The 57,671-nt window shown below is 70.0% G+C and carries 52 protein-coding genes (1 of these 52 running past the window's edge); 37 read left to right on the top strand and 15 right to left on the bottom strand.

What is annotated here, in order from left to right:
* The 15 genes from tsaB to ACX28W_RS30920 form a co-directional block, all read left to right on the top strand.
* Positions 1-51, top strand: partial view of a tRNA (adenosine(37)-N6)-threonylcarbamoyltransferase complex dimerization subunit type 1 TsaB gene (gene tsaB, locus ACX28W_RS30990; RefSeq protein ID WP_459003102.1) — the 3' portion only. Its footprint begins 597 nt before the window's first position; only the last 51 of its 648 coding nucleotides appear in the window; its start codon lies beyond the left edge, outside the window; the stop codon is at positions 49-51.
* A 17-nt stretch (positions 52-68) separates the two neighbouring features.
* Positions 69-587, top strand: coding sequence for a ribosomal protein S18-alanine N-acetyltransferase (gene rimI, locus ACX28W_RS30985; protein WP_459003140.1), 519 nt, complete (start codon positions 69-71; stop codon positions 585-587).
* Positions 580-1,677 (top strand): tRNA (adenosine(37)-N6)-threonylcarbamoyltransferase complex transferase subunit TsaD, encoded by a 1,098-nt coding sequence (gene tsaD, locus ACX28W_RS30980; protein ID WP_459003100.1) that lies wholly within the window; start codon positions 580-582, stop codon positions 1,675-1,677. Before rimI ends, tsaD begins: the two co-directional genes overlap by 8 nt.
* Entirely contained in the window at positions 1,674-1,925 is a 252-nt protein-coding gene (locus ACX28W_RS30975; protein WP_459003099.1) for a hypothetical protein, read from the top strand. The genes tsaD and ACX28W_RS30975 overlap by 4 nt, the downstream gene beginning before the upstream one ends.
* A gap of 100 nt (positions 1,926-2,025) precedes the next feature.
* A complete protein-coding gene (locus tag ACX28W_RS30970) occupies positions 2,026-3,066 on the top strand; it encodes a LacI family DNA-binding transcriptional regulator (protein WP_459003098.1) in 1,041 nt (346 codons plus the stop codon).
* A 381-nt stretch (positions 3,067-3,447) separates the two neighbouring features.
* Positions 3,448-4,740, top strand: a complete 1,293-nt coding sequence (locus ACX28W_RS30965; RefSeq protein WP_459003138.1) for an extracellular solute-binding protein — start codon at positions 3,448-3,450, stop codon at positions 4,738-4,740.
* A 9-nt stretch (positions 4,741-4,749) separates the two neighbouring features.
* Positions 4,750-5,754 (top strand): carbohydrate ABC transporter permease, encoded by a 1,005-nt coding sequence (locus ACX28W_RS30960; protein ID WP_459003097.1) that lies wholly within the window; start codon positions 4,750-4,752, stop codon positions 5,752-5,754.
* The gene (locus ACX28W_RS30955) at positions 5,751-6,599 is read left to right on the top strand and encodes a carbohydrate ABC transporter permease (RefSeq protein ID WP_459003096.1); all 849 of its coding nucleotides are present in this window, start codon (positions 5,751-5,753) and stop codon (positions 6,597-6,599) included. The genes ACX28W_RS30960 and ACX28W_RS30955 overlap by 4 nt, the downstream gene beginning before the upstream one ends.
* A gap of 45 nt (positions 6,600-6,644) precedes the next feature.
* Positions 6,645-8,873, top strand: a complete 2,229-nt coding sequence (locus ACX28W_RS30950) for a beta-xylosidase/alpha-l-arabinosidase (protein WP_459003094.1) — start codon at positions 6,645-6,647, stop codon at positions 8,871-8,873.
* A 112-nt stretch (positions 8,874-8,985) separates the two neighbouring features.
* Positions 8,986-10,035 (top strand): LacI family DNA-binding transcriptional regulator, encoded by a 1,050-nt coding sequence (locus ACX28W_RS30945; protein ID WP_459003092.1) that lies wholly within the window; start codon positions 8,986-8,988, stop codon positions 10,033-10,035.
* 104 nt (positions 10,036-10,139) lie between these two features.
* The gene (locus tag ACX28W_RS30940) at positions 10,140-11,501 is read left to right on the top strand and encodes an endo-1,4-beta-xylanase (protein WP_459003091.1); all 1,362 of its coding nucleotides are present in this window, start codon (positions 10,140-10,142) and stop codon (positions 11,499-11,501) included.
* An 85-nt stretch (positions 11,502-11,586) separates the two neighbouring features.
* Complete coding sequence (locus ACX28W_RS30935) at positions 11,587-12,666, top strand: LCP family protein (protein WP_459003089.1); 1,080 nt, start codon at positions 11,587-11,589, stop codon at positions 12,664-12,666.
* A gap of 49 nt (positions 12,667-12,715) precedes the next feature.
* Entirely contained in the window at positions 12,716-12,850 is a 135-nt protein-coding gene (locus ACX28W_RS30930) for a hypothetical protein (protein WP_459003087.1), read from the top strand.
* Positions 12,851-12,974: 124 nt separating this feature from the next.
* Entirely contained in the window at positions 12,975-13,331 is a 357-nt protein-coding gene (locus ACX28W_RS30925) for a YciI family protein (RefSeq protein ID WP_459003085.1), read from the top strand.
* 56 nt (positions 13,332-13,387) lie between these two features.
* Positions 13,388-14,728, top strand: coding sequence for an RNA polymerase sigma factor (locus ACX28W_RS30920; protein ID WP_459003083.1), 1,341 nt, complete (start codon positions 13,388-13,390; stop codon positions 14,726-14,728).
* Here the strand turns inward: ACX28W_RS30920 and ACX28W_RS30915 are convergent.
* The gene (locus ACX28W_RS30915; RefSeq protein WP_459003081.1) at positions 14,722-15,081 is read right to left on the bottom strand and encodes a DUF6204 family protein; all 360 of its coding nucleotides are present in this window, start codon (positions 15,079-15,081) and stop codon (positions 14,722-14,724) included. The two genes, ACX28W_RS30920 and ACX28W_RS30915, sit on opposite strands and share 7 nt — an antisense overlap.
* A gap of 93 nt (positions 15,082-15,174) precedes the next feature.
* Positions 15,175-16,341, bottom strand: a complete 1,167-nt coding sequence (locus tag ACX28W_RS30910) for a class I SAM-dependent methyltransferase (protein WP_459003079.1) — start codon at positions 16,339-16,341, stop codon at positions 15,175-15,177.
* Positions 16,342-16,471: 130 nt separating this feature from the next.
* Here ACX28W_RS30910 and ACX28W_RS30905 point away from each other — a divergent pair, with 130 nt between their 5' ends.
* From ACX28W_RS30905 to groL, 4 genes are all read left to right on the top strand, one after another.
* Positions 16,472-17,374 (top strand): polysaccharide deacetylase family protein, encoded by a 903-nt coding sequence (locus tag ACX28W_RS30905; RefSeq protein ID WP_459003077.1) that lies wholly within the window; start codon positions 16,472-16,474, stop codon positions 17,372-17,374.
* On the top strand, positions 17,371-18,150 hold the full coding sequence (locus ACX28W_RS30900) for a polysaccharide deacetylase family protein (protein WP_459003075.1): 780 nt from the start codon (positions 17,371-17,373) through the stop codon (positions 18,148-18,150). Before ACX28W_RS30905 ends, ACX28W_RS30900 begins: the two co-directional genes overlap by 4 nt.
* Before the next feature lie 249 nt (positions 18,151-18,399).
* Entirely contained in the window at positions 18,400-18,708 is a 309-nt protein-coding gene (gene groES, locus ACX28W_RS30895; protein WP_077796719.1) for a co-chaperone GroES, read from the top strand.
* A gap of 113 nt (positions 18,709-18,821) precedes the next feature.
* Positions 18,822-20,450 (top strand): chaperonin GroEL, encoded by a 1,629-nt coding sequence (gene groL, locus ACX28W_RS30890; RefSeq protein ID WP_362065590.1) that lies wholly within the window; start codon positions 18,822-18,824, stop codon positions 20,448-20,450.
* Between the two features lie 70 nt (positions 20,451-20,520).
* Here groL and ACX28W_RS30885 read toward each other — a convergent pair whose 3' ends face one another.
* The 3 genes from ACX28W_RS30885 to ACX28W_RS30875 form a co-directional block, all read right to left on the bottom strand.
* On the bottom strand, positions 20,521-21,228 hold the full coding sequence (locus tag ACX28W_RS30885; protein ID WP_459003074.1) for an ester cyclase: 708 nt from the start codon (positions 21,226-21,228) through the stop codon (positions 20,521-20,523).
* 188 nt (positions 21,229-21,416) lie between these two features.
* Entirely contained in the window at positions 21,417-22,190 is a 774-nt protein-coding gene (locus ACX28W_RS30880; protein ID WP_459003073.1) for an SDR family NAD(P)-dependent oxidoreductase, read from the bottom strand.
* 200 nt (positions 22,191-22,390) lie between these two features.
* A complete protein-coding gene (locus tag ACX28W_RS30875; protein ID WP_459003072.1) occupies positions 22,391-23,062 on the bottom strand; it encodes an MOSC domain-containing protein in 672 nt (223 codons plus the stop codon).
* An 89-nt stretch (positions 23,063-23,151) separates the two neighbouring features.
* Between ACX28W_RS30875 and ACX28W_RS30870 the strand changes: the two genes are divergently transcribed.
* Positions 23,152-24,048 (top strand): LysR family transcriptional regulator, encoded by an 897-nt coding sequence (locus ACX28W_RS30870; RefSeq protein ID WP_459003071.1) that lies wholly within the window; start codon positions 23,152-23,154, stop codon positions 24,046-24,048.
* A 63-nt stretch (positions 24,049-24,111) separates the two neighbouring features.
* Here the strand turns inward: ACX28W_RS30870 and ACX28W_RS30865 are convergent, their stop codons facing one another.
* Positions 24,112-24,441, bottom strand: a complete 330-nt coding sequence (locus ACX28W_RS30865) for a WhiB family transcriptional regulator (RefSeq protein WP_362065605.1) — start codon at positions 24,439-24,441, stop codon at positions 24,112-24,114.
* A gap of 391 nt (positions 24,442-24,832) precedes the next feature.
* Between ACX28W_RS30865 and ACX28W_RS30860 the strand changes: the two genes are divergently transcribed.
* From ACX28W_RS30860 to ACX28W_RS30845, 4 genes are all read left to right on the top strand, one after another.
* Complete coding sequence (locus ACX28W_RS30860; RefSeq protein WP_003948568.1) at positions 24,833-25,444, top strand: response regulator transcription factor; 612 nt, start codon at positions 24,833-24,835, stop codon at positions 25,442-25,444.
* A 256-nt stretch (positions 25,445-25,700) separates the two neighbouring features.
* Positions 25,701-26,276: a sigma-70 family RNA polymerase sigma factor gene (locus tag ACX28W_RS30855; RefSeq protein WP_362065608.1), complete on the top strand. Its 576-nt coding sequence runs from the start codon at positions 25,701-25,703 to the stop codon at positions 26,274-26,276.
* Between the two features lie 209 nt (positions 26,277-26,485).
* Positions 26,486-27,994 carry an IMP dehydrogenase gene (gene guaB, locus ACX28W_RS30850; RefSeq protein WP_459003069.1) on the top strand — a complete coding sequence of 503 codons (1,509 nt, stop codon included), beginning with the start codon at positions 26,486-26,488 and terminating at the stop codon, positions 27,992-27,994.
* Between the two features lie 113 nt (positions 27,995-28,107).
* Positions 28,108-29,232 carry a GuaB3 family IMP dehydrogenase-related protein gene (locus tag ACX28W_RS30845; protein ID WP_459003068.1) on the top strand — a complete coding sequence of 375 codons (1,125 nt, stop codon included), beginning with the start codon at positions 28,108-28,110 and terminating at the stop codon, positions 29,230-29,232.
* Between the two features lie 68 nt (positions 29,233-29,300).
* Here ACX28W_RS30845 and ACX28W_RS30840 read toward each other — a convergent pair whose 3' ends face one another.
* Positions 29,301-29,882 (bottom strand): hypothetical protein, encoded by a 582-nt coding sequence (locus tag ACX28W_RS30840; protein WP_459003067.1) that lies wholly within the window; start codon positions 29,880-29,882, stop codon positions 29,301-29,303.
* Between the two features lie 168 nt (positions 29,883-30,050).
* Positions 30,051-31,259: a nucleotide sugar dehydrogenase gene (locus ACX28W_RS30835; protein WP_459003066.1), complete on the bottom strand. Its 1,209-nt coding sequence runs from the start codon at positions 31,257-31,259 to the stop codon at positions 30,051-30,053.
* Positions 31,260-31,521: 262 nt separating this feature from the next.
* Here ACX28W_RS30835 and ACX28W_RS30830 point away from each other — a divergent pair, with 262 nt between their 5' ends.
* The gene (locus tag ACX28W_RS30830; RefSeq protein ID WP_459003065.1) at positions 31,522-33,228 is read left to right on the top strand and encodes a glycerol-3-phosphate dehydrogenase/oxidase; all 1,707 of its coding nucleotides are present in this window, start codon (positions 31,522-31,524) and stop codon (positions 33,226-33,228) included.
* A 72-nt stretch (positions 33,229-33,300) separates the two neighbouring features.
* Here ACX28W_RS30830 and ACX28W_RS30825 read toward each other — a convergent pair whose 3' ends face one another.
* Positions 33,301-34,488 (bottom strand): serine hydrolase domain-containing protein, encoded by a 1,188-nt coding sequence (locus tag ACX28W_RS30825; protein ID WP_459003137.1) that lies wholly within the window; start codon positions 34,486-34,488, stop codon positions 33,301-33,303.
* 150 nt (positions 34,489-34,638) lie between these two features.
* Here ACX28W_RS30825 and ACX28W_RS30820 point away from each other — a divergent pair, with 150 nt between their 5' ends.
* The 5 genes from ACX28W_RS30820 to ACX28W_RS30800 all read left to right on the top strand — a co-directional run bounded on the left by ACX28W_RS30820 (position 34,639) and on the right by ACX28W_RS30800 (position 45,458).
* Complete coding sequence (locus ACX28W_RS30820) at positions 34,639-36,846, top strand: serine/threonine-protein kinase (protein WP_459003064.1); 2,208 nt, start codon at positions 34,639-34,641, stop codon at positions 36,844-36,846.
* Between the two features lie 224 nt (positions 36,847-37,070).
* Positions 37,071-39,938, top strand: coding sequence for a protein kinase (locus ACX28W_RS30815; RefSeq protein ID WP_459003063.1), 2,868 nt, complete (start codon positions 37,071-37,073; stop codon positions 39,936-39,938).
* 177 nt (positions 39,939-40,115) lie between these two features.
* A complete protein-coding gene (locus ACX28W_RS30810) occupies positions 40,116-41,840 on the top strand; it encodes a serine/threonine-protein kinase (RefSeq protein WP_459003135.1) in 1,725 nt (574 codons plus the stop codon).
* 143 nt (positions 41,841-41,983) lie between these two features.
* Complete coding sequence (locus ACX28W_RS30805; protein ID WP_459003062.1) at positions 41,984-43,666, top strand: serine/threonine-protein kinase; 1,683 nt, start codon at positions 41,984-41,986, stop codon at positions 43,664-43,666.
* 103 nt (positions 43,667-43,769) lie between these two features.
* Positions 43,770-45,458 carry a serine/threonine-protein kinase gene (locus tag ACX28W_RS30800; protein ID WP_459003061.1) on the top strand — a complete coding sequence of 563 codons (1,689 nt, stop codon included), beginning with the start codon at positions 43,770-43,772 and terminating at the stop codon, positions 45,456-45,458.
* 21 nt (positions 45,459-45,479) lie between these two features.
* On the opposite strand, the gene ACX28W_RS30795 is transcribed toward ACX28W_RS30800, so the two are convergent.
* Entirely contained in the window at positions 45,480-45,887 is a 408-nt protein-coding gene (locus tag ACX28W_RS30795) for a hypothetical protein (RefSeq protein WP_459003060.1), read from the bottom strand.
* A gap of 51 nt (positions 45,888-45,938) precedes the next feature.
* Complete coding sequence (locus ACX28W_RS30790; RefSeq protein WP_459003059.1) at positions 45,939-47,933, bottom strand: glycosyltransferase family 2 protein; 1,995 nt, start codon at positions 47,931-47,933, stop codon at positions 45,939-45,941.
* Between the two features lie 451 nt (positions 47,934-48,384).
* Here ACX28W_RS30790 and ACX28W_RS30785 point away from each other — a divergent pair, with 451 nt between their 5' ends.
* A complete protein-coding gene (locus ACX28W_RS30785) occupies positions 48,385-48,717 on the top strand; it encodes a hypothetical protein (protein WP_459003058.1) in 333 nt (110 codons plus the stop codon).
* Here the strand turns inward: ACX28W_RS30785 and ACX28W_RS30780 are convergent.
* On the bottom strand, positions 48,703-48,909 hold the full coding sequence (locus ACX28W_RS30780) for a DUF397 domain-containing protein (RefSeq protein ID WP_459003057.1): 207 nt from the start codon (positions 48,907-48,909) through the stop codon (positions 48,703-48,705). The genes ACX28W_RS30785 and ACX28W_RS30780 overlap by 15 nt on opposite strands.
* 12 nt (positions 48,910-48,921) lie before the next feature.
* Entirely contained in the window at positions 48,922-49,773 is an 852-nt protein-coding gene (locus ACX28W_RS30775) for a helix-turn-helix domain-containing protein (protein WP_459003056.1), read from the bottom strand.
* Between the two features lie 159 nt (positions 49,774-49,932).
* Here ACX28W_RS30775 and ACX28W_RS30770 point away from each other — a divergent pair, with 159 nt between their 5' ends.
* From ACX28W_RS30770 to ACX28W_RS30750, 5 genes are all read left to right on the top strand, one after another.
* Positions 49,933-50,328, top strand: coding sequence for an ATP-binding protein (locus tag ACX28W_RS30770; RefSeq protein ID WP_459003134.1), 396 nt, complete (start codon positions 49,933-49,935; stop codon positions 50,326-50,328).
* A gap of 47 nt (positions 50,329-50,375) precedes the next feature.
* The gene (locus ACX28W_RS30765) at positions 50,376-50,738 is read left to right on the top strand and encodes a hypothetical protein (RefSeq protein ID WP_459003055.1); all 363 of its coding nucleotides are present in this window, start codon (positions 50,376-50,378) and stop codon (positions 50,736-50,738) included.
* 169 nt (positions 50,739-50,907) lie between these two features.
* Complete coding sequence (locus ACX28W_RS30760; protein WP_459003054.1) at positions 50,908-51,540, top strand: Uma2 family endonuclease; 633 nt, start codon at positions 50,908-50,910, stop codon at positions 51,538-51,540.
* Positions 51,541-51,666: 126 nt separating this feature from the next.
* A complete protein-coding gene (locus ACX28W_RS30755; protein WP_459003053.1) occupies positions 51,667-53,319 on the top strand; it encodes a succinic semialdehyde dehydrogenase in 1,653 nt (550 codons plus the stop codon).
* Between the two features lie 33 nt (positions 53,320-53,352).
* The gene (locus tag ACX28W_RS30750; protein ID WP_459003052.1) at positions 53,353-55,158 is read left to right on the top strand and encodes a GMC family oxidoreductase N-terminal domain-containing protein; all 1,806 of its coding nucleotides are present in this window, start codon (positions 53,353-53,355) and stop codon (positions 55,156-55,158) included.
* Positions 55,159-55,262: 104 nt separating this feature from the next.
* On the opposite strand, the gene ACX28W_RS30745 is transcribed toward ACX28W_RS30750, so the two are convergent.
* Positions 55,263-55,940, bottom strand: a complete 678-nt coding sequence (locus tag ACX28W_RS30745) for an LAETG motif-containing sortase-dependent surface protein (protein ID WP_459003051.1) — start codon at positions 55,938-55,940, stop codon at positions 55,263-55,265.
* Between ACX28W_RS30745 and ACX28W_RS30740 the strand changes: the two genes are divergently transcribed.
* Positions 55,909-56,406, top strand: a complete 498-nt coding sequence (locus ACX28W_RS30740; protein ID WP_459003050.1) for a hypothetical protein — start codon at positions 55,909-55,911, stop codon at positions 56,404-56,406. The two genes, ACX28W_RS30745 and ACX28W_RS30740, sit on opposite strands and share 32 nt — an antisense overlap.
* Positions 56,407-57,007: 601 nt before the next feature.
* Here the strand turns inward: ACX28W_RS30740 and ACX28W_RS30735 are convergent.
* Entirely contained in the window at positions 57,008-57,334 is a 327-nt protein-coding gene (locus ACX28W_RS30735) for a chorismate mutase (protein WP_459003132.1), read from the bottom strand.
* Between the last annotated feature and the right edge of the window lie 337 nt (positions 57,335-57,671).

The raw sequence follows: 57,671 nt of genomic DNA, 5'->3' as shown, positions 1-57,671 counted from the left end.
CGGCCGGACGCCCAGGTGCCCAAGAACTACAAGGTGGTCACCCCGAAGTGACCACCGAGCTGCGCGAGATGCGCTGGTGGGACATCGATCCCGTACTGGAGCTGGAGAAGGACCTCTTCCCCGAGGACGCCTGGTCGCGGGGGATGTTCTGGTCGGAGCTGGCCCATGCGCGCGGTCCGGAGGCGACCCGGCGGTATGTCGTGGCCATGGAGGGGGAGCGGCTCGTCGGGTACGCAGGGCTGGCCGCCGCCGGTGACCTGGGCGACGTACAGACCATCGCGGTACGCCGCGAGCAGTGGGGCACCGGCCTCGGCGCCCGGCTGCTGGCCGAACTGCTGCGGGCCGCGACCGCGTTCGAGTGCGCCGAGGTGATGCTCGAGTGCCGGGTGGACAACGTCCGCGCGCAGAAGCTGTACGAGCGCTTCGGCTTCGAGCCCATCGGCTTCCGGCGCGGCTACTACCAGCCGGGGAACATCGACGCCCTGGTCATGCGCCTGCATGCTCCTTCGGCCGCCGTACCAGGAACTCAAGAAGCGCAAGAAACACAAGAAGCACAAGGAACACGAGGAACCGAGATCAATGGCTGACGAACCGCTCGTCCTCGGCATCGAGACCTCCTGCGACGAGACCGGCGTCGGCATCGTCCGGGGGACCACCCTGCTCGCGGACTCCATCGCGTCCAGCGTCGACGAGCACGCCCGGTTCGGCGGGGTCGTGCCGGAGGTCGCCTCCCGCGCGCACCTGGAAGCGATGGTGCCGACCATCGAGCGCGCGCTGAAGGATGCGGGGGTCAGTGCGCGCGACCTGGACGGGATCGCGGTCACCGCCGGGCCCGGACTCGCCGGCGCGCTGCTCGTCGGGGTGTCGGCGGCGAAGGCGTACGCGTACGCGCTGGGCAAGCCGCTGTACGGCGTGAACCACCTGGCCTCCCACATCTGCGTGGACCAACTGGAGCACGGCGCGCTGCCGGAGCCGACGATGGCGCTGCTGGTCTCCGGCGGGCACTCGTCCCTGCTGCTCTCGACCGACATCACCTCCGACGTACGGCCGATGGGCGCGACCATCGACGACGCGGCGGGCGAGGCCTTCGACAAGATCGCCCGGGTGCTCAACCTCGGCTTCCCCGGCGGTCCGGTCATCGACCGGTACGCGAAGGAGGGCGACCCGCGGGCCATCGCCTTCCCGCGCGGGCTCACCGGGTCGCGCGACCCGGCGTACGACTTCTCCTTCTCCGGTCTGAAGACCGCCGTGGCCCGGTGGATCGAGGCCAAGCGGGCGGCAGGGGAGGAGGTGCCGGTGCGGGACGTCGCCGCTTCCTTCCAGGAGGCTGTGGTGGACGTGCTGACCAGGAAGGCTGTACGGGCCTGTCGCGACCAGGGCGTCGATCACCTCATGATCGGCGGCGGGGTGGCCGCCAACTCCCGGCTGCGCGTGCTCGCCCAGGAGCGCTGCGAGGCCGCCGGGATCCGGCTGCGGGTGCCGCGGCCCAAGCTGTGCACGGACAACGGCGCGATGGTGGCCGCCCTGGGTGCGGAGATGGTGGCGCGCAACCGGGCCGCGTCCGACTGGGATCTGTCGGCGGACTCGTCGCTGCCGGTGACCGACCCGCATGTACCGGGACGCGGGCACTCGCATGATCATGTACACGAGGTCTCGAAGGAGAACCTCTACTCGTGACCGTCGCGTTGATGTGGGAGGCCCGGGCCGTCGCCGGGCGGGGCGAGGAGCTGCTCGCCTGGGTGCGGGCGCAGGAGTTGCCGGGGGCGCCGCTGCGGCAGGAGGTCCTGCGGGCGCCGCAGGACCGGGTGCTGGTGATCACCTGGTGGGATGCGACGTACGACGCCAAGGTGCCCGAACTGCCTGAGCCGGATGGGGAGTTGGTGACTCGGGCCGTGCATCGGTGGCGGTTCGAATCGGTCTCCTGACGCTCCTGTCCTGTCCCGGGCTTCACGCCGACGGCAATTTTCCGGAAGACTCCTGCAAAGTTTCGCCCGTGGGTGTGGAACGGTAGAGGGGCGCTTGGACATGTCGACGGAGGTGGGCGCAGTGGCCCGGGAGAGCATCAAGAACAAGGTGACGATCACCGAGATCGCCCGGCAGGCCGGGGTCTCCGTGCCCACCGTGTCGCGTGTCGTCAACGGCCGTTCCGACGTGTCGCCGGAGACCCGGGCCCGTGTCGAGGACCTGCTGCGGCATCACGGCTACCGGCGCAGGTCGGCCGCGCCCGGCGACCGGGCGGCCCTTGTCGACCTGGTCTTCAACGACCTCGACAGCCCCTGGGCCGTGGAGATCATCCGGGGGGTGGAGGAGGTTGCGCATGCGTCCGGGGTGGGGACCGTGGTCTCGGCCATCCACGGCGCGTCGGGGTCCGCGCGGCAGTGGATGACCAATCTGCGCGCCCGCGCCTCGGACGGCGTGATCCTGGTGACGTCTGTTCTCGAACCTCTGCTGCACGAGGAACTGCGGCGGCTGGGCGTGCCGTTGGTCGTCATCGATCCGGCGGGGTCGCCGACGCTGGACGTGCCGACGGTCGGCGCCGCCAACTGGGCGGGCGGGATGGCGGCGACCGAGCATCTGCTCGGCCTCGGTCATCGCCGGATCGGGTTTGTCGCCGGGCCGGTGCGGTTGCTGTGCTCGCGGGCTCGGCTGGATGGGTACCGGGCGGCGCTGGAGGGGGCGGGGGTTGCCGTTGATGACGCGCTGATCGTGCCGGGCGACTTCTATCACCAGGCGGGGTTCGACGGGTGCAATGCGCTGCTTGATCTGGATGAGCCGCCGACCGCGTTGTTCGCCGCGAGTGATCAGATGGCTTTGGGGGCGATCGAGGCGTTGCGGCGGCGTGGGCTGCGGGTTCCGGAGGACATGAGTGTCGTCGGGTTCGATGATCTGCCGGAGGTTCGGTGGTCGGCTCCGCCGTTGACCACGGTGCGGCAGCCGTTGGCGGAGATGGGGAAGTTGGCTACTCGGACGGTGCTTCGGCTGGCGCTGGGGGAGGAGCCGGCGTCTCCTCGGGTTGAGCTGGCTACGGAGCTGGTGGTGCGGTCGAGTACGGTGCGGAGGGTTTGAGCCGGGGCGGGTCGGCTGAGGCCGGGGGTTTGGCTGCGGGCCCGGTGGGGGCTGGTCGCGCAGTTCCCCGCGCCCCTAAGGTGCGCAGTTCCCCGCGCGCCTAAGCCGTTCGCCGCGCCCCCAAGGTGCACCTTTCCCCGCGCCCCTAACATGCGCCGTTCCCTGTGCCGCTGAAAGATGCGCAGTTCCTCGCGCCCCTCTCGGGGGCTGGTCGCTTGGGGGCCGTGCTGCTGGGAGATGCGTTGTTCCCCGCGGGCCTGTGCGGGGGCGGTAACTCTCGGGTTTGTCAGAAGCGTTGACACGTCTGGCGGGTCCCCGTAACTTCCGGCGCACTCCGCCGATAATTATCGGCTCTCTTCCGGAAGGTGTGCGATGCGAGCGTTGGGCAACACCTCTCTCTCCCGCCGCGGGTTCCTGGCGGCCTCCGCGGCGACCGGACTGGGGGCGGCCGCCCTGAGCGCGTGCGGCTCCTCCGACAGCGGGAACAGCTCGGGCAAGACCACGATCGAGTGGTGGAACATCACCACCACCGAACCGGCGAAGAAGCTGTGGGCCCAGCGCGCCAAGGAGTTCGAGGCCGCGCACCCGGACGTGAAGATCAAGATCGTCACGCTGGAGAACGAGGCGTACAAGTCCAAGATGACGGCGCTGACCACCTCGGGGAAGCTGCCGGACATCTACCACACGTGGGGCGGCGGGGTCCTCAAGCAGCAGATCGACGCCGGCCTGGTCGAGGACCTGACGGAGAAGGTCTCCCCGTGGACGGCGAACTTCGTGCCCGCCTCCCTGTCGGCCTACCAGTTCGACAAGCAGACGTACGCCGTTCCGTTCGACATCGGCATGGTCGGCTTCTGGTACAACAAGGCGCTCTTCAAGAAGGCGAAGATCGACTCCCCGCCCACCACCTGGTCCGGCTACCTCGACGCCGTCCGAGCCCTCAAGAGCGCCGGGGTCACCCCCATCGCCCTGGCCGGCAAGGAGAAGTGGCCCGGCATGTACTACTGGGCGTACCTGTCCATGCGCGTCGCCGGGCTCGAAGCGATGCAACAGGCCGCCACCGACGCCGACTTCACCGGTGAAGGATTCGTCACGGCCGGTCAGCACCTCAAGGACCTCGTCGCGCTCGAACCCTTCCAGAAGGGGTTCCTCGGCGCGGCCTACTCCACGCCCACCGGCGAGGCGGCCGCGATGGCCAACGGCAAGGCGGGCATGGAGCTGATGGGCCAGTGGGCGCCGGTCGTCCAGAGCGACTCGGGCAAGGGCCTCGGCGACGACCTCGGCTTCTTCTCCTTCCCCGCGGTGGAGGGCGGAAAGGGCGCGCTCACCGAGGTGTTCGGCGGGGGCGGCGGTCACGCGGTGCGCAAGGGCGCGCCCGACGCGGCGGTGGAGTTCCTGAAGTTCTTCGCCGAGAAGGAGTTCGCCGAGACGCTCGTCAAGGACACCGGCCTGATACCGGTCTCCAAGGACGCCCTGCCCGCGCTCACCGACCCCAACCTCACCGCCGTATCGGACGCCCTGACCGACGCCACCGGCTTCCAGCTCTACCTCGACCAGGCGTACGCCCCCGCCGTCGGCCAGGAGATCAACGACAGCGTCGCCGCGCTCATCGCGGGCTCCAAGTCCCCCGAGCAGGTCACGCGTTCGGTCACCCAGGTCGCCAAGAGCGAGGGCTAGCGGCCGCCGATGACGCACTCGACGACACCGACGTACGCGGTCGACATCGGCAAGTCTTCTGAGGCGCCGCCCCTGTCACCCGGGCCGGCGGCTCGGCGGCCCGTCGCGCGCCGGCTGCGTGACTGGCTGGGGGCCTTTGTCTTCACGGTTCCGGCGCTGGTCCTGTTCGGGCTGCTTGTGCTGGTGCCGATGGGCTACGCGATGTACATCAGCTTCTTCAACTGGGGCGGGTTCGGGTCGCCCACGGACTCCGTGGGGCTCGACAACTACACCCGGCTCCTCGACGACCCGGTGTTCCTCGGGGATCTGTGGCGCGGCTTCCTGCTCGTCGCCTTCTCCGTCGTCCTCCAGCTGCCGTTCGCGCTCGCCATGGCCGTGATGCTCAACCAGAAGCTGCGCGGCCGGGCCGTCTACCGGATGCTGTTCTTCGCGCCGTACATCCTGTCCGAGGTCATCACCGGCGTGCTGTTCAGCATGATCTTCGCGCCGGACGACGGTCTCGCCGACAGGGTCTTCGACGCGGTCGGGCTCGGCGGCGTGGGCGGGCTCTGGTTCGCGGGGCCGGACACCGTCCTGCCCACCCTCTTCCTCGTGATGACCTGGAAGTACTTCGGCTTCCACATGATGCTCTACCTGGCCGGCCTGCAAGGCATCCCGGCGGAGTTGCACGAGGCGGCGCGCATCGACGGCGCCGGCAGCTGGCAGCGCTTCCGCCACGTCACGCTGCCGCTGCTCGCGCCGACCCTGCGGATCAGCGTGTTCCTGTCCGTCATCGGCGCCATCCAGCTCTTCGACCTGGTGTGGGTGATCTCCGCGGGCGGCCCCGACCACCACTCCGAAACCATGGCCATCAGCATGTTCCAGTACGGCTTCAAGCGCTACCAGATGGGCTACGCGAGCGCCATCAGCGTCGCGATGTTCCTGATCAGCCTGGTCTTCGCGCTCGCCTACCAGCGCTTCGTGCTGCGCCGCGACACCGAAGGAGCCATCACCACCATGCGAGCCAACCGATGAGCGGATCCCAGAGCGTGGTGCGCCGCCGATGGCTGCGCACCCTCCCGGTGTACGTGATCCTGTGGCTGGTCGGCGCGGTCATGGTGACCCCGGTCCTCTATGCCCTCGTCTCCGGCTTCAAGTCGACCGACCAGCTCTCCAGCAACACCTTCGGCCTGCCCGACCCCTGGGTGACGTCGAACTACACGTCACTGCTCGGCTCGGGCACGTTCTGGCGGTCCATCGGCAGCAGCACACTGATCGCGGTGGCCACCGCGATCCTGACGGTGGGGGCCTCGGCGCTCGCCGCCTACGCGCTCGCCCGATTCGCCTTCCGCGGGCGGGAGGTGGTGTTCACCCTCTTCACGATGGGGCTGATGTTCCCGTTCGCGGTGGCGATCCTGCCGCTGTTCATCCTGCTCCGTACCTTCCACCTCCTCGACAACCCGTGGGGTGTGATCCTGCCCCAGGCCGCCTTCGGGCTGCCCATGACGATCGTCATCCTGCGCGGCTTCTTCCGGGAGATCCCCGGCGAGTTGGAGGAGGCGGCCACGCTCGACGGCTGCTCCCCCTTCGGTTTCTTCTGGCGCATCCTGCTGCCGCTGGCCCGCCCGGCGCTCGGCACGGTCTCCGTCCTCGCCATCGTCGGCAGCTGGAACAACTTCCTGCTCCCGCTCCTGGTCTTCAGCGAACCCACCTGGTGGACGGTCCCCGTCGGCATCCAGCAGTTCCAGGGCCAGTACGCCGCCGATGTGGCCCGCATCTTCGCGTACCTGGTCCTCGCCATGGCGCCCGCCCTGGCCTTCTACGCGGTCGCCGAACGACAGCTGATCGGCGGCATCACGCTCGGCGCGACCAAGGGCTGAAGACCGAACCGCCTTATGTACCGCCTTATATACGTGAGGAGCTACATGACCGACCCCTGGCAGGACCCCGCTCTGCCCGCAGGCGTCCGCGCCGCCGATCTGCTCGCCCGTATGACCCCCCAGGAGAAGATCGCCCAGCTCTACAGCGTCTGGCCCGGCGCCAACGAGACCCCGGGCGGGGATGTGGCGCCGCTGCAGCACGCCCTGTCCGAGGACGTGGACCTGACCGAGCTGTTGCCGCACGGGTTGGGCCAGTTGACCCGCCCCTTCGGCACGGCGCCGGTCGACCCGGCCGAGGGTGCAGCCCGTCTCGCCTCCCTCCAGGAACGTATCCGCTCGGCGAACCGATTCCGGCTGCCCGCCCTCGCCCACGAGGAGTGCCTCACCGGCTTCACGGCCTGGCAGGCCACCGTCTTTCCGACGCCGCTCGCCTGGGGTGCGAGTTTCGACCCGGCCCTGGTCAAGGAGATGGCGTCGGCGATCGGGGCCTCGATGCGCGCGGTCGGCGTGCACCAGGGCCTCGCCCCCGTCCTCGACGTCGTACGCGACCCCCGTTGGGGCCGCACGGAGGAGTCGATCGGTGAGGACCCCTACCTCGTGGCGACCGTCGGCACCGCCTATGTCCAGGGCCTGGAGTCGGCGGGCATCGTCGCCACGCTCAAGCACCTTGCGGGCTACTCGGCCTCCCGGGGCGCCCGTAACCACGCGCCCGCCTCGCTCGGCCCGCGCGAACTGGCGGACGTCATCCTGCCGCCGTTCGAGATGGCCGTACGAGAGGGGGGCGCGCGGTCGGTGATGGCCGCGTACAACGACGTCGACGGGCTGCCCGCGCACGCCCACCGCCGACTGCTCACCGAACTCCTGCGGGAAGAATGGGAGTTCACCGGCACCGTCGTGTCCGACTACTTCGGCGTGTCCTTCCTGGAGTCGGCGCACGGGCTCGCGGACTCCCCGGCGGGGGCGGCGTCGCTCGCGCTCGCGGCGGGCGTGGATGTCGAGCTTCCGGCGGTGCGGTGCTACGGGGCCGGACCGCTCGACGAGGAGTTCGTGGACCGGGCCGCGCTGCGGGTGCTGACGCAGAAGTGTGAGCTGGGGCTGCTGGACCCCGACTGGGCGCCGCCGTCCGTCACCGCGACTTCCGTCGATCTCGATCCGCCCCATATGCGGGCGCTGGCAGGGCAGTTGGCGGAGGAGTCGGTGGTCCTGCTGGCCAATGGCGGTACGTTGCCGCTGGCGCCCGGGGTGCGGCGGATCGCCGTGCTCGGGCCGCTCGCCGACGACCCGGCGGCCATGCTCGGCTGCTACACGTTCCCCCGCCATGTCCTGCTGGACCACCCCGAGGTCCCGACAGGCGTCGCCGTGCCGACGCTGCTCGAAGCGCTGCGCGCGGAGTTCCCGGACGCGGAGTTCACGGATGAACCGGTGGCGGCCGAGGTGTGCGTGGTCGCGGTCGGGGACCGTTCGGGGCTGTTCGGGCGCGGCACGTCGGGCGAGGGGTGCGACGCGGCCGACCTCGAACTGCCGGAGGGGCAAGGGGAGCTGCTGGACAAGGCGCTGGCGTCGGGGACGCCGGTGGTGCTGGTCGTGCTGTCCGGCCGCCCGTATGCCCTCGGGCGCTGGGCGGACCGGTGCGCGGCGGTGGTGCAGGCGTTCTTCGCGGGCCAGGAGGGCGGCCCGGCGGTGGCCGGGGTCCTGTCCGGGCGGGTGAACCCGTCGGGGCGGCTGCCGGTGAGCGTGCCGCGCGACCCGGCCGGGCAACCGTGGACATATCTCGCCCCGCCGCTCGGCCTGCGCGGCGAGGCGAGCAACCTCGATCCGACGCCGCTGTTCCCGTTCGGGCACGGGCTGTCCTACACGTCGTACGCCTGGCAGGCGCCGTCGGTCGAAGACGCCGTGTTCCCGACGGACGGCGAGACGACGCTCCGGCTGACCGTCCGCAACACGGGGGAGCGGGCCGGTACGGAGGTCGTGCAGCTCTATCTCCACGATCCCGTGGGCAAGGTGGCCCGACCGGTGGCCCGGCTGGTGGGGTACGCGCGGGTGCCGCTGGAGGCGGGGGCGTCGGCGGAGGTCCACTTCACGGTTCCGGCGGACCTGGCCGCGTACACCGGGCCCGACGGTGACCGCATCGTCGAACCGGGGGAGCTGGAGCTGCGGTTGGCGGTGGCCGGCGGCGAAGGAGACGTGCGGTATGCGGTGCCGGTGACGCTGACCGGGCCCGAGCGGATGGTGGGACCGGGGCGGCGGATGCGGTGCGAGGTGCGGGTGAAGTGAGCCGCCGGTCGTCTCCTGGGGCGAATGTTTCTTGCCAATCTGCGAATGTTGCTGACCTGCGTGAGGTCGGAGAGGGGCTGCCCGCAGGGCCCACAGGGTTACCATCGCGCCCATGAAACCCGCGAAGCCCATGGAAAGTCGGACGACGGACCGGTCCTCGCGGACGGCGACCCTCGCCGAAATCGCCCGCGAGGCCGGCGTGTCCGCTCCGACTGTTTCGAAGGTGCTCAACGGCCGGGCCGACGTCGCCCCGGCCACCCGCACCCGCGTCGAGGAGCTGCTGCGCGACTACGGCTACCGGCGCCGCCGGGCCGAGGCGACCCGCTCGCCCCTCATCGACCTGGTCTTCCACGAGTTGGAGAGCGCCTGGGCGATGGAGGTCATCCGGGGTGTCGAGAACGTCGCGCGGGACGAGGGCCTGAGCGTCGTCCTCTCCGAGAGCGCGGGTCGGCTCACCCCCGGACGCACCTGGGCCGACCAGGTCGCCGCGCGCCGCCCGCACGGCGTGATCCTCGTGCTGTCCCGGCTCGACGAGTCCCAGCGCGCGCTGCTGACCAGCAGATCCATCCCGTTCGTGGTGCTGGATCCGGCGGGCGACCCGGGTGACGACGTACCGTCCATCGGCGCCACCAACTGGCACGGTGGGCTGGCCGCGACGCGGCATCTCGTCGAGCTCGGCCACACCCGGATCGGCGCGATCACCGGGCCCTCGCGGATGATGTGCAGCCGCGCGCGGGTCGACGGATTCAGGGCCGCGCTGGAGACGGCCGGGCTGCCGGTGGACCCCGAGCTGATCAAGACCGGGAACTTCCATCACGAGGACGGCTACCGGCTGGGCCGCGAACTGCTGGGCCACCCGGACCGGCCGACGGCCCTCTTCGCGGGCAACGATCTCCAGGCGCTCGGCCTGTACGAGGCCGCGCGCGAGCTGGGGCTGCGGATCCCGGACGACCTGAGCGTCGTCGGGTTCGACGATCTGCCGGTGGCGCATTGGGTCGGGCCGCCGCTCACGACCGTACGGCAGCCGCTGACGGAGATGGCGGAGGCGGCGGCGAAGCTGGTGCTGGAGCTGGGGCGGCAGGAACAGCCGTCGGCCGGAACGCGCGTGGAGCTGGCGACGAGGCTGGTGGTGCGAAGCAGTACGGGGGTGCCGCCGGCGTAGGGCCTCTCGTTACCGGTGTTCCAGTTATTGACGAGTGGTGCGCCCCGCTCCACACTCTCCGAAGCCAATCGGTTGCACGGCCGAAACTTTCGGAGGCACCCGCAATGAGATCTCTGAGATCAGGCTTATCGCTCGCGTCCCTGGCATCGCTGTTCACCGGCATCGCCACCCTCGGCGCCCTGCTGGTCGCGGCCCCCGCCGCCCACGCGGCGGACACTCCCCTCCGCGACCTCGCCGCCGCCAAGGGAAAGGTGATCGGCACCGCCGTCACCGGCTCCAGGCTCACGGGCACGTACGGCGACATCTCCGGAGCCCAGTTCAACTCCCTCACCCCCGGCAACGCCATGAAGTGGGGGTCCGTCGAGCCCTCGCGCGGCACGTACAACTGGGCCGAGGCCGACCAGATCGTGGCCTTCGCGCAGGCCCACAACCAGCAGGTACGCGGCCACACCCTCGTCTGGCACAGCCAGAACCCGAGCTGGCTGACGAACGGCACCTGGACGCCCGCCGAGCTCAGCACGCTGCTCCAGGACCACATCAGCACCGAAGTCACTCGCTACAAGGGCAAGCTGGCCGCCTGGGACGTGGTGAACGAGCCCTTCAACGAGGACGGCACCTATCGCTCGACCCTCTGGTACAACGGCCTCGGCGCCGACTACATCGCCCAGGCCCTGACCTCGGCCCGCGCGGCCGACCCGAGCGCCAAGCTCTACATCAACGACTACAACGTCGAGGGCGTCAACGCGAAGAGCACCGCCCTCTACAACCTGGTCAAGTCCCTGAAGGAGCGCGGCGTCCCGATCGACGGCGTCGGCCTCCAGGCCCACCTGATCCTGGGCCAAGTCCCGTCCACGCTCCAGCAGAACATCCAGCGCTTCGCCGACCTCGGCGTCGACGTCGCGATCACCGAGCTGGACATCCGTATGCAACTCCCGGCCACCGACGCGAAGTTGACGCAGCAGGCCGCCGACTACAAGGTCGTGCTCGACGCGTGCGTGGCGGTCACCCGGTGCACCGGCGTCACCGTCTGGGGTTTCACCGACTCCGACTCCTGGATCCCGGACGTCTTCCCGGGGTACGGCGCCGCGACCCCGTACGACGAGAACTACCTGCCGAAACCGGCGTACTACGCGATCGCGACCTCGCTCGGCGGGACCACGACGCCACCGACGGGCGCGTGCACGGCGACGTACAGCGTCACGAGTCAGTGGAACACGGGCTTCACCGGGCAGGTCCGGATCGCCTGTTCGGGGGCGGCGCTGTCGTCCTGGAAGGTGAGCTGGATGTACGGCGCGGGGCAGCAGATCACCCAGGCCTGGAACGCCACCTGCGCGCAGTCCGGCGCGGCGGTGACGTGCACCAACGCCTCCTACAACGGGACGGTCCCGAACGGCGGATCGGTGACGTTCGGGTTCAACGCGTCGTGGAGCGGGAGCAATCCGGCGCCGACGTTGACCCTGGGCTGAGGGTGGCCTGAGAAGTCTTAGATTTTCCGAAGGAAAGCGACGAAGGTGTTCCTGCTCGTAATAATTCGGACTTACGTTCCTCTGCGTGGCCGGAGAAGACGAGCACGGGGACGAGCGTGGGGATGAGAACGGGGACGCGGCGAGACGCGGGGGCCGACGGCGAGGGCTGCTGAAAGCCGCCGGTGTCGCGCTCGCCGGCGTCCTCGTGCTCTCCGCCGCCGGGGCGGGCTGGGCCTACTGGCACCTGAACCGCAACATCAAGAGCGTGGACATCAACAGCGCGCTGGGCGACAACCGCCCGGCGAAGGTGGTCTCGACCCCGTCGGCATCGGCGTCGGCCTCCGCCGCCCCTCTCCCCAGTGGGGCCCTGAACATCCTGGTCCTCGGCTCCGACTCGCGCAGCGGCGAGGAGAACGCGGCACTCGGCGGCGGCAACAGCTCGGGTGCCCGCTCGGACACGGCGATGGTCGTCCACATCGACGAGGGCCGCACCGAGGCGACGGTGGTGAGCATCCCCCGGGACACCCTGGTGACCCGCCCGTCGTGCCCGACGTCGTCCGGGGGGACGACCTCGGTGTCGTACAACGCGATGTTCAACAGCGCGTACTCGGTCGGCGGCCCGGTCTGCGCGGTGAAGACCGTCGAGTCCATGACGGACGTGCGCATGGACCACGTCATCGAAATCGACTTCTCGGGCTTCGCCGACCTGGTGGACGCGCTCGGCGGCGTCACGGTCACGACGGACGAGGACATCGACGACGACGACAGCCACCTGACCCTGAAGGCGGGCACGCACCACCTGGACGGCACCCAGGCCCTGGCCCTGGCCCGCACCCGCCACGGCATAGGCGACGGCAGCGACCTCGGCCGCATAGGCCTCCAGCAGAAGCTGGTGAAGGCGCTGCTGGAACAGATCTCCTCGACGTCCCTCCTGACCAGCCCCACCAAGCTCTACAAGGTCGCCGACGCGGTCACCGGCAGCCTGACGACGGACACGGGTCTCGACTCGCTGGGCGAGCTGATGAAACTCGGCCAGAGTCTCAAGTCCCTGTCCTCGGACGAGGTGAAGACGGTCACGATGCCCGTCGTGACGGCTCCCTCGAATCCCAACCGGGTGGTGGCGGACGAGCCGGAGGCGAGCGAGCTGTGGGCTTCGCTCAAGTGACCCGGTACGTCAACAGGTAACGCCAGTCGTCGACCGGGACACGGACAGCGTGACCGTGTGCGCCGATCCCGAGGGCGGCGCCTACCGCTCTCTCACCACGCGTGCGTTCGGCTCGATGATGGAACTGCCCGATCCCGTCGGCTTCACCCTGGACACCGAGAAGCTGAAGGACTTCGCCGACTGAGCCGCCCGAAAAACTTGCCAAGAAATCCGGAGACGATGTCGAAACCGGTGTCTCCCGTTCGACGCAGGGGTGAGAGGCCAGGAGAAGCCCGGCCTCCGGGACCCAAGAGACCCGAGGAGTCACCATGCCGCGCTACCTGTCGCTCATCCAGATCGACGAGAACACCGCGCCCGCCGAGGGCCCCAGCCCCGAGCTGATTCAGCGGATGGGGGAGCTGCTGGAGGAGATCACCAAGGCGGGGGTCATGCTCGACAACGCCGGGTTGACGCCGTCCGCTCAGGGCAAGCGGGTGCACTGGGCGGGCGGGCAGCTGTCCGTCACCGACGGGCCCTTCACCGAGTCCAAGGAGGTCGTCGGCGGCTACGTGCTCATGCAGTGCAAGGACATGGCCGAGGCCATCGAGTGGACCAAGCGGTTCCTGAAAGTGCACGAGGAGCACTGGACGGTGACCTGCGAGGTGCGGGAGATCATGGAGGGCTGAGCGGAGGGCCCGGCGGTTCTTGGCCTGTGCCCGCCGCGGGTGTCTGATGGTGGGCTGTGGAACAGCAGCCCACCGCCGACCCGCGCGGATCCATCGCAACCGCCTTCCGGATCGAGTCGCCCCGCATCATCGCCGGCGTCACCCGCATCGTCCGCGACGTGGGCATCGCCGAGGAACTCGCCCAGGACGCCCTGGTCGCGGCCCTGGAGCAGTGGCCGCGGGACGGCGTCCCGGACAACCCGGGCGCCTGGCTCATGGCCACGGCCAAACACCGCGCGATCGACCTCGTACGCCGCCGGGAGCGCTACGCCCGTAAGCTGGAGGAGGTCGGACGGGACCTTTCCCTGTCCGCGCCGCACCACCTCGACGAACCCGCCGACCCGGACGACATCGACGACGACCTCCTCCGCCTCGTCTTCACCGCCTGCCACCCCGTCCTCTCCGCCGAAGCCCGCATCGCGCTCACGCTGCGCCTCCTCGGCGGCCTGACCACCCCCGAGATCGCCCGGGCCTACCTCGCTCCGGAGCCGACCATCGCCCAGCGCATCGTGCGCGCCAAGCGGACGCTGGCGACGAAGGGGGTCGCCTTCGAGGTTCCGTACGGCCCGGAGCGCGAGGCCCGTCTCGGGTCTGTGCTCGAGGTCATTTATTTGATCTTCAACGAGGGGTACGCGGCCACGGCGGGCGACGACCTGCTGCGCCCCGCCCTGTGCGAGGACGCCCTGCGCCTGGCCCGCGTCCTCGCCGAGCTGATGCCCAAGGACCCCGAAGTGCATGGGCTGGTCGCCCTGTTGGAGCTCCAAAGCTCCCGCGCTGCCGCCCGCACCGGCCCGTCCGGCGAACCGGTCCTTCTCAAGGACCAGAACCGCAGCCGCTGGAACCGCCTGCTGATCCGCCGCGGCTTCGCCGCTCTCACCCGCGCGAACGCCGTCAGCGCCGGCGCCCCCGGCCCGTACGCCCTCCAGGCCGCCATCGCCGCCTGCCACGCCCAGGCGTACGCGTACGAGGACACGGACTGGCACCAGATCGCCACCCTGTACGGCCTGCTGGCGACCCGCTCCCCTTCCCCCGTCATCGAACTGAACCGCGCAGTCGCCGTCTCCATGGCCGACGGCCCGGAACCCGCCCTCGCCATCGTCGACACCCTCGCCACCGAACCGGCTCTGCGCGGCTATCACTTGCTGCCCAGCGTGCGCGGCGACCTGCTCGCCCGCCTCGGGCGTACGGCGGAGGCGCGGGCCGAGTTCGAGCGGGCCGCGCTGCTCGCCCGTAACGCCCGCGAACGCGCGCTTCTTGAGGAACGGGCGGTGGGTCTCGACCGACCGGCCGCCGAAGGCCCGGCCGGGACTGCCGCCGTCAGGTGCGGACGCGCAGGCCCTCGCTCGGGAGGTCAGTGATCCTTGCCGGCGGCGGCGCGACGCTGCCGTTTACCGAGGGGGGCCTGGGACAGGTCCTCGGCCTGGGACCGGAGGTTCTTGTAGCCGTAGCCGTGCTCGGTCAGCCACGCTTCCGCGGCGGCTTCGGCGCGTTCGGTCGCCTCCAGGATGTCCTCCTCGGCCTCTCCGGAGTCCAGGAACCGGAAGGTGAAGGCGGTCCGGGCGGCGAGGTCGTAACTGAGGTGCCCCTCGGCGGTGAAGGCCGCGCGCAGTATGTCGTGCGCCGGCGCGCGGTTCAGGAGTTCAGCGCGTTGCTCGGTGCTGAGTCCGTCGAAGACGCCGCGGACCATGATGCGGAAGGTGCGAGTGCTCATCCGTGGACCCTAATCAGGGGGACCGGGGCGGTTCCACCGTATTTCGGGCGGCGGCCCTGTCCGGTTCCGTCGCCGAGGGTGGTGAATCCCCACCTATGCCGGGTGTCCGATCAGCATCGTCGGCGCCCCCGCCACCCGGGTCAGGAAGACGGTGGCCGAGTGGGGGCCGTGGGGCTTGACCTTCTTGCGCAACTCCTCCGGCTCGACGGCCGAACCCCGCTTCTTCACGGTCAGGATGCCGACCTCCCGCTCCCGCAGCAGTGCCTTCAACTTCTTGACGCTGAAGTGGAGGTGATCGGTGATCTCGTATGCGGCGGCGTACGGTGTCGCCCGCAGTTCGTCCGCCGTGATGTACGCGATGGTCTCGTCGATGAGTCCTCCGTCCAACTCCTCGGCGACCTCCGCCACCAGATGGGCCCGGATGACGGCGCCGTCGGGCTCGTACAGGTAACGCCCGACCGGTCGGACGGAAGGATCCGGCAGCCGACGTCCCCGCAGTACTCGCGGCCCCGGCAGCAGGGTCGCCCGGACCAGGCCCGGCTCCGTGCCGAACCACAGCACCGCCTCCTTCACGTCTCCGCCGTCCGAGATCCATTCGGCCTCCGCCTCGGCGGGGACGGCCTCGTGGGGGATGCCGGGGGCGATCTTGAGGGCGGCGAGCGGGGCCTTCAGGGCCGTTCCGATCGCCCATGACAGCGGTGGCGAGTACGCCTCGGGGTCGAAGATCCGGCCCCGGCCGCCGCGCCGCGCAGGGTCCACGAAGACCGCGTCGTACGGCTCCGTGTCGACCTCCGTGACATCCGCCTCGCGCACCTCGATCAGGTCCGCGAGGCCCAGCGCGTCGGCGTTCGCGCGGGCCGCCGCCACCGTCAGGGGGTCGTGGTCCACGGCGAGGACCCGGATCCCGGCGCGGGCGAGCGCGATCGCGTCGCCGCCGATGCCGGAGCAGAGGTCGGCGACGGTGCGGACGCCCAGTTCCGCGAATCGTCGCGCACGGTGCGTGGCGACCGTCGTACGGGTCGACTGCTCGACCCCGTTGGGGGTGAAGAACATCCGTTCCGCGTCCTCGGGCCCGAACTTCGCCGCCGCCCGCTGCCGCAGCCGCGCCTGCGAGAGCGCCGCCGAGACCAGCTCGGCCGGGTGCTCACGGCGCAGCCGGGTGGCGACGGCGAGCTCCTGGGCCGGTTCGGTGCCGCGCACCTCGTCGAGCAGGGCGCGGCCCTCGGGGGTGAGGAGAGAGGCGAAGGAGAGGTCGTTCACCGGCCCATTGTGGGCCCATGCGGGCCACTGGGGGCCAACCGGGCCGGTGTGGGCCAGTCGGTGGACGGTGCGCTTTCGATCGCGGTGTCGGGGCCGCCGTACGGGCCAAGGCCTGGAAGGATCCGGCACCATGCGACCAGTCCGACAAAATGATAAAAACCGCACGAAGCGGGCTGCTGTGTGGAGCGGGATCGCCGTACTCGCCGTCGCCTCCCTCACGTCCGGCTGCGCCGACGGCGACGGTCAGCAGGCACTGCACGCGCCCGAGGCCCGCGCCCTCGACGCGTACGCCGCCAGACTGCGCCAGGCGCACGCGGAACGCGTCGCCGCGGCCGAGCGCTGGGGGCTGGCCGAGACCCCCCTGATCGCGCCGCCCGCCCCTGCCAGGAAACCGGTCATCAAGGCCCGCGAAGGATTCGAGGTCACGGGCCAGGAAGAGTTCGACCTGCCGCCGGTCTTCACCACCATCCCCACCAAGGACAAGGTCGTCTTCCTCACCATCGACGACGGTGAGGAGAAGGACCCGAAGTTCCTGCGGATGATGAGCGACCTGAAGATCCCGTACACCGCCTTCCTCAGCAACTACCTGGTCAAGGACAACTACGGGTACTTCCGGAAGATGCGCGACCGGGGCGTCGGCCTCAACAACCACACGCTGCACCACCCCTACCTGCCCGGACTGTCGTACAAGGAGCAGAAGTACGAGATCTGCGGCATGCAGACGGTGATGAAGAAACAGTTCGGCAAGCGCCCCAAGCTCTTCCGGCCGCCCTACGGCAACTACAACAGAGACACCCTGCGCGCCGCCAAGTCCTGCGGCATCAAGTACGCCCCGATCTGGGCCGAGGAGGTCTACGTCGACCACTGGGAGTACCGCGAGTGGGACCAGAACCTGCACCCCGGCGACATCGTCCTCACCCACTTCCGTGGCAAGGGGGAGTGGGACGGCACGATGGCCGACATGGTCCGCCGGTTCCTGAAGAAGGTCACCGACAAGGGGTACGCGGTGGCGCGACTGGAGGACTACCTGTGAGGGCGTGGGCGTTGGCCGCCGGGGCGCTCGCCGCCGCACTCCTGGCCGGGAGCGCCGGCTGCGCCCAGTCCGTCGACCCGATCGAGCGGCTGGGCAAGAAGGCCGCCCAGGAGGTGCGCGAGGCGCGGCCGCACGGGCCGACCCTGGCGACGTACCGCCGCTGGGGGCTGCCGGCCCCGTTCGCCCCCGTGCCGAAACCGCCCGCCCGGACCGCCATCCGCGCGGCGGGGCCGGGGCTGGTGCCGGTCGTGGACCGCGTTCCCACCCGCGACAAGGTGGTCTTCCTGACGTACGACGACGGCGCCGAGCGCGATCCGCGGTTCGTCGACATGGTCCGTGAACTGCGGCTGCCGGTCAGCATGTTCCTCACGGACAGTGTCGTCGGGCCGGGGTACGGGCACTTCGCGCGACTGCGGGCGGTCGGCGCGAGCGTGCAGAACCACACCCTCGACCACGCCTCGCTGCGCGGCCTGCCGTACGTGGGCCAGCGGGCCGAGATCTGCGGCCAGCAGGACAAGCTCAAGGCACGCTTCGGCATCCGCCCCCGGCTCTTCCGGCCCCCGTACGGCACGTACGACACCACCACGCTGCGCGCCGCCGCCGACTGCGGGGTGGCGGCCGTCGTGCTGGGGCGGGAGGCCGACGAGGGACGGCTGCGGGCGGGCGACATCCTGTCCGGATTCGACGATCCCAACCTCACGGAGGCGACGACCCGGCTGCTCCGGCGCATCCAGGCGGAGGGGTTCACACCGGCGCGGCTGGAGGACTATCTCTGAGGAGCCGGAGGACTGCCTGAGACAGCCGCTGACGCAGCGGGCGAACCTTCGAGGTTTTACCGGGTTGTCGGCGCCGCGTTGGCACTCCGCTTGACCGAGTGCTAATCGCGGTCATAGTCTCAGGTCTGGCACTCCCCACTGGAGAGTGCCAATAGCGACGGGCAGGTCCGGCACCCGCGACGACGGATCCACCTGGTCGCAACCTCAGACAGTTCACCCCGTGAGATCTCCGAAGGGGGAGGTCGGATCGTGACGACCGCCAGCTCCAAGGTTGCCATCAAGCCGCTCGAGGACCGCATTGTGGTCCAGCCGCTCGACGCCGAGCAGACCACGGCCTCTGGCCTGGTCATCCCGGACACCGCGAAGGAGAAGCCCCAGGAGGGCGTCGTCCTTGCCGTGGGCCCGGGGCGCTTCGAGGACGGTAACCGTCTTCCGCTCGACGTCACCGTCGGCGATGTCGTGCTGTACAGCAAGTACGGCGGCACCGAGGTGAAGTACAACGGCGAGGAGTACCTCGTCCTCTCGGCTCGCGACGTGCTCGCGATCATCGAGAAGTAATTCACCCCAGTTTTGCAGTGAGCTGCGCCCCTGACCCCCGCGACCTTCAACAAGCCGGGCGCCGGGGGCGCAGTTCGTTCTCCCAAGATTTCCGAGAGGGCTGAATCGCTCCCATGGCGAAGATCCTGAAGTTCGACGAGGACGCCCGTCGCGCCCTCGAGCGCGGCGTCAACAAGCTTGCCGACACGGTCAAGGTGACGATCGGCCCCAAGGGCCGCAACGTCGTCATCGACAAGAAGTTCGGCGCTCCCACCATCACCAACGACGGCGTCACCATCGCCCGCGAGGTCGAGCTCGACGACCCGTACGAGAACCTCGGCGCCCAGCTGGTGAAGGAGGTGGCGACCAAGACCAACGACATCGCGGGTGACGGTACGACCACCGCCACCGTGCTGGCCCAGGCGCTCGTCCGCGAGGGCCTGAAGAACGTCGCCGCGGGTGCCTCCCCGGCGCTGCTCAAGAAGGGCATCGACGCCGCGGTCAAGGCCGTGTCCGAGGAACTCCTCGCGACCGCCCGCCCGATCGACGAGAAGTCCGACATCGCCGCCGTCGCCGCGCTCTCCGCCCAGGACCCGCAGGTCGGCGAGCTCATCGCCGAGGCGATGGACAAGGTCGGCAAGGACGGTGTCATCACCGTCGAGGAGTCCAACACCTTCGGCCTGGAGCTGGACTTCACCGAGGGCATGGCCTTCGACAAGGGCTACCTGTCCCCGTACATGGTGTCCGACCAGGAGCGTATGGAGGCCGTCCTCGACGACCCGTACATCCTCATCCACCAGGGCAAGATCAGCTCCATCCAGGACCTGCTGCCGCTGCTGGAGAAGGTCATCCAGGCCAACGCCTCCAAGCCGCTGCTGATCATCGCCGAGGACGTCGAGGGCGAGGCCCTGTCGACCCTGGTCGTGAACAAGATCCGCGGCACGTTCAACGCCGTGGCCGTCAAGGCCCCGGGCTTCGGTGACCGCCGCAAGGCGATGCTGGGCGACCTCGCCACCCTCACCGGCGGTCAGGTCATCGCCGAAGAGGTCGGCCTCAAGCTCGACCAGGTCGGCCTGGACGTGCTGGGCACCGCCCGCCGCGTGACGGTCACCAAGGACGACACCACGGTCGTCGACGGTGGCGGCGACCACGAGGCCGTCGTGGGCCGTGTCAACCAGATCAAGGCCGAGATCGAGAACACCGACTCCGACTGGGACCGCGAGAAGCTCCAGGAGCGCCTCGCGAAGCTGGCCGGCGGCGTATGCGTGATCAAGGTCGGCGCCGCCACCGAGGTGGAGCTGAAGGAGAAGAAGCACCGTCTGGAGGACGCCATCTCCGCGACCCGCGCCGCGGTCGAGGAGGGCATCGTCTCCGGTGGTGGCTCCGCGCTCGTCCACGCCGTGAAGATCCTCGAGGGCAACCTCGGCAAGACCGGCGACGAGGCCACGGGTGTCGCGGTCGTCCGCCGCGCCGCCGTCGAGCCGCTGCGCTGGATCGCCGAGAACGCCGGCCTGGAGGGTTACGTCATCACCTCCAAGGTCGCCGAGCTCGACAAGGGCCAGGGCTTCAACGCCGCCACCGGTGAGTACGGCGACCTGGTCAAGGCCGGCGTCATCGACCCGGTCAAGGTCACCCGCTCCGCCCTGGAGAACGCCGCGTCCATCGCCTCCCTGCTGCTCACGACCGAGACCCTGGTCGTCGAGAAGCCGGCCGAGGAAGAGGCCGACGCCGGTCACGGCCACGGCCACGGGCACGCCCACTGAGTCACCGACTCCTGAAGAAGCCCCCGTTCCGCAGGGAACGGGGGCTTCTCCCGTACGTGCCTTCGCCTCGCTAGTTCTCCAGTGCGTCCAGCGCCCCGAGTTGAGCCATCAGCCCCAGCCGGTCGTACTGCCACCAGCCCTCGACGATCTTCCCGTCCTCGCGGCACCGGAAGATGGTCGTCCCGGTCATGGTGGCCTGCGTGCCGGTCGAGGGAATCCCCAGGAAGTCGCCCGTGTGGGTGCCGTTCCAGGTCCACCGCGTGCAGACACGGTCGCCCTCGGAGATCTGGTCCTCGACGGTGAACGTGAAGTCGAACGCGCGGCGCCACATCTCGATCTCGCGCCACATCGCGTCGAGGCCGAGGTTGTCCTGCTCGTTGGCGGGATCGTGGTCGTGGTAGTTCTCCGCGAGCAGGCTGTTGAGCGGTGGCAGTTCACCCTGGACGGCCACCGTCTCGAAGAACCTGCGGATGTTCGCCGCGTAGAGCTGTTCGTCACGGACCACGTCCAGGTCGGTGAACGTGGGCATCTCGTCGCAGAGTGCCACCATCTCCCGGAAGATCTTGTCGGTCTCGGGGAGATTCGAGTTCCGCATCGCCTCGTCGAACGAGAGGAACTCCACGATCTCTATGAAGTGGCTCGCGTCGGACCGGTCCTTGCCGATGATGTTGTGTGTCGCGGTCCGCTTGCCCTTGGTCAGCTCGGCCCATGTGTCCATGAGCCGGTTCATCTCATCGAATCGGCTGGTCTTGCAGTCGATGAGCTGCACAAATGTCATGACGCCGCCTCCCGGCCCCCCTGGGTCCGGCTGATGCGTCCATTTTCCCACTGGGACGGCGGCGTCACCGCTTCTTGCTGTGGCTTCTTGCTGTGGCTTCCTGCTGTGGCTTCCTGCTGTGGCTTCCTGCTGTGGTCTCTTACCGCGGTTTCTTGCTGCGGTCCGTACTTCTACTGCGGTCCGTACTTCTACTCCGGCCCGTACTTCCGCCCGGTCTTCGACGTGATCCCGCCCAGCAGCGCCCGCGGTGTCACCTTCACCACGCCCATGAGCGCCTTGTAGCGGGCGTCGGGGATGGACAGCGTCTTGCCGCGGGCCAGGTCCGCGAGCGCCGTCGCGACCAGCTTGTCCGCGTCGAGCCACATCCAGTTCGGGATGTTGTCCGTGCCCATGCCGGCCCGCTGGTGGAACTCGGTGCGCACGAAGCCGGGGGCCAGCGCCATCAGCCGTACGCCGGTGCCCGCCAGATCCTTCGCCGCGCCCTGCGTGAACTGCACGACCCACGCCTTGGACGCTCCGTAGGTGCCCCGCGGCACGAACGCGGCCACCGACGCGACGTTGACGACTCCGCCCCGGCCGCGCTCCCGCATGGCCGTGGCAGCCGCCGACGTCAGCCGCAGCACCGCCTCGCAGTGCACCTTGAGCATCGTCAGCTCGTCGGCCATCGATACGTCGAGGTAGTGGCCCTTGTTGCCGAAGCCCGCGTTGTTGATCAGCAGGTCGACCGGGTTCTTGCGGTCGCTCAGCCGCGTGGCCACCGCCTCGATGCCCGCGTCGGTCGCCAGGTCCGCCGTCAGCACCTCCGCCTCGATGCCGTGGCGGTCGTGCAGTTCGGTCGCCTGCTCGCCCAGTCGCTCGGTGTCGCGCGCCACCAGCACGAGGTTGTGGCCGTCAGCCGCCAGGCGCCGCGCGAAGGCGGCGCCGATGCCCGCGGTCGATCCCGTAATCAGAGCCGTTGTCATGGCCCAAGGCTAGTGACCTGACCAGGGGTACCGCGCCCCCGACCACCCAACGACAGACCATGCTCCACGAGTTCTCCGCACGCACCGACACGGTCGCCGCACGGGCTCTGCCCGCGCGGGCTCCGCCCAGGTAACGACGTGGCCGTCGCGCGTGTTCCGGAGCGGGGTGCCGCGGCCGTCGCACGTGGGCCGGGCAGGCTCTAACGGCCCTGCTGCGCCACGTACTTCTCCGCCGCCGCGCGCGACTCCGGGTGCAGTGCCTCGCCCGCGGCCAACAGCCGCGCCAACAGCTCCCGTTCGGTCGTGACGGCGCGGAACTGGAGTGCGACCGTCACGTCGTGGTCCGGTCGGTGCACGACCTCGATCGGGTCGCCCGCCCGGATGTCGCCCGGCTCGATCACCCGCAGATACGCGCCGGGCGCGCCCTTCTGCGTGAACCGCTTCACCCAGCCCCGCTCGCCGACATGCCCCTGGAAGGTACTGCAGGGGATGCGCCCGCAGGTGACCTCCAGGACCACCTCGGAGCCGACGCGCCAGCGCTCGCCGATCCGCGCGCCGGACACGTCGAGCCCCACCGTGGTGAGGTTCTCGCCGAACATGCCGTTGGACAGTGGCCGGCCGAGCTCGCGCTCCCAGTCGTCCAGGTCCTCGCGGGCGACCGCGTACACGGCCTGGTCGTTCCCGCCGTGGTGGCGTTTGTCGCACACCGCGTCCCCCGCCACCCCGCTCCCGCCGACCCCCTTGGGGCCGGGTGCCTCCACCCGCACCGGCCCGCTCACCGGCTGCTTGTCGATGCCGGTCACACCACCCACGGCCTTGTCCGTGTACGGGACGGCTTGCGGACGGCCCAGGTTCAGAGACAGAAGCTTCATGGCAGCACGCTAGGCGACGCGGGCCAAAGCGTCGATGCGGTATTCGCCACCGCATCCAAGACTCGCTTATGCCCGCCTATCCTCGAAGGATGATCGAGGCCCGTCATCTCCGCGTACTGCGCGCCGTCGCCGCCACCGGCTCCTTCTCGGCGGCGGGACGAGAGCTGGGCTGCACCCAGCCCGCCGTCAGCCAGCAGATGAAGGCGCTCGAGTCGTCCGTCGGCACCCCGCTGCTGATCCGCACCGGCCGGGAGATGCGACTGACCCAGGCGGGCGAGGCACTGGTCCGGCACGCGGCGGGCATCATCGCGGGACTGACCGCGGCCGAGGAGGAGGTCGCCGCGATCGCGGGCCTGCGCGCGGGCCGGGTGCGGCTCGTCTCCTTCCCCAGCGGCAGCTCCACCCTCGTCCCCACGGCCCTCGCCGCCCTGCGCGCCCTGCACCCCGGCACCCGGGTCTCGCTGGAGGAGGCCGAGCCGCCCGAGTCCGTCGAGAAGCTCCGAGGCGGCGACTGCGACATCGCGCTCGCGTTCCGGTACGAGGGCGCGGCGGGCGTAGAGGAGTGGGACGACCTCGTCGTACGGCCCCTGCTGACGGACCGGCTCGTCGGGCTGGTCCCCGAGGGGCATCGCCTCGCCCGGGCGACGTCGGTCGCGATCGGCGAACTCGCCGGGGAGCCGTGGATCGCGGGCTGTTCACGCTGCCGCGGGCAACTGGTCGAGGTATGCCGCGGCGCGGGTTTCGTGCCCCGCATCGACTTCGCCACAGACGACTACCCGGCCGTGGTCGGCCTGGTGGGCGCGGGTCTCGGGGTCGCTGTGCTGCCGGAGCTCGCGATCGAGTCGGTACGCCCCAAGGGTGCTCGCACCGTGACCGTGGAGCCGCCGGTGCGGCGGGAGATCGTCGCGCTCACGCTGCCGGACCTGGCCCAGGTACCGGCGGTGGCAGCGACGCTGGACCAGCTGGCGAGGGCGGCGGCGCGCTGATGGGCGGGGTCCGCGCCAAAGGTGGGGGCACGAGTGCGTGTGCCCAGCTGCAGAAACGTTCCTTCAGTTGTTCGAAGCGGAACCGCTCCCGTTGGTCGACGCCGCCACCAGGCGGTTGCGCGCCCGTCCCATGAGTTCTTCGCGCTCGTCCTCGGTCAGCCCGCCCCATACGCCGTACGGTTCGCGCACTGCCAGCGCGTGAGCCGCGCACTGCGCGCGCACCGGGCATCTCATGCAGACCTCTTTGGCCGAGTTCTCACGAGCGCTCCGTGCCGCACCGCGCTCGCCCTCAGGGTGGAAGAAGAGCGAGCTGTCGACCCCGCGGCAGGCCGCGAGGAGCTGCCAGTCCCAGAGGTCCGCGTTCGGGCCGGGAAGGCGGGAGAAATCTGCCATTGCGTGTCCCCTTGTTGCCGTTCTGGGCTGCTATGTGCCCATCGACCGTACATCTACGATCTAAGGAGATGAAAATATGACTCATTGCGAATCTAGCCGCAGACACCAGCAAATGGGAAGAAAACAGGCTGAATGGGGCACGGGTTGTGGTGAAACGTTGAGGGTCCGTCGTGCATGTCTGCACCGTGTCCGCCCCCTCACGTAGAGTGCCGAAGACGACCGCCTGCCCCGTAACTCTTTCGAGTGACCATCGTTGAGAGTGCCGAGGCGGTTGAAGGAACAAGCGCTCGGGCAGGCGGCAGTTTCCGTCGGCGAGTGTCAACCGCACAGGTGACGATTCGTACCCAGCCTGGAGGCTCAAGGTGACGCGCATCAGCTGCGGAGGGCGGCCATGACATCCGTCCTCGTCTGCGACGACTCCCCGCTTGCCCGAGAGGCGCTCCGTCGTGCGGTGGCGACCGTGCCCGGCGTCGAGCGTGTGACGACGGCGGCCAACGGCGAGGAAGTCCTCCGCCGCTGGGGAGCCGACCGCTCGGACCTGATTCTGATGGACGTACGCATGCCCGGTCTGGGCGGCGTCGAGACCGTCCGGCGGCTGCTCTCCGCCGACCCCGGTGCGCGCATCATCATGCTCACCGTCGCCGAGGACCTGGACGGCGTGGCGCTCGCCGTCGCCGCCGGTGCCCGCGGCTATCTGCACAAGGACGCCTCCCGCGCGGAGCTGCGCGCGACCGTGACCCAGGCGCTCGCCGACCCCACCTGGCGGCTCGCCCCGCGCAGACTGCGGTCGGCCGAAATGGGCGCGGCGCCGACGCTCACAGCGCGTGAGATCCAGGTACTGGAAGGCATGAGCCACGGCCGGTCGAACGCGGAGATCGGGCGCGAGCTGTTCCTCTCCGAGGACACCGTCAAGACGCACGCCCGGCGGCTCTTCAAGAAGCTCGGCGCCTCGGACCGCGCGCACGCCGTGGCGCTCGGTTTCCGGTGGGGCCTGGTTCGCTAGGTGAGCCGTCGCGGGGGTACGACGAACCCCGCCTACCTCATGGTGGGCGGGGAAGGCAAGAGGCTCCGTCGGGTGTCTGCTGCTCGTTTCGCCGCGGATGCCGCATCCTTGAGGTGTGGAGTCTCTCGGGGACGAGTCGGTCGAGCGGAAGGGGAGGGCGCAGGAGATGAGTTCCGGCGCACCTGCTCATAACGCTTCGGTGCACAACTACGGACGCGGTGCCGCGGACAGGACGACGCCAAGGCACCATGGACCGATGCGTGACGACGAGACGACGGTGATCGGTGCGCTCGTCCATCGCGCGGTCGACGGCGACGAGCAGGCCACGCACGACCTGCTCGCCCGCGTACACCCACTGGCGTTCCGCTACTGCCGTACCCGCCTGTCCCGGCTTCCGGGGGGCGCGCGGCACTTCGTGGAGGACCTGGCGCAGGAGGTCTGCGTCGCGGTGCTCCTGGCACTGCCGCGCTACAAGGACACCGGGCGCCCCTTCGAGGCGTTCGTGTTCGCCATCGCCGCGCACAAGGTCGCCGACCTGCAGCGTGCGGCGATGCGCCACCCCGGCGCGACGGCCGTGCCCTCGGACGAGATGCCCGAGCGCCCCGACGACTCCCTCGGCCCCGAGGAGCGCGCCCTGCTCAGCAGCGACGCCGAGTGGGCCAAGAAGCTCCTGGCCAACCTCCCCGAGAACCAGCGCGAGCTGCTCCTCCTGAGGATCGCGGTGGGCCTCACGGCCGAGGAGACGGGCCAGATGTTGGGAATGTCACCGGGAGCGGTGCGAGTGGCTCAGCACAGGGCGCTGAGCCGGCTGCGCGCGCTGGCGGAGCAGTAGCCGGGGCTTCGCCGGGTCGGCCTTCTTCTCGGTGCGGTCCCGGCGAGCGGTCTTCCAGGGACTGAGTTTCCGGGCCACGGATGAACGGCCCCGCCATTCCCCCCGTACGAACCTACGAAACCCCCGGTGCCCGAACCATGGAATGAGAGAGCCCTGCTTCCCGTTAGCATGGACATCCGCACCGATCAAGGCCATTTGGGGAAGGTGTCATGACTGCCAACGTCGACGGAGTGCCCGCCAAATTCGCGACACTCGGGCTGACCTACGACGACGTGCTGCTGCTGCCGGGCGCGTCGGACATGGCGCCCGACCAGATCGACACCGCCTCGTACATCTCGAAGAACGTGCGGGTGAACATCCCGCTGCTCTCCGCCGCGATGGACAAGGTCACCGAGTCCCGCATGGCCATCGCGATGGCCCGTCAGGGCGGCGTCGGCGTACTGCACCGCAACCTGTCCATCGAGGACCAGGCCAACCAGGTCGACCTGGTCAAGCGCTCCGAGTCCGGCATGGTGACGGACCCGATCACGGTGCACCCGGACGCGACGCTCGGCGAGGCGGACGCGATCTGCGCCAAGTTCCGCATCTCCGGCGTGCCGGTGGTCGACGGCGGCGGCAAGCTGCTCGGCATCGTCACCAACCGTGACATGGCCTTCGAGACCGACCGCTCGCGCCAGGTGCGCGAGGTCATGACGCCGATGCCCCTGGTCACCGGCAAGGTCGGCATCTCCGGCACCGACGCCATGGAGCTGCTGCGCCGCCACAAGATCGAGAAGCTTCCGCTGGTCGACGACGCGGGCGTCCTCAAGGGCCTCATCACCGTCAAGGACTTCGTGAAGGCCGAGAAGTACCCCGGCGCCGCCAAGGACAGCGAGGGCCGCCTCCTCGTCGGCGCGGCCGTCGGCGTGGCCGGTGACGCCTTCGAGCGCGCCCAGGCCCTCATCGAGGCGGGCGTCGACTTCATCGTCGTGGACACCGCGCACGGCCACTCGCGCCTGGTCGGCGACATGGTCGCCAAGATCAAGTCGAACGCCGCCGGTGTCGACGTCATCGGCGGCAACATCGCCACCCGTGACGGCGCCAAGGCCCTCATCGACGCGGGCGTCGACGGCATCAAGGTCGGCGTCGGCCCCGGCTCCATCTGCACGACCCGCGTGGTCGCCGGCATCGGCGTACCGCAGGTGACGGCCATCTACGAAGCGTCGCTCGCCGCCAAGGAGGCCGGCGTCCCGGTCATCGGCGACGGTGGCCTGCAGTACTCCGGCGACATCGCGAAGGCCCTGGTCGCGGGCGCCGACACGGTGATGCTGGGCTCGCTGCTCGCGGGCTGCGAGGAGTCCCCGGGCGAGCTGCTGTTCATCAACGGCAAGCAGTTCAAGTCGTACCGCGGAATGGGCTCCCTCGGTGCCATGCAGTCCCGTGGCGACCAGCGCTCCTTCTCCAAGGACCGCTACTTCCAGGAGGGCGTCGCCTCCGACGAGAAGCTCGTGCCCGAGGGCATCGAGGGCCAGGTGCCCTACCGCGGTCCGCTGTCCGCGGTCGTCCACCAGCTGGTCGGCGGTCTGCGCCAGTCGATGTTCTACGTCGGCGGCCGCACCGTCCCCGAGCTCCAGGAGCGCGGCCGGTTCGTCCGGATCACCTCGGCGGGCCTCAAGGAGAGCCACCCGCACGACATCCAGATGACGGTCGAGGCACCGAACTACAGCCGTAACAAGTAGTCACCGGTAATCACAAGACTCGCGACGGGCGGCCCCGGAGGTTCCGGGGCCGCCCTTGTCGTAGGCGTCGGGGATACTGGGAGGCGCAGAAGCGAAGAGGGAAAGGCCAACACGTGACTGAGATCGAGATCGGGCGCGGCAAGCGCGGCCGTCGGGCGTACGCCTTTGATGACATCGCCGTCGTCCCGAGCCGCCGTACGCGGGACCCGAAGGAGGTCTCGATCGCCTGGCAGATCGACGCCTACCGCTTCGAGCTGCCCTTCCTGGCCGCCCCGATGGACTCGGTCGTCTCCCCGGCCACCGCGATCCGCATCGGTGAGCTGGGCGGCCTGGGCGTGCTCAACCTCGAAGGCCTGTGGACCAGGTACGAGGACCCGCAGCCGCTGCTCGACGAGATCGCCGAGCTGGACGCGGACACCGCGACCCGCCGCCTCCAGGAGATCTACGCCGCTCCCATCAAGGAGGAGCTGATCGGGCAGCGCATCAAGGAGGTGCGCGACTCGGGCGTGGTCACCGCCGCGGCCCTGTCCCCGCAGCGCACGGCACAGTTCTCCAAGGCCGTCGTGGACGCGGGCGTGGACATCTTCGTCATCCGCGGTACGACGGTGTCGGCGGAGCACGTCTCGGGCGCCTCCGAGCCGCTGAACCTGAAGCAGTTCATCTACGAGCTGGACGTTCCGGTGATCGTCGGTGGCTGTGCCACGTACACCGCTGCCCTGCACCTGATGCGTACGGGCGCGGCCGGTGTCCTGGTCGGCTTCGGCGGCGGCGCCGCGCACACCACGCGCAACGTGCTGGGCATCCAGGTCCCGATGGCCACGGCTGTCGCGGACGTCGCCGCGGCCCGCCGCGACTACATGGACGAGTCCGGCGGCCGGTATGTGCACGTCATCGCGGACGGCGGTGTGGGCTGGTCCGGCGACCTGCCCAAGGCCATCGCCTGCGGCGCCGACTCCGTGATGATGGGCTCCCCGCTGGCCCGTGCCACGGACGCGCCCGGCAAGGGCAACCACTGGGGCATGGAGGCGGTCAACGAGGAGCTGCCGCGCGGCAAGAAGGTCGACCTCGGCACGGTGGGCACCATCGAGGAGATCCTCACCGGTCCCTCGCACATCCCGGACGGCTCCATGAACATCTTCGGAGCCCTCCGCCGCGCCATGGCCACCACCGGCTACAGCGAGCTCAAGGAGTTCCAGCGCGTCGAGGTGACGGTCGCGGACTCGCAGCACAAGAGGTAGTGCCTATGGCGAAGGGGCCCGGATCACCTGGAGGTGAGTCGGGCCCCTTCGCCATGACCGGCACCGGGTTACGCGGCGGCCTTCTTCGCGCCCGAGAAGGCGGCGAAGGCGCCGAAGGCGAGGAAGAGGAAGGTCATGACGTCGGCCTCCTCCTTCCAGCCCGAGGTCAGCACGTTGAAGTTGTCGAAGAAGATGGTGGTGAGGGAGAGGCCGGTCTCGTCGGCCGCCCACACCGCCATGCCGATGAGCTGTCCCAGGTAGACCGCGCCCAGGGAGAGGATCGCGCTCACGAAGGGCAGGGCGGGGTTGCGGCCGCCGAGCTTGCCCGCCGCGAGGCCGGTGAGGAAGCCGACGGCGACCGCGGCGTAGCCGATCTCGTACTCCGTCTTGCCGATGATCGTGCCGTAGATCCCGGCGGTGACGAGGGCCACGACGACGGCGGCGACGATGCCGAAGGCGATGTTGTCGCGGCGCGGCGCGGGGGGTGCCGGAGGTGCGAAGCCGGGCTGCTGTCCCGGTCCCGCGAACGGGTTGCCCTGCGGCGGCTGCTGGGCGGCGTACGGGTTGCCGCCCGAGGGCTGCTGGGCGGCGTACGGGTTGCCGTCCGACGGCTGGGGCTGGGGCTGGGACGGTGGCGTGGACTGGCTCATGACGGAGATCCCCCGGAGAAGTGTGGATGGCGGGCGCACTGGTGTGCGACAGCGGCCCGCACACTAGCAGTCGGCACCGACATCCAGGCGAGGGATTTCTGGAGAGGGATCTTCGTAGTTATTCGTAGTTAGTCGTGGTCATTTGTGCTCAATCGTGGTCATTCGTAGTCAGAGGCGGTGCGCGGCCCCGGTCGGGGTGGCGCCCCGCGTGTCCAGGAGGAGCTGGGCCTTCACGGAGAGCCCTTGGAGGTCGTACGTGCGGTGCTGTTGGAGCAGGATCGTGAGGTCGGCGTCGGCGGCGGCCTCGTAGAGGGAGTCGGCGCGCGGGACGGGGCGGCCGAGGACGCTCCAGGCCGGGACGTGCGGGTCGTGGTAGCTGACGGACGCGCCGAGTTCCATCAGGCGCAGCGCGATCTCGTGGGCGGGCGTGCCCTGTTGGTCGGCGAGGTCCGCCTTGTAGGTGACGCCGAGGAGGAGTACGCGCGCGGCGCGGGCCGATTTGCCGTGTTCGTTGAGGAGCGCGGCGGCGCGCTGGATGACGTACTGCGGCATGTGGCTGTTGACCTGCTGGGCCAGTTCGACCATCCGGAGCGATCGGGTGGAGTGGCCGGTCAGGTCCTGGGGGATGCCGTGGCCGCCGACTCCCGGGCCCGGCCGGAACGCCTGGAAACCGAACGGCTTGGTCTCGGCGCAGCGGATGACGTCCCACAGGTCGACGCCCAGATCGTTGCAGAGCACGGCCATCTCGTTGACCAGGGCGATGTTGACGTGTCGGTAGTTGGTCTCCAGGAGCTGCACGGTTTCCGCCTCGCGTGGTCCACGCGCGCGTACGACCTTGTCGGTGAGGCGCCCGTAGAAGGCGGCGGCCGACTCGGTGCAGGCGGGGGTGAGGCCGCCGATGACCTTGGGGGTGTTGGCGGGGGTGAAGTCGCGGTTGCCGGGGTCGACTCGGCTGGGCGAGTACGCCAGGTGGAAGTCGCGCCCCGCACGGAGCCCGGAACCCTCCTCGAGGAGCGGCCGCAGGAAGTCCTCCGTGGTGCCGGGGTACACCGGCGACTCCAGGATCACCGTGGTGTGCGGGCGCAGTTTGGCGGCGAGTGTGCGGGCGGCCGCGGCCACCTGGCCCAGGTCGGGCGCGCCGTCCGGGCCGGGTGGGGTCGGGGCGCAGATGACGGCGGTGCGGACCCGGCCGAGCTCGGCCGGGTTGGTCGTGGGCCGGAAGCCCCCCGAGAGCATCCGGCGCATGTCGGCGGGGGTGAGCGAGCCGCCTTCCGGCCCGGTTTTGTAGCCGAGCGTGGAGATGCCGGCGGCGACGGCGGCCTGGGCCAGGGGCAGGCCGAGATGACCGAGTCCGATGACGGCGAGATCTGCGGGCATGGCGTGGGCCGTCCTTCCCAGTAACCGAAGCGGGACAGGTGCGCAAGCCCTGTGGACAGGGTGGACGAGCGCAATGTCACACTAGGAGTAAATATGACCGATTTGCGGGATTGGTTGGGCGAGTTTCCGCGAGTGTTGTCCACAGGCTGAGGGTGCGTGGTGGCCGAAGACGGGCAACACGGTCAGACTTTGGGCAGGGGGGCATGTGAGCCGGGCGTCGCCGGACAGGTGCGGCCAGCGCTACAGACAGCGGGAGGCAGCGGTGAGGACAGCGACACTGGGGCCGGCGGAGCGCGCCGAGTCCCTGGCGGGAATGGCCGAGCGTGAGCTGGATGTGCTGGTCGTGGGCGCGGGCGTGGTCGGCGCGGGTACCGCGCTCGATGCCGCGACGCGTGGCCTGTCCACGGGCCTGGTCGAGGCGCGTGACTGGGCATCGGGCACGTCGAGCAGGTCCAGCAAGCTGATCCACGGCGGCCTGCGCTATCTGGAGATGCTCGACTTCGCACTCGTACGCGAGGCCCTGAAGGAGCGCGGACTCCTTCTCGAACGGCTCGCACCACACCTCGTGAAGCCCGTGGCCTTCCTCTATCCGCTCCAGCACAAGGGCTGGGAGCGGCTGTACGCGGGATCGGGCGTCGCGTTGTACGACGCCATGTCGATGGCGCGCGGACATGGGCGCGGCCTGCCCACGCACCGTCATCTGACCCGCAGCCATGCCCTGCGCGTGGCCCCCGCCTTGAAGAAGGACTCGCTGGTCGGAGCGCTGCAGTACTACGACGCACAGATGGACGACGCCCGCTATGTGGCGACCTTGGTGCGCACGGCGGCGGCGTACGGCGCGAAGGTCGCCAACCGCGCCCGGGTGACCGGTTTCCTGCGCGAGGGCGAACGCGTGGTGGGCGCCAGGGTGCAGGACGTCGAGGGCGGCGGGGAGTACGAGATCCGCGCCCGACAGGTCGTCAACGCGACGGGGGTGTGGACCGACGACACCCAGGCCATGGTGGGGGAGAGGGGCCAGTTCCACGTACGGGCCTCGAAGGGCATCCACCTGGTCGTACCGAAGGATCGGATCCATTCCACCACGGGGCTGATTCTGCGCACCGAGAAGTCCGTCCTCTTCGTGATCCCTTGGGGGCGGCACTGGATCATCGGCACCACGGACACCGACTGGGACCTCGACAAGGCCCACCCGGCGGCGTCCAGCGCGGACATCGACTATCTGCTGGAGCATGTGAACTCGGTGCTCGCGGTGCCTCTGACGCGCGACGACGTACAGGGCGTGTACGCGGGGCTGCGGCCGTTGCTCGCCGGTGAGTCGGACGCCACCAGCAAGCTGTCGCGCGAGCACACCGTGGCCCATCCGGTGCCGGGGCTCGTGGTGGTGGCGGGCGGCAAGTACACGACGTACCGGGTGATGGCCAAGGACGCGGTGGACGAGGCGGTGCACGGCCTCGACCAGCGGGTCGCCGAGTGCGTCACCGAGGACATCCCGCTCCTCGGCGCCGAGGGCTACCGGGCGCTGTGGAACGCGCGAGCGCGGATCGCGCAGCGCACCGGGCTCCATGTGGTGCGCGTGGAGCATCTGTTGAACCGCTTCGGGGCGCTCGCCGAAGAGGTCCTCGACCTCATCGCGGCCGACCCCTCCCTGGGCGAGCCGCTGCCGGCCGCCGAGGACTATCTCAAGGCCGAGGTCGTCTACGCCGCCTCGCACGAGGGCGCCCGGCACCTGGACGACGTCCTGACCAGGCGGACGCGCATCTCGATAGAGACCTTCGACCGCGGCACGCGCAGCGCCCGTGAGGCGGCCGAGTTGATGGCGCCGGTCCTCGGCTGGGACAAGGACCAGATCGAGCGCGAGGTGGAGCACTACGAGAAGCGGGTCGAGGCCGAGCGGGAGTCCCAGCGCCAGCCGGACGACCTGACGGCGGATGCGGCGCGGCTGGGGGCACCGGACATCGTGCCGCTCTGACCGGTTCCGGGTCGGGCGATATCACTCGAAAGAGTGTCGTGAGCTGGGATCTTTGCTCGAAACTCGGCCGTTCTACCGGGTGCGGGGGCAGAACTCGGCGGCGAGCAGGGCGGGTTCGAGGTCAGGGTCTGCGATCCCGTCCATGTTCACCCGGAAGGTGAGGACACGACGGCCGTCGACAGTGGCTGCGGTGCGCACGTAGCTGCCGGAGATGCGTCCGTTGTGCCCCCACACCGTGGTGCCGCACGGCAGCTTCACGGGGTAGAGCCCCATGCCGTACGTGCCTTGTGCGGTGCGGGTGTCGAGCATCTCGCGCAGCCGGCGCGCGGGTAGCAGATCGCCGCTCAGCAGGGCGGAGTAGAAGCGGTTCAGGTCGGCGAGCGTGCTGACCAGCTCGCCTGCCGCACCGGCCACGCGCGGGTCGAGGTCGGTGACGTCGGAGCCGTCGGCGGCGTAGGCGCGGCCGTGCGGGGAGGGAAGAGAGACGCGGGCGCCGGGGAAGGAGGTGCCTGTCAGACGGAGAGGAGTGATGATGCGGCGCTCGGCCTCTGCGGCATATGAGTGGCCGGTGACCTGTTCGACGACCATGCCGAGCACGACGTAGTTGGTGTTCGAGTAGGCGAAGCGGCCGCGGGCCGCCGGGGGGTGGGTGAGTGCGATGTGTACGGCCTGGAGTGGCGTGACGGGGACGGTGCCTTTGGTGTCCGCGGTGAAGTCGTACAGACCGCTGGTGTGGGTGAGGAGGGAACGCAGGGTCAGACGTCGGCCGTCGTTGCCCGCGCCGCGCACCAGCCCCGGAAGGTGAGCGTCCACCGAGTCGGACAGGGACAGCCGGTGCTCGGCGGCCAGCTGGAGCACCACGGTTGCGATGAACGTCTTGGTGATGCTGCCTGCGCGGAAGTGGTCGCCGCGGGCGATGCCGGCAGCGGAGATGTCGTCACCGGAGTTGTCGTCACCGACGCTTGCGAAGCGTGAGCCGGAATCGTCGAGGGCCAGTAGCGCCGCGGCCGGGGCCTTGTCGCGGGTGACGAGGAGGGAGAGTCGGGAGCGGAGGTAGCGGAGGTAGCGGGCGGCGTCCGTTGCGGGGGTGGCGGGGGTGGCGGGGGTGCGGGAGCCCGTCGGGGCCGTGGACATGAGGGAGTGGGAAAGCGGGTGGGAAGCAGTCGGGGTCAGTCCGAGCAAGCCGGTCGGGGTCAGGCCGAGGAGGGTCAGGGACACAAATATGACCAAGAGTGTCCGACGTGTCCGGCGCGGCGGCATCGGCGGTCCTTCCTTCTCGCGGCCCATCATGGGGGACGGCACGGCTCCGCCGGCGGGCGGGGACCCCTCCTGAGGGGCCCCTGGGCGTTGAGCGCTTGTCGGGTGAGGGACAATGGAGGCTCTGTCAGGGCGGGTTGCATGAGGGGACGCATGTCGGAGGCGGAGCGGGCGGGAGCATCCCGTCAGGACAAGAGCAGTCGTCTCCTCGCCGGGCGGTACCGGCTGGGAGATGTTCTCGGCCGCGGTGGCATGGGCACGGTGTGGCGGGCCGAGGACGAAACCCTTGGTCGCACGGTCGCGGTCAAGGAGCTGAGGTTCCCGTCGAGCATCGACGAGGACGAGAAGCGGCGGCTGATCACGCGCACGCTGCGTGAGGCCAAGGCGATCGCGCGGATTCGCAACAACGGCGCGGTGACGGTCTTCGACGTGGTCGACGAGGACAACCGGCCGTGGATCGTGATGGAACTCGTCGAGGGCAAATCGCTCGCCGAGGTCATCCGCGAGGACGGTCTCCTCACGCCGAAGCGCGCCGCCGAGGTGGGGCTCGTGATACTCGACGTGCTGCGTTCGGCGCACCGCGAGGGCATCCTGCACCGCGACGTGAAGCCGTCGAACGTGCTGATCGCGGACGACGGCCGGGTCGTGCTGACCGACTTCGGCATCGCGCAGGTCGAGGGCGACCCGTCCATCACCTCCACCGGCATGCTCGTCGGCGCGCCCTCATACATCTCGCCGGAGCGGGCGCGCGGTCACAAGCCCGGGCCTGCGGCCGACCTGTGGTCGCTGGGCGGTCTGCTGTACGCGTCGGTCGAGGGAGTGCCGCCGTACGACAAGGGGTCCGCGATCGCGACCCTCACCGCGGTGATGACCGAGCCGGTGGAGCAGCCGAAGAACGCGGGTCCGCTGGAGACCGTGATCTACGGACTGCTCGCCAAGGACCCCCAGCAGCGGCTCGACAACGAGCGTGCGCGGGTGATGCTCAACGAGGTGATCTACGCGCCCGAGCCCAAGGAGACCGTGCCGGAGCCGCCGGACGCGACGAAGGTCGTGGCCTTGCCGCCGGTGCCGGACGAGGGTTCTGGCCGGGGGAGTTCGGGCGGCTCGGGTGGCTCCGGGGCCAAGCGGGGCGAGGAGGCCGGGGAGCGGCTGCGGGGGGCGATGCGTTCCGTGCGGAAGGCTGCCTCGGCGGCCGGCGCGGCCACGGCGGCGGCCACCGCGGCGGCGACGGCACGTGCGAAGTCCGGCGGTACGGCGGCCTCCGGGTCGGTCGGAGGGTCGGTCGGAAGTGAGGATGCGGCTTCGGCGGCTCCGGCGGTTCCAGCGACTCCGACGGCTCCGGCGGGCGCGGATGCGTCGACGCCGCGGGGCGGGAAGGCCGGACCCGCGGTATCGGGGAAGGCCGGGGTGTCCGCCTCGGAGAAGGCCGGCGGCAGTGCGTCGGTGGGGCTGAACTCCGGTTCGGCGAGTGCGGCGAGTGCGCGAGGTGCTGCCGGTTCGGCGGGGCGGGCCTCGGGCTGGCCCGTGGCGCCCGAGAGGCCGCCACGGCCCGCGCCGAGGGCGCCGCTCACGGATGTCGTACCGCGCCGGACATTGGTGATCATCGCGGTGGTCGTGGTGCTCGCCGTGATCGGGACCGTGCTGGCCCTCACCCTCGGTGGCGGTGACGACAGCGGATCGAAGGACGGCAAGAGCGGCGACACCAAGGCGGCCACGTCCAGCGGAGTGTCCGCCGGAAGCGGTGGCGAGGACGCGACCAGCGGCGCTGACAAGGACAGTGGCGACACGAAGGACGACGACACCGGTTCCGTCGCTGACGGGACTTCGGGCAGCACGCCGAGCACGAGTGAGTCGAGCGAGGAGAGCGACAAGAGCGAGGAGAGCGGCACGAGCGGCGACGGCAAGGAGTCGTCGGGCTCGTCGGACTCCACCGCCGTGTCGACGTACAAGGGCAGTCAGGGGTTCTCGATCGGGCTGCCCAAGGGGTGGAAGTACGCGTCCACGGACGCCGCGGGAGTCCGGTTCACCGGGCCCGACGGGCAGAGGCTTCTCGTCGGCTGGACGACGACACCCAAGTCCGACCCGGTGGCGGACTGGAAGAACCAGGAGCGGTACATGACGCGCTCGCAGTACAAGCGGGTGCGAATAGAGGAGGTGGACTACCGCGGCTGGAACACGGCCGACTGGGAGTTCACCTATCAGGAGAGCGGCACGAAGTACCGGTCGATCGACCGGGGGTTCGTCGTCAACTCTTCTCTCGGGTACGGGCTGATGTACTCGGCGAAGGCGTCCACGTGGGACAGCGATCTGCGCGAGGACACGTGGCAGACGCTGACGACGACGTTCCAGCCGAAGTCTTGAGGCGCTGAGTCTCGAGGTACGGAGTCTCGAGGTACGGAGCCTTGAGGTGCGGCGGCCTGTGGTGTCGGCCCGGACTCATGTCGTGAAGTTCGGGACGGTTCGCCCGGGGTGTCTGTTGTAGGGGTCGGTCACGGGGCGGTGACATCTCGCATCCCCGCTTTGCGGGTTGCCTCGGGCACGTATCGTGAGTGGTTGCGGACCGTACGAAGCCTGTAACGGGATGCATGGCGAACGGAATTGACCACCCGTCGGCCGGGGGAGGCATCGTGGACGACTACGCGGGACGAGTACTCGCCGACCGCTACCGCCTGCCGTTGCCACCCTCGGACGAGTACGAATTCGCCGAGACGCGGGCCTTCGACACCTACAGCGGACAGGAAGTCCTCGTTCGGCAGGTGCCGTTGCCCGAGGTCGTCGAGGCGGAGGTGCTCGACGCGGACGGGCTGCCCGAGGGGTTCGTGGCGCGGGACGGCGGGGTACGGCGCGCCTCCGCGCGGACCACACGTCGGCCCACCGAACCCGCCGTGCGGCGGGCGATCGAGGCCGCCCAGGCCGCCGCGCAGATCCCCGACCATCCCCGGCTCGACCAGGTCTTCGACGTGTTCGCCGAGGGCGGGTCGCTGTGGATAGTGAGCGAGTTCGTGCCCGCGAGGCCGCTGGCCGCGCTGCTCGCCGAGAAGCCGTTGAGTCCCTATCGGGCGGCCGAGGTCGCCGCCGACGTCCTCACCGCGCTGCGGGTACTGCACGCGCACGGGTGGGTGCATCGGAACATCACCGTGCGTACGGTGCTCGTCTGCGACGACGGCCGCGTGATGCTGACCGGTCTGGCGGCCGGAGCCGCGGAGGAGGCGCTGTGCGGGTACGACCCGGTACCGGTGCCGGACTTCGAGGGTGCAGAGGGTTCGAGGGGCTCAGGGAGCTCGGGGGGCTCAGGAGGCTCAGAGGGTTCCGGACGTGCTGCGGGTTCCGGGGGCTCTCGCGGTTCCGGCGGTGAGGGGGGCGGGGGCGCCGCGCAGGTACGGAACGCCGGCTCGCTCAACGCGGGAGCAGGTCCCGGCCGAGGCGTCGGGGCCGGTGCTCCAGGCGGTGGCGCGCCCGGTGTGCGGGCCGGAGCTTCGTTCGGAGTGGTGGCCGCCAGTGCGCACGGGGCCGACGCGGAAGCCGCTCGGCGGGCCGCGATCGAGGCCCGTGCCGAGAACGGGGCTCCCGTTGCCGAGCCGCCCGCCGGGGGTGGAACGGGTGTGGGGCGCCGGGCTCCCGAAGCCGGGGACGACGTCCGGGCCGCGCGGGCCGGGGCCATCGCCGCGTACCGTGCCGGAGCGCGTGCCGCCGCCCGCGTACAGGAACAGCAACGGAGCGGGCCGGCCGCACTGCCCGCGCCCCGGTCCGCTCAACAGGTTGGTTCCTCCGCACCGTCCGCTCAGGGCTCCGGGCCGGGCACGGAGTACCAGCCCGAGAGTGCGCCCCCCGGCCAGATCGCCGACCCGTACGGAGTCGGGCAGACGAGTGCCTGGCATGGCGCCCAGCCCCGTTCCGGTAGTGGCGGTGGCGGTGGCGGTGGTGGCGGCAACGGTCAGGGGCTTCCCGCTCTCCCCGGTCCTGTCACCGGCCTCAGCCCCATCCCCGGCCCCGTAGTCGGAAACGGCACGCCCGCTCCCACCCCTGATCAGCGTCAGTCATCTGCTTCCGCCCTCGCCCCCGCGACCCCCAACGGCCGTTGGGACGAGCTTGTCGCCGGTGCGCCCCCGCGTCGCGGCCCCGCCACCGCGCTCGCCGCGGAGCGTGCCCGGCAGGCCCGGATGGCCGTCGTCGGGCCGGTGACCGAGCGGTGGGCGCCCGAGCAGGCCGGGCCGGTGCATGAGAACTGGCAGTTGGCGGCGCCGATCGGGCCCGCGACCGACCTGTGGGCGCTGGGGGCGCTGCTCTTCCGCGCCGTCCAGGGCCATGCGCCCTACCCGGAGGAGAACACCGCCGAGCTGGTGCAGCTGGTGTGCGCGGAGCCGCCCGCGTTCGCGGAGGAGTGCGGGCCGCTGCGGCCCGTGGTGGAGTCGCTGCTGCGTCAGGACCCCACCGAGCGGCTCGACTTCGAGGAGCTGCGCGGCTGGCTGCGCTCGCTCGTGCGGTCCGCTCCCGAGCCCGAGGCGGGCGCGCACGTCATAGCGGCGCCCCCCGTCGACCCCAGCCGGCTGCCGATCGTACGGCGACGTGGTGAGCTCGTTCGCAGGCGCCGCGCTCGACGGCTGCCCGCGGCCGGCCCGCACGCACGCCACAAGCGCGCAAGGCACGACAAGCAGACCAAACCGACTAAACCGACCAGGCCGACCGCCTCGGCCGGGCCGGCCAAGCCCCGACGGCTGGGCCGGAACCTCGTCCTGTTGGTCCTGCTCGGGCTGGTCGCGGCGGTCGCGTACGCGATGGTCTTCATGCCGAAGGCCAAGCCGGACAGCGACGCCGACGGCCAACGGACCGGCTCCGCCGGGGAGGTGAGCCCCGCACCGGGGAGCTCCTCCGACACGGGCACCGACGGGAAGGCGAGCAGCGAACCGCGGCCCGACCAGACCTCCCCCGGCTCCGACGCGGACAACAACCCCTCGGGCGACTCGAGTTCATCGACCTCGCAGTCCAACGACTCCGAGGTCGCCCAGGGTTTCACCCGCCGCGAGGACGCCGAGGGCTTCCGGATCGCCGTGGCCAACGGCTGGGACCGCACGCCCAAGAACGGGCAGGGGCAGGTCGTCTACTCCGACGGCAGCTTCGAGCTCATCGTCGTACCCGGACGGGACAGCACCGCGACGTACGGCAGTGATCCGCTGGCGTACCAGCGGGAGCGGGAGAGCGAGTTGCAGCCGTTCCGCGACTCGACGTGGGCCACGTCCAGCGGGATGCGGCGGATCGACGTGGGCGGACGGACCATGGCCGAGGGGCAGTTCACCTGGCAGAACTCCGCGGGGCAGGAGCTGTTCGTCCGCAATCTCGCGATCATCCTCGACGGGCGCTACCACGTGGTGCAGGTGCGCGGCCCGGAGGCCGAACGGGACGAGGTGACACGGCTGTACGAGCAGGCTTCGGAGACCTATCAGGTCACCGGTTGAGCCGTCTCCGAGTGACTCTCAGGATCCACGAGTCCGTGAACGCCCCACGGTTCCCACGTGTACCCGGAAGGGAGAACCGTCACAGTGCGGTCTCCGAACGCCTCCGCCGGTTCCCTGCGCGCGTGACCCCTCTCTAGTCTGAACTCGTCAAGACCATTGCGGGGAAACGTGAATCAGATGCAGGGCCTGCTCCTCGCGGGCCGCTACCGGCTTGTCGAATCCATCGGCAGCGGTGGCATGGGCCGAGTGTGGCGTGCGCACGATCAGGTGCTGCACCGTGCGGTCGCCATCAAGGAGCTGACCGCCGCGCTGTACGTCGCGGAGAGCGACCGACCCGTGTTGCTGGCCCGTACCAACGCCGAGGCGCGGGCCGCCGCCCGGATCAACCACTCGGCCGTCGTCACCATCCACGACGTCCTGGAGCACGACAACCGGCCATGGATCGTCATGGAGCTGGTCGAGGGTAACTCGCTGGCCGACGCGGTCAAGGAACAGGGGCGCGTCGAACCGGCCGAGGCGGCGCGGATCGGGCTGTGGGTGCTGCGCGCCCTGCGGGCCGCCCACGCCGCCGGTGTACTGCACCGCGACGTGAAGCCGGGGAACGTACTCCTGTCCGCCGACCGGCGTGTACTGCTCACCGACTTCGGGATCGCGCAGGTCGAGGGTGATACGACCATCACGCGCACCGGTGAGATCGTCGGCTCGGTCGACTATCTGGCGCCCGAGCGGGTGCGCGGCCACGATCCCGGTCCGGCCGCCGACCTGTGGGCGCTCGGCGCGACGTTGTACACGGCGGTGGAGGGGCGGTCACCGTTCCGGCGCACCACGCCGCTGACCACCATGCAGGCCGTCGTCGTAGAGGAGCCCGCGCCGCCGCGGTACGCCGGTGCGCTCGGGCCCGTCATCACCGCGCTGCTACACAAGGATCCCGCCGTACGGCCCGGAGCGGAGGAGACGGAGCAGATGCTCTCCGAGGCCGCGGAGGGCAGGCGGCCGAGCGCGGCGCAGGCGTATGTGCCGACGCAACATGTGGATACGAGCAGTGGGATGGGGACGGGCGCGTACGAGGCGGCGCCGCATGGGGCGGTGTCGCACGGGTCGGCGGCGCATGGACCGGAGGCGCATGGACCGGAGGTATATGGAGCGACGCCGGCGCTTCCTGAGCCGGTGTCCGGGCCCAGGTCCGTCGCTCCGAGGAAGCGCCGCCGCGGTCGTACGGTCGCCCTCGTCGTCGTACTCGCCGCGCTGATCGGAGGCGGCGGTGCCGTGGCGCTGAAATACGTGGAGGGCACGCGGACGGCCGGTACGGACAGCAGCGCCTCGACCGGAACCACGAAACCCGGCATCGCGAAGCCCGGCGCCACGACGCCCAGCACGACGAAGCCCACGAGCACGGCGACCGGCGCCGTGGGGAGCCAGGAGCCGGAGCCGTCCGGCGGGGTGCCCGACACCTGGGTGCGCGTGTCCGACGTCGAAGGCTTCAGCCTCGCTCTGCCCAGCAAAAGCTGGGAGCGGCAGGCCGACGGCAATCAGGTCGACTACACGCCCGACGGAGGCAAGCACTTCGTCCGCATCGCCGTCGACGACTCGCCGGACTTCGACACCGCGCACGCCCACCAGCTGGACCTCGAGGAGCAGTTGACCAAGCTGGCCGACTACAACCGGGTGACCCTGAAGCCCAACACCTACCGGGACTGCCCGGGCGCCCTGTGGGACTTCACCTGGACCGCGCTGCCGGGACAGACAACGTTCCCGGGCGAGCGCCGCGCCATCGAGCAGACGTATCTCAGCCGTGGCGGTGTCGAGTACGCGATCTACATGTCCGCCCCCGCGGCGGACTGGGACACCACGCGCCGGCAGTTCGACACGATCCTGCGCGGCTGGCGTCCCGAGGCCGGATAAGGCGCCCTGGCATTCCGCGGTCGGACAAGGTCCTGGCGTCCCGGGCTGGGCAAGGCCGGAGAAGGCTGGATCAGGCCGGTTGACGGCCACCGCGAGCCCTGCCGTCCCGGAGGGTGACCGTCCGGTGCGGCATGATGGGGCCTATGGGGACCGAGGGGGACAACGTCCGGGTGATCGCCGGCCGTTACCGGCTGGAGGCCAGGATCGGGCGGGGCGGCATGGGGGTCGTCTGGCGTGCCACCGACCAGCTGCTCGGCCGCCAGGTCGCCGTGAAGGAGCTCGCCCTCGACGACTCGCTCTCCGGGGACGAGGCCCGGATGCAGCGCGACCGCACCCTGCGCGAGGCCCGCGCGGTCGCGCAGCTGCGGCACCCGCACATCATCGTCGTCCACGACGTGGTCGAAGAGGGCGAACGTCCGTACATCGTCATGGAGTTGATCGACGGCGGCTCGCTCGCCGGGCGGATCTCCGCCGACGGTCCGGTCGACGCCCGCGAGGCCGCCAGGATCGGCATCGCCCTCCTCGGTGCGCTGCGTCGCGCGCACGGCGCGGGCGTCCTGCACCGGGACCTCAAGCCCGCGAACGTCCTGATGGAGGCGGACACCGACCGCGTCGTCCTCACCGACTTCGGCATCGCCCAGGTCGAGGGCGCGACGACGCTCACCGAGAGCGGATCCTTCGTCGGCTCGCCCGAATACACCGCGCCCGAGCGGATGTCCGGGGCGAGGACCGGCCCCGAGTCCGACCTGTGGTCGCTCGGTGCGCTGCTGTGCACGGCGCTGAGCGGCGAATCACCGTTCCACCGCGACTCGTTGGGCGGCATCCTGCACGCCGTCGTCATGGACGAGATCCGCCCGCCCGCGCAGGCCACGCCGCTGCTTCCCGTCGTACGGGGGCTGCTGGAGCGCGATCCGGACCGGCGGCTCGACGCGGTGGAGGCGGAACGGCTGCTGCGGGCGTTCCGGGATACGGGTCGTACGCCGCGGTCCGCGTCGGCCGGGTACACGCCCACGCAGCGGGACGTACCGAAACGGAAGCCCGCCGCTCATCCGGCTTCGCCGGTCACTCCGCCCGACTCCCCTCCCACCGCCGCGGTGTTCGACCGCGCGCCGAAGTACCCCGCGCGGCGCATGCTCGTCGTGGCCGCGCTGGTCGCCGCCATGGCCGGGGCGGGCGTGTCCGCGGCGGCGCTGCTGATGAACGAAGGCGGTGACGGCGGGGGCGGTACGCCGGCCCCGCCCGCCGGTTCGACGCCGCGGACGACCGTGAGCGCGTCGCAGTCCCCGGGCACTCCGGCGTCGTCCGAGTCATCCGTGGCGTCGCCGAGCCCCGTCCCCACGGTCACCGTCACCCGGCAGCAGACACCGACCGCCACCTCCGGCGAGGCACCCTCGGGTTACCGGACGGTCGATGACCCGGACGGGTTCTCGCTCGCTGTGCCCGACGACTTCACGCGTGACCCGCAGGGCGAGCGGATCTTCTACATGTCGCCGGGGCAGACCTTCCGTCTCGGCGTCAAGATGTCCGACCCCGAGCCGGGCGGCCCGCTCACGCTGATGCGGCGCGCACACGCCGAGGGGCCCTCCACGAACCCGGGCTACCGCGACGGCACCGTCACCTCGACCGCCCACGACGGACAGCCCGCCGCGTTCTGGGAGTTCACCTGGGACGGCTTCACCATGGCGGAGGGCGCCCGGCACACGTACGACCTCTGCTGGGAGGAGAACGGCCGGATGTACGACGTGTGGGTCTCGGCGCCGGTCGGCAGGGTGGCGGAGGCGAAGGAGTACTTCGACGTGGCGGTGGACACGTTCGCACGGTCGTGAACGGGACATAAAAGGGAGATAAAGGGTGGCCCGCGTCACGGGTCTGTGACTCCTGACGGACAGGTCTGGATGCCGAAGCGCTTGCCGCGATAGGGATGGACTCATGAGCAACAACGGGGGACTTCCCAACGGGTCGGGCGAGCCGACGAGTTTTGGTCTGCAACCGCCACAACCGCCACGCCCGGCGGTATCGGCGCACCAGCCGTCCGGGGTCCCGTACCCGGGCAATCCGTATGCCGCGCCCACCCAGATCGTTCCGGAGGCGGGGGCGGGGACGACGACACCCGTCGTGCCTCCCCAGGACGAGCCGGGTACCGGTCGGCTCGTCGCGGGCCGCTACCGGCTTCTGGCCAAACTCGGCCACGGCGGCATGGGCACGGTCTGGCGGGCCAAGGACGAGACGGTGGACCGTGAGGTCGCCGTCAAGGAGCCCCGCGTCCCGGACCACCTTCCCGAGCGCGAACGTGCCAACGCCTTCGAGCGGATGCGCCGAGAGGCGCGCGCCGCGGCCCGCCTCGATCACCCTGCCGTGGTGAACGTCCACGACGTCGCCGTCGTGGACGGACAGCCGTGGATCGTCATGGAGTTGGTGCGGGGCCGCTCGCTGGGCGCCGCCCTCCAGGAGGGCACGCTGGGCGTACGCGAGGCGGCGCGGGTCGGCCTGGAGGTGCTCGGCGCCTTGGAGGCCGCACACGCGGCGGGCATCCTGCACCGCGACGTCAAGCCCGACAACGTCCTGCTCGGCAGCCACGACCGCGTCGTCCTCACCGACTTCGGGATCGCCCAGATCGAGGGCGAGACGAATCTGACGGACACCGGCGGCTTCGTCGGTTCGCCCGAATACATCGCGCCGGAACGGGTGTTGGGCCAGCGCCCGGGCCCCGCCTCCGACCTCTGGTCGCTCGGCGTCGTCCTGTACGCGGCCACGGAGGGCGTCTCCCCCTTCCGGCGCAGCAACACCCCGGCCACCCTCCAGTCCGTCCTCAACTCCACGCCGGCGGTGCCCGCTTCGGCGCAGGGGCCGTTGGCGGAGGTGATCAACGGGCTGCTGAACAAGGACCCGTCCCGCCGCCCCGGCGCGGCGCAGGTCCGCCGTCTGCTGGAGCAGGCCGCCGAGCCGCCCGCCCCCGAGCCCACGCAGGTCGTACAGCTCGCGGTGCCCGGCGGTAAGGGCCTGCGGGTGGGCCGGAAGGCCCTGTTCGGGCTGGGTGCGGTAGTCGTCGCGGCGGCGGTGGCGGCGTACTTGGTGATCGCGAACCCGTTCGCGGGGCCGCTGCCCGACGACTGGAAGAAGCACCACGAGACCGACGTCGCCGCGACCCTCGCGGTGCCCGCGGGCTACAAGCGAGCGACCCCGGACCGGACGACGGACAAGGGGCACTGGGTCACGTACAGCGACTTGAGTGGCGGCATCTGGGTCGGCCTGACCCTGGCCAAGAAGTCCGAGGACACGAGCAGCCAGATCAAGAACTCCGCGGCCGCCGAAATGTACGCCGACGACGACGATTTCAAGGACAGCGGCGAGTACGAGCTCGACATGCCCGAGGGTGCGACGACGGAACCCGTCGAAACCAAGTATCACGGCAAGAAGTCCGGCGAGAACACGGTGGCCTACAAGACCACCGACAGCCAGAACCCGCTGCCGCGCGAGGTGAAGATCTTCTACTACAAGTCGTCCAAGGGTGACATGTACAAGCTCACGATCAGCTACCCGGGCAAGGGCGACTTCACGGACCGCGGCCGTGAAGTCGCCAGGACGGCGATCGCGAACTTGGACATCGACAAGCTGTGACCGCGTGTATCCGAGGGCGGCTCAGGCGAGCTTGTCGGCCTGGGCCTTGATGAGCTCGTCGGGGACGTCGTACTCCGTGGCCGCCTCGTCCTCGGCGAACGCCGCCAGGGTCATGCGCAGTGATACCCAGCCATGCACCACGGGCCGCTTCCCGCGATCCAGGAAAACCCAGGATCGCCGAGGAAACCTCAGCTCATCTGCGACGCTCAGCGAGTAGTACGTGGCGACGGTGCTGCCGTGGCGTACGACCTCGCCGTGTACGACGATTCCGTCGGCGTCCGCGTCTCCGGTCACGGCGAAGGCGACCGACTCGTCACCGCTGCCCGAGGCCTTCTCCGCCTCGACCTTGGTGAACTTCTCGGTCTCGCCCTTCGCGGTGGCCTGGAACCCGCCCGCGCAGCTCTCGACCGCGTCGGAGACCGAGGTCATGGATGAGGGAACGGTCAAAGGAACGTCAAGCCAGAAAGCCTGCCGCGCGATTTACGGCTTCAGCTTGCCGGAGAACGCCTTCACCAGCTCCGTCTTCGCGACCAGCAGCGCGAACTGCTGGTCGGCGCCGGGGGCAGGCTTCGCGTACCAAGGCAGTGCCCGGCGGCGCCACTTGGCCGGAGTCAGATCCGTCGGAAGCGGCGGCAGCGGGAAGGACCAGCTGGAGAGCCGCAGTTCGCCGCGCCACACGCCGGCGGGAAGCTCGGAGACGGGCACGCGGGCGGTGAACCTGTCACCGTGCGCGGTCGGTGCGACGGGGAAGGCGGCGGTGGCACCGCTGTCGCTGCTGAGGGCCACGGTCAACGGCCCGTCCGGGTATGCGCCGAGCGTCCACTGTCCGGTGATCTGCAGCTCGGTGGGGGCGCTGGCGCTCCAGCGGACCGTACCCGGCTTCAGATGCGGCAGCACCCGGTGCTTCTTCTCGCCGAGGTCGAGGGTGAAGTTGCCGTGCGGCTTGGTGGTGTAGAGGGTGATGGCGCGGATGCCGCGGGCGGTGTCCACGACGCGGGTGTCCGCCGCGCCGGACACGTCCTCGGCCCGCTTGCCGCCGATCCGCACCTTGCGCGTCAGCCCCTGTGCGCCGACTGCCAGGGAGATGTCCCAGAGCCCGTCGTCCAGCGGCGCGCCGTCGGCGGCGGTGTCGATGTCGACATCGACCTCGAATCCGGCCTTGTCGTACGTGTACTGCCCCTGGTCCTCGTCGGCGCCGAGACCGGGGGTGGCGGTGTGCGTGACCGGAAGGCGGTACTCCGTGCCGTTGTCGCGCTCGCGCAGCACGAGTTCGGCGGTCACGTCGTCGGTCGCCACGCGGTGGAAGTACGCGTGCCCGGCCAGTCGGAGCGTGGCACCGCGCAGTTCGGTCCGGCTGACCTGGTGGCGCAGGCCGAGCTGGGCGGTGATGTCGTAGCAGGCGTCGGGGACCGAGCGGGAGGGGTCGCGAAGGAAGGGGTAGCGGGCGAACGCCCTGCCGCCGTCGACGAGTACCGGCGTGGCCACCTTGCTCTTGGCCAACTCCGTCTCGAACCCGGTCAGTGCGATGACCTCGGCGAGCATCCGGTGTCGTACGAGATGCAGCCGGAGCCGGGCCATCGCGGAGAGCCGGTCGTTCAGTCCGTCGTGCCACAGCGGTGCGATGGCGGCGGCGAGCCGGTCCAGCGCCTTCTGCTGGATCTCACGGGGTTCACGGACCAGGTGGCCGAGGAGCTGCTGCACCTCGACGGTCAGGTGCCGGTGGGCGAGGTGGTCGCGGTCCGGGCCGGGCGGAACGTTCTCCAGGATCAGGTCGACGATGCGTGGCAGGAAGCGCAGCCGGAGCTCGGAGCCTCCGGTTTGCAGCGTGATGTTGCCGTCGTCGTCCCGCTGCACCCAGAACAGGCAGTCGTACGAGGCCAGTACGGAGATCCCCGAGGCGTGCAGATACGCCGGGGCCACGAACATCTGGTCCTCGCCGATCTTCAGGTCGGTCGGGAAGCGCAGGTGGTGCCGCTCCAGCAGCTCGCGGCGGAACAGCTTCATCGGGTTGAGGGTCCAGTACACGCGTGAGGAGAAGACGTCCGTCTTCGGCTGGTCACGCTTGAACATGGACGTGGGCGCGCCGCGTCCGCCGACGCCGACCATCTTGCCGAGCACGACGTCGGTGCCGTTCTCCTCCGCCATCGCCACCATGCGCTCCAGGGCCTCGGGCCCCAGATAGTCGTCGGCGTCGAGGAAGAACACGAACTGGCCCTGGGCGTCGTCGAGTCCACGGTTGCGGGGAGCGGAGGGGCCGCCGGAGTTCTCCTGGTGGATCACCCGCATCAACGCCGGGTACATGTCAACCAGTCGCTCGAGCTCGGCGGCCGTACCGTCGGTGGAGCCGTCGTCCACGACGATGACCTCGAGCCGGTCCCGCCCGATGCTCTGCTCGGCGACGGACGTGATGCACCGCGTCAGATAGGGCATCGCGTTGTACGCGGCAATGATCACCGAAACGGTGGGCGTGGCCATCGGGACGTTCTCCAAGGAAGACGGGGCACCCCCCGTCTCTGGGATGGCGCTCGCCACTTGCGTGTGTGCGCCGATTTCGGGAAAACGTGCCGACTGTGATGTGAAGATACCGTGACTTGCCTGTGCCTTCAACATGAGGGGAAGGTCAAGGGGCCTGGTCATGAGGCGAATCGGGTCTCCTTCGTATGTCCCCATCGACCCGCAGCAGATCAACGGCTACACCCAGGCCGACAACAGTCCAGCCCGGGGCCGTCGAAGCGCCGGGGCGCGGTCGACACACGTGACTCCACGGACTCCACGGACTCCACGGGCTCCTCGGGCGACGGTGCGCCAACGAACTGGGCCGGTGCTCTGGACTGCTTCACCACCGACAGCCTCGGTTCTTGTGGCAACACCGCGGTCAGTGTGGTGACTTCAAGGCCATTCGACGCTCATGCCTTAATCTTTAGGAATGGGTGTCGATGTCGTTCTTGTGCAGATAAATCAAAAAGGGACGAGTCCGAAAGGGCGCCGAATGGAGGTCCTTGAAATCGTTCCGGACGGCTCGGATTCTTTCGCGCGCATGTGTGAAGGAAGCGGCACGCCGATGCTGCAAAGGGTGGACCCTTATAGGTCGCTTGTCCTGACAGCGCAGCAGATGGAGCAGTTCATGCAGGAGATCCAACTGCTGCGGGGGCGGGCGGCGGCGCCCGCATCGGATATCTCGCAGTTGGATCAGATCGCGGTTCTTGCGGAGCGGTGTGCGGGAGACGCGTCGCTGGAACTGCACCTAGAGGGTGACTGATCTGGGCGGGCCCTGGCGCGGGTTCTTCAGGATGGTTATCAGGGTGCGGAGCTGGCGGGGGCCGGTGGTGAGGATGGTCTCCGGTTCGTCGCTTTCGCGGAGGAGGATCGTTTCGGTGGGGGTGGTGGCGAGGTAGATGCAGGAGGAGGCGGATTCGCTGTAGCTGGACTTCTGCCAATGGTGTTCGGTCACGGGTTTCTCTCCTCAGGTGTCCTTGGCGATCCGGTGGATGAGATCCACGGAGGGTGAGGGCTTGAGGGTCGCTTGCTCCATGCGGTCCAGGACGAGTCGGTAGGTCTCCAACTTTCCGGGAGCGTCGATGAGTTCGACGCCATGGCTCGTGTCCAGTTGTGCGGTGTCGAGGGCGGCCACCGGGCCGTGGGCGTAGTCGATCCCGTGACCTGCGGTCGGGAACGAGGTCCCGTCGAACGGGATGACGCGAAGGGTGATGTGGGGCTGTTCGCTGGTTTCGGCGAGGTGCCGGAGCTGGCCCCGGGTCACGTCACGGCCGCCGAACTGCATGCGCAGGGCGGCCTCATGGATGATCGCCGTGTACGGCACCGGCCGGTCCCGGAAGAGGACCGCCTGGCGCTTGATGCGGTGCGAGACGCGGTGTTCGACCTCGTGAGGACGTAGCGCCGGGACCGCTTCGCCGAAGAGGGCTCGGGCGTGGTCGGGGGTCTGTAGCAGGCCGGGGATGTTGATGACCTGCGCGACGCGTAGAGCGGTGGCGTGGTGTTCCATCTCGGCCATGTCCAGGTGAGGTGACGGCAGGATGTCGCGGTACTCCTCCCACCAGCCGCGGGTGCGGTCGGCGGCCATGTCGGAGAGGGCGTCCACCAAGGGCTGGTCGGTGCAGCGGTAGATGCGGGCGAGGGTGCGGACGCGGTCGGCGCTCACGCCGAAGCGGTTGGCCTCGATGTTGCTCATCTGGCCTTGCGTCGTACCCAGGGCGCGAGCCGCCTCCGCCGCGGTCATGCCCGCGCGCTCGCGAATCCGGCGCAACTCGACGCCGATGCGGAGGCGGCGCGCCGATGGCGCGCTCCTCGGTGCCATGTCCTCGCTCCGTTCCGTACACCTGGCGTGGTGGTCACTCACACGAGGTAAATACCTGAAGGTTTTGCACTATCGAGCAAAACCTTCAGCACCTGCACGTTGGTTCGAGGGCCCAGTTGAGCGGCGTTGGGTTCACCGTAGAATCCGCGCGCCCCGCGGATCGCCCGAGTCACCCTCCGGGCGGTACTCGTCGGACACGGCCTGGCCCAACTCACCGACACCGCCGAACTCCTGACCTCCGAGCTCGTCACCAACGCCTACCGCCACTCCACCGGCCCCGCCACCCTCCGCCTACGCGCCCTGCCCGGTAACCGCCTCCGCGTGAGCGTCTGGGACGCCAACCCGCACATCCCGCCCCCCTTCGACAAGCGCACCGGCCCGCTTCACCCCATCCCCGCCGAGGCGGACGGCGGACGCGGGCTGTTCCTCGTATGCCATTACGCGGACGCGTGGGGCGGCTATCCGCTCGGCGACGACCTCTTCGGACGGGGCGGGAAGCTGCTGTGGTGCGAGCTGGAGGCGCGGGCCGTCGACCGGACCGAGGCCGCCGCGTGATCGCCGTACGCGTGCGGGCGGCACCGCGGGAACGGCATACTGCTGTCGTGGCCGAGTACGGAGACGAAAGCAGCCGGATCCCGTCCCGGTGGGGCTATGGCGCCGAGCGCCTGCCCGCGACGCTCGATGAGCTCCACGGGCCGAAGGCGGGCCAGGTCGACCTGCCGCTCCATCTGGCGTGGTCAGGGCTGCGTGTCTTCAAGATCGATGACGTAAAGCTGCTGCTGGGGATGTATCGGATCGTTCTCAACAACGGTTTGCGAGACGACTTCGTCCAGTACCTCGACGGGGAATTGCTCGTCCGCCACTGGCCCATCCTGCGCAAGATGCTCGGGCGCGGCGTGCGGAGCACGTGGCATGAAACGTTCCCCGAGCTGAGGAACGCGACGATCCGGATGACCGTCTGTTGAGCCCTGACGTCGGCTACACCGGGAAGCTGTTGCGGTGGGAGCCGGGCCCTCAGGCCGTGCGCCGGGTGGCGGCGCGAGAGCGGCCGGGCGGCAGGCGATCGAGATGGCCCGGCACTATGGTGGAGACGGAGACACGCTCTGTAATCAGGGGAGGACCGTGGTGACCATCATGACTGAGCGTCCGACGGCCATAGACAGCCCTCCGGCCGGAGCCTTCGAGGACATGCTCCGGATCGTCGAGGAGCTGGACACGCCTGACGGCTACAAGGCCGAACTCATCCGGGGGAAGATCGTCGTGTCGCCGTGGTCGAAGCTGCGCTACCTGCGTCCCATGCGGAGGCTGCGCAGTCAGGTGGAGGCTCATGCGCCTGAGGGGCATGTCGCGGAGACATCGCCGTTCCTGTTCGTGTTTCCGCCTGCCGAGCGTGGTTTCGGACCCGATCTCTTTGTCGCAGACGAAGCCGCTTTCGACGCCGAAGGCCGGCGCGCCGATGGTGCCGCGCTCTCCCTGGTTGCCGAACTGACGTCCGACTCCACCAAGGATGCCGACTGGCTCGACAAGCTGGACACGTACGGACGCGTCGTGCCCGTCTACCTCGTGCTCGACATGCAGGTCCAGGAGGTCACCGCCTTCTGGGACCCGTCGGCCAAGGGTTACCGGTCGCGGACCACCGTCCCCTTCGGACGGCCGCTGCACGTGCCCGCGCCGTTCGACTTCGCACTGGACACCTCAGGGTTCGCGGAGGGTGCGGAGGGCTCCGGCCAGGATGTCCAAGATCCGCCCGGAGTCGTCAATCCGTGATCGTCGGACCCGTAAGGCCCTGATCAGGGACTTTGTTGCCAGCGATCACTGGCAGTGTGTGAGCGGTCGGTGAAGGCGATTACCGACGGGTACCCAAAGGGCGCGGTCCGGCATACCCTGCGGCTCATGACGGACTCGCAGGCCGCGGAAAAGACCGGCACGGACCAGCTCGAGAAGACCGGCACGGGCACCCCCGGCACCAACCCCCTCGCCCCCGCCCCCACCGGCGCCCGCACCGCCGCCGACGTGGTCACGCCCGAGCTGGTCGCCCAGCTCACCAAGGGTGTCGTCGGCTCCGGACGGACCGCCAACCACACCCCGTTCACCGGCGAGAAGCTGGCCGACCTGCCCGAGTCCACCCCCGAGGACGTCGCGACCGCCTTCGAGCGGGCGCGGAAGGCCCAGGTCGCCTGGGGGGCCACCCCGGTGCGGCAGCGCGCCGCCGTTCTCCTCCGCTTCCACGACCTCGTGCTCGCCCGCCAGGCCGAGGTGCTGGACCTGATCCAGCTGGAGACGGGCAAGGCGCGGCTGCACGCCCACGAAGAGGTGCAGGCCGTCGTCGTGGCCGCGCGGCACTACGGACGCAAGGCCCCCGCCTACCTCCGTCCCAAGCGGCACGCCGGCGCCATGCCCACCCTCACCAAGGTCACCGAACTGCGCCACCCGCGCGGCGTCGTCGGCCAGATCGCGCCCTGGAACTACCCCCTCGAACTGTCGGTCGGCGACGCGATCCCCGCCCTCGTCGCGGGCAACGCGGTCGTCATGAAGCCCGACACCGAGACCTGCCTCACCGCCCTCTGGGCGCGTGACCTGCTCATCGAGGCCGGGCTGCCCGCCGAGGTGTTCCAGGTCGTCATCGGCGACGGACCCGTGGTCGGCCCCGAGGTCGTCAAGCACGCCGACTACGTCTCCTTCACCGGGTCGACCCGGACCGGCCGCGAGGTCGCCCAGGGCGCCGCCGCCCGTCTCGTCGGCGTCTCCCTCGAACTCGGCGGCAAGAACGCCATGGTGGTCCTCGAGGACGCCGACGTCGACAAGGCCGCCGCGGGCGCCGTCCGCGCCTGCTTCTCCTCCGCAGGCCAACTCTGCATCTCCATCGAGCGGTTGTACGTCCACGAGTCCATCGCGGACGCCTTCGCGGAGCGCTTCGCCGCCCGGACCAAGGCCATGCGGCTCGGCACGTCCCTCGCGTACGGCGCCGACATGGGCTCGCTGGTGGGGGAGCGCCAGCTGGAGACCGTGACCCGGCATGTGGAGGAGGCCGTCGCGAAGGGCGCGAAGGTCGTCGCCGGTGGCGTCGCCCGTCCCGACATCGGCCCCTACTTCTACGAGCCCACCATCCTCGACGGAGTCGAGGCGCCGATGGCCGTCTGCACGGAGGAGACCTTCGGGCCGGTCGTCTCCCTCTACCGCTTCAAGACGGACGACGAGGTCGTCGAACTCGCCAACGCCACTCCGTACGGCCTCAATTCGTCCGTCTGGACGAAGGACGGGCGGAGGGGGCGCGCGGTCGCGGCCCGGCTGCGCACCGGGACCGTGAACGTCAACGAGGGGTACGCGCCCGCCTACGGCAGCGTCCAGTCGCCGATGGGCGGCATGAAGGACTCCGGCCTCGGCCGCCGCCACGGCTCCGAGGGCATCCTCAAGTACACCGAGGCACAGACCGTCGCCCACCAGCGGCTGCTGCCGATGGCGCCGTCGCTCGGCATGGACGACGAGAAGTACGCGGAGTTCATGAGCCGGAGCCTCAAGGTCATGAAGGCACTCCGGCTCCGCTAGACCGCACCACGTTCTCAACGAGGAGAGCAGCACGTGTCACAGGAGAACTCTGTCCAGCAGCAGGATGACGGCGCGTACGACTACGACGTCATCGTCGTCGGCTCGGGCTTCGGCGGTTCCGTCACCGCCCTCCGGCTCACCGAAAAGGGATACCGCGTAGGCGTGTTGGAAGCGGGCCGCCGCTTCACGCGTGACGCACTGCCGAAGAACTCCTGGGACATCAAGAACTACCTATGGGCCCCGGCGCTCGGCATGTACGGCATCCAGCGCATCCATCTCCTGGGCAACGTCATGGTGTTGGCGGGCGCCGGCGTCGGCGGCGGCTCGCTCAACTACGCCAACACCCTCTACGTACCGCCGAAAGCGTTCTTCGACGATCCGCAGTGGAAGGACATCACCGACTGGCAGGAGGAGCTGCGGCCGTACTACGACCAGGCGCGCCGCATGCTCGGCGTACGCCTCAACCCGACGATGACCCCCTCCGACGTCCACCTCAAGGCGGCCGCACAGCGGATGGGCGTCGGTGACACCTTCCACATGGCGCCGGTCGGCGTGTTCTTCGGGGACGGGGAGGACGCGGACGGGACGGTGAAGGCCCGGGTCGGCGAGGAGGTCGCGGACCCGTACTTCGGCGGGGTCGGACCCGCCCGCAAGGCGTGCACGGAGTGCGGCGAGTGCATGACGGGCTGCCGCCACGGCGCGAAGAACACCCTCAACGAGAACTACCTGTACCTGGCGGAGAAGGCGGGCGCCGTCGTCCACCCGATGACAACCGTCGTGTCCGTCACCGACGACTCGCAGGGCGGGTACGCCGTCGCCACCCTGCCCACCGACGAGAAGCGGAAGGGCGAGGGGCGGACCTTCACGGCGCGGCGGGTGGTCATCGCCGCCGGTACGTACGGTACGCAGACGCTGCTGCACCGGATGAAGGCGGGCGGCCAACTGCCGTACATGTCCGGCAGGCTGGGCGAGCTCACCCGTACCAACTCCGAGGCGCTGGTGGGCGCACAGACCGTCGACCGCCGCTACCGCAAGCAACACGGCACGCCCAGGGCCGACTTCACCCAGGGCGTCGCCATCACCTCCTCGATCCACCCGGACGAGAACACCCACATCGAACCCGTCCGCTACGGCAAGGGATCGAACGCGATGGGCGGCCTGTCCATCCTCCAAGTCCCGTATGCGGAGGGCTCGTCGAGGGTGGTGGGGTGGCTCGTGAATGCGGCGAAGCACCCGCTCCTCGTGCTCCGCTCGCTCTCCAACCGCCGATGGTCCGAGCGGACCATCATCGGGCTGGTCATGCAGTCGCTGGACAACTCGCTGACGACGTATCTGAAGCCGAAGGGCGCGGGGAAGGGGCTGCTGACCGCCAGGCAGGGACACGGTGCTCCCAACCCCAAGCAGATCAAGGCCGCGTCGGAGGCCGCGTCCGCCGTCGCCGCGGAGATCAACGGTTTCCCGGGCAGCAACGTGGGCGAGCTGATGGGTACGCCCCTCACCGCGCACTTCCTGGGCGGCTGTCCGATCGGTGACTCCCGGGAGACCGGCGTGATCGACCCGTACCACCGGCTGTACGGCCACCCCGGCATCTCCGTCGTCGACGGTGCCGCCGTCTCCGCGAACCTCGGCGTCAATCCGTCGCTCACCATCACCGCGCAGGCCGAGCGCGCGATGTCGTACTGGCCCAACAAGGGCGAGGCGGACCCGCGTCCGGCGCCGGGCGCGGCGTACGAACGCCTGAAGCCGGTGGAGCCGCGCAACCCGATGGTGCCCGCGGACGCGTTCGGCGCGCTGAAGCTGCCGTTCCTGGGGATGCCGACGGTGCGGCCGAATCCGTAACCCCCGTACGGGCAAAGAAGAAGGACCTGCGCCCCCCTCCGAGCGCAGGTCCTTCTTCTTTGTACGAGGCGTGAGGCCGCCTACGTGGACTGTGTCCGACCGTGTTACGCGGTCACGTCACCCGACTTGCGGCGACGCACCACGAACACCGCACCGGCACCGGCGAGAACGGCGATACCGCCGACGAGGCCGATGGTCGGGAGGGCGGACGAGGAACCGGTCTCGGCGAGGCTGCCGGTGGCCGGGATCTCCTCGGCGCCACCCTGCGGCTCCTTGCCGCCGGACGGTCCGTCGCCCTTGCCCGGCTTGGCCTCGCCGGGGTTCTCGTTGTTGCTGCCGGCCGCGAGGACGGTGAGCTCGTAGAACGCGAAGGAGCTGTGGACGCAGTCCTTCTCCTGGTCCACGTAGCCGCCGAAGCCGAGGGCGTAACCGTCGCCGGCCGGGGCGTCCGCGCCGATGTTGACGCGGAGCTTGATGGCGACCGTCTCCTTGGCGCCCAGCGTGGTCTCGCCGAAGTAGAAGCCGTTGCCGACCTCGTCGGCGATGGACTCCCACGTCTTGGTCGCGGGGTTGAAGAACTCGAGCTGCGCGTAGGTGGCCAGCCAGTCGTCCTCGTCGTCGCTCTCCGCGTAGTTGTCGACGGCGGCGAGCCACTGGACCTGACCGAGGTCCTCGCTGCTCTTGTTGGCGGCGCTCAGCGTGAAGGCGTGCCAGCCGCTGCCCGCGACGATCTTGCCGGGCAGCCCGGAGATGGCCAGGGACAGCTGGGAGTCGGCGTCCACGCCGTCGTCGTCCACGGGGCAGTCGCTCGGCCAGTCCGACGGCTCGGCGGACTGCGTGGGCGTGGCCGACGTCGACGCGGAAGGCGAAGCCGACTCGGTCGCGCTCGCCGAGGGGCTCGCGCTGTCGCTCGGAGCCGGAGCGGTCTCGCTCGCGGACTCCGACGCGGTGTCGCTGGGCGCGGGAGCGGTCTCGGTCTCGGTGTCGGTCGGGGACGCGGACACCGACTCGCTGGCCGACTCGGAGACCGTCGCGCTGGGGGAAGAGCTCTCGTCCGTCGCGAAGGCGGCCGGCGCCGAAAGCAGCGCCAGTGGGGCTATGGCTGCCGTCGCGGCCGCAACGGCCATGGCACGGCGAAGCTTCATGAAGACCTCGAAAGTCCGGTGTGCCGCGGTGGAGCGGCACGCGATTTTGGGTGAGGCCTCCGCGTGTGGGGCGCGGGTGTGGCCGTTGGTTCGTCAGGTGTGACCCGGGAAACCTGTGAATGGTTGTGCCTCCATTCACAGAATTTTTATGTGGGCTGGGTCACATGGGGCGACCGCTTGAGTGGCGGGGCGTCACACGTCCCAGGCGTGGCGAAGGGCCCCGCGGGGCGGAATCCGCGGGGCCCTCATTCGTCAGCACCGACGTCAGGGGCGGCGCCGGTGCTTGGGGAGCGGCGCCGGGGGGTGCGTCGCTGGTCTTGGGCGGTAGTCAGCCTTGGGGGGCGCGGGGTGGGGCCCCGGGTGGGCTGTTTTCGCCTCGCGCTGAGTGGGTGACGGCCTTCGCGACCGCCTGGACCATCTCTGCACGGATTCCGCCGGTCGGCCCCGGGCGTCCCCGGAGCCGACCGTTCTCTTGAGTGACCGGGCTGCTGTCCCCTGCCGTCCGGTCACCACCCTGGGACGAGGTCCCATGACGTACGGCACGATCCGATCCGTACGTCTCATCGCCCCAGCGGAGCCACGCGTGGTTCCTTCGAGCCCGCCCCTGGCTGGCACGGACACCATGACCAACGAAGCCCGCGCCGCACCGGTCACGCGCCGTACGGATGCGAGGGCATGCGTACGTGCGTACGCCGTGCACGGGTTCAGACGCGGCCGCGGCACAGCTCCAGCAGCGTCATGGCCAGCGAGGTGCCCGGCTTGCCCAGCGCGTCCCTGTAGTGGCCGAGGATCTCCATCTCGCGCGAGAGGTTCACCCGGCGGCCGCCGGACGTGATCCGGGCCTCCTGGATCACCGCCGACACGGCCATCCGTTCCTGCACGAGGCCGATGATCCGGTCGTCGAGCGCGTCGATGCGGTCGCGGGCGTCGGTGATCACGTCGGCGGCCTCGTCGGTGCGGGCGCCGGTCTTGTCGAGTACGTCGGCCATGGTGGGGCTCCTCTGCTCTGTGGAGGTGCCCCGGAGCGGCAGGGCCCGGAAACGGCAGACGCCCCGGGCCTTGTCGGCCCGGGGCGCCTGGGAAGTCGCTTGTCAGTTGCTCAAGCAGCACGACCATGGCAGCCGGTGGGCCGGTTGCCATAGGTAAACAGGAAGTTCGTGTGCGTGAGCATGGGGGCAGTATGCCCGGTCGGGTGGGGCGGGACCAAGCCGGTTCGGATGGTGAGACCGGGGGGGGGAGGGGGGGGGCTGGTGACTTCTTTCGCCCCCGCCGCCCCTACCCATTCCCGTCCCCTGGGGGCTCCGCCCCCAGACCCCCGTTCGGCCTGAACGGCCTCGTCCTCAAACGCCGGACGGGCTGAGACACCCA

It is taken from the genome of Streptomyces sp. SD15 (genome assembly GCF_054462255.1).
This window is presented reverse-complemented; position numbering and strand designations above follow the sequence as displayed.

Bases quoted from the DNA above. Each gene is read 5' to 3' on its own strand.
- ACX28W_RS30800 (WP_459003061.1), top strand. From the start codon at position 43,770: ATGAGCAACAACGGGGGACTTCCCAACGGGTCGGGCGAGCCGACGAGT.
- ACX28W_RS30955 (WP_459003096.1), top strand. From the start codon at position 5,751: ATGAGCGGATCCCAGAGCGTGGTGCGCCGCCGATGGCTGCGCACCCTC.
- ACX28W_RS30740 (WP_459003050.1), top strand. From the start codon at position 55,909: ATGGCCAGGGACAGCTGGGAGTCGGCGTCCACGCCGTCGTCGTCCACG.
- guaB (WP_459003069.1), top strand. From the start codon at position 26,486: ATGACTGCCAACGTCGACGGAGTGCCCGCCAAATTCGCGACACTCGGG.
- ACX28W_RS30775 (WP_459003056.1), bottom strand. From the start codon at position 49,773: ATGGCACCGAGGAGCGCGCCATCGGCGCGCCGCCTCCGCATCGGCGTC.
- ACX28W_RS30945 (WP_459003092.1), top strand. From the start codon at position 8,986: ATGAAACCCGCGAAGCCCATGGAAAGTCGGACGACGGACCGGTCCTCG.
- ACX28W_RS30755 (WP_459003053.1), top strand. From the start codon at position 51,667: ATGACGGACTCGCAGGCCGCGGAAAAGACCGGCACGGACCAGCTCGAG.
- ACX28W_RS30805 (WP_459003062.1), top strand. From the start codon at position 41,984: ATGGGGACCGAGGGGGACAACGTCCGGGTGATCGCCGGCCGTTACCGG.
- ACX28W_RS30840 (WP_459003067.1), bottom strand. From the start codon at position 29,882: ATGAGCCAGTCCACGCCACCGTCCCAGCCCCAGCCCCAGCCGTCGGAC.
- ACX28W_RS30795 (WP_459003060.1), bottom strand. From the start codon at position 45,887: ATGACCTCGGTCTCCGACGCGGTCGAGAGCTGCGCGGGCGGGTTCCAG.
- ACX28W_RS30870 (WP_459003071.1), top strand. From the start codon at position 23,152: ATGATCGAGGCCCGTCATCTCCGCGTACTGCGCGCCGTCGCCGCCACC.
- ACX28W_RS30815 (WP_459003063.1), top strand. From the start codon at position 37,071: ATGGCGAACGGAATTGACCACCCGTCGGCCGGGGGAGGCATCGTGGAC.
- ACX28W_RS30905 (WP_459003077.1), top strand. From the start codon at position 16,472: ATGCGACCAGTCCGACAAAATGATAAAAACCGCACGAAGCGGGCTGCT.
- ACX28W_RS30865 (WP_362065605.1), bottom strand. From the start codon at position 24,441: ATGGCAGATTTCTCCCGCCTTCCCGGCCCGAACGCGGACCTCTGGGAC.
- ACX28W_RS30810 (WP_459003135.1), top strand. From the start codon at position 40,116: ATGCAGGGCCTGCTCCTCGCGGGCCGCTACCGGCTTGTCGAATCCATC.
- ACX28W_RS30835 (WP_459003066.1), bottom strand. From the start codon at position 31,259: ATGCCCGCAGATCTCGCCGTCATCGGACTCGGTCATCTCGGCCTGCCC.
- ACX28W_RS30855 (WP_362065608.1), top strand. From the start codon at position 25,701: ATGCGTGACGACGAGACGACGGTGATCGGTGCGCTCGTCCATCGCGCG.
- ACX28W_RS30760 (WP_459003054.1), top strand. From the start codon at position 50,908: ATGACTGAGCGTCCGACGGCCATAGACAGCCCTCCGGCCGGAGCCTTC.
- ACX28W_RS30925 (WP_459003085.1), top strand. From the start codon at position 12,975: ATGCCGCGCTACCTGTCGCTCATCCAGATCGACGAGAACACCGCGCCC.
- ACX28W_RS30960 (WP_459003097.1), top strand. From the start codon at position 4,750: ATGACGCACTCGACGACACCGACGTACGCGGTCGACATCGGCAAGTCT.
- ACX28W_RS30790 (WP_459003059.1), bottom strand. From the start codon at position 47,933: ATGGCCACGCCCACCGTTTCGGTGATCATTGCCGCGTACAACGCGATG.
- ACX28W_RS30970 (WP_459003098.1), top strand. From the start codon at position 2,026: ATGTCGACGGAGGTGGGCGCAGTGGCCCGGGAGAGCATCAAGAACAAG.
- ACX28W_RS30915 (WP_459003081.1), bottom strand. From the start codon at position 15,081: ATGAGCACTCGCACCTTCCGCATCATGGTCCGCGGCGTCTTCGACGGA.
- tsaD (WP_459003100.1), top strand. From the start codon at position 580: ATGGCTGACGAACCGCTCGTCCTCGGCATCGAGACCTCCTGCGACGAG.
- ACX28W_RS30825 (WP_459003137.1), bottom strand. From the start codon at position 34,488: ATGCCGCCGCGCCGGACACGTCGGACACTCTTGGTCATATTTGTGTCC.
- ACX28W_RS30880 (WP_459003073.1), bottom strand. From the start codon at position 22,190: ATGACAACGGCTCTGATTACGGGATCGACCGCGGGCATCGGCGCCGCC.
- ACX28W_RS30785 (WP_459003058.1), top strand. From the start codon at position 48,385: ATGGGTGTCGATGTCGTTCTTGTGCAGATAAATCAAAAAGGGACGAGT.
- ACX28W_RS30940 (WP_459003091.1), top strand. From the start codon at position 10,140: ATGAGATCTCTGAGATCAGGCTTATCGCTCGCGTCCCTGGCATCGCTG.
- ACX28W_RS30860 (WP_003948568.1), top strand. From the start codon at position 24,833: ATGACATCCGTCCTCGTCTGCGACGACTCCCCGCTTGCCCGAGAGGCG.
- ACX28W_RS30875 (WP_459003072.1), bottom strand. From the start codon at position 23,062: ATGAAGCTTCTGTCTCTGAACCTGGGCCGTCCGCAAGCCGTCCCGTAC.
- groL (WP_362065590.1), top strand. From the start codon at position 18,822: ATGGCGAAGATCCTGAAGTTCGACGAGGACGCCCGTCGCGCCCTCGAG.
- ACX28W_RS30950 (WP_459003094.1), top strand. From the start codon at position 6,645: ATGACCGACCCCTGGCAGGACCCCGCTCTGCCCGCAGGCGTCCGCGCC.
- ACX28W_RS30820 (WP_459003064.1), top strand. From the start codon at position 34,639: ATGTCGGAGGCGGAGCGGGCGGGAGCATCCCGTCAGGACAAGAGCAGT.
- ACX28W_RS30885 (WP_459003074.1), bottom strand. From the start codon at position 21,228: ATGACATTTGTGCAGCTCATCGACTGCAAGACCAGCCGATTCGATGAG.
- rimI (WP_459003140.1), top strand. From the start codon at position 69: ATGCGCTGGTGGGACATCGATCCCGTACTGGAGCTGGAGAAGGACCTC.